The organism is Gardnerella sp. DNF00257 (assembly GCF_049262745.1).
Lineage (GTDB): Bacteria > Actinomycetota > Actinomycetes > Actinomycetales > Bifidobacteriaceae > Bifidobacterium > Bifidobacterium piotii.
Window position 1 is genome coordinate 115,343 of sequence record NZ_CP058403.1, and the last position, 57,671, is coordinate 173,013.

General features: G+C 45.8%; 39 protein-coding genes, 1 tRNA gene, 3 rRNA genes and 1 pseudogene (2 of these 44 running past the window's edge). 41 read left to right on the forward strand and 3 right to left on the reverse strand.

The window, feature by feature from the left end:
- From HXT23_RS00405 to HXT23_RS00430, 6 genes are all read left to right on the forward strand, one after another.
- Positions 1 to 1,103, forward strand: partial view of an ABC transporter family substrate-binding protein gene (locus tag HXT23_RS00405; protein ID WP_422112885.1) — the 3' portion only. 646 nt of this gene lie to the left of the window's left edge; 1,103 of the gene's 1,749 nt are visible here — the last part of the coding sequence; the start codon falls outside the window, past its left edge; the stop codon is at positions 1,101 to 1,103.
- Between the two features lie 241 nt (positions 1,104 to 1,344).
- Positions 1,345 to 3,171: an ABC transporter ATP-binding protein gene (locus HXT23_RS00410; RefSeq protein WP_422112886.1), complete on the forward strand. Its 1,827-nt coding sequence runs from the start codon at positions 1,345 to 1,347 to the stop codon at positions 3,169 to 3,171.
- Position 3,172: 1 nt separating this feature from the next.
- Positions 3,173 to 4,969: an ABC transporter ATP-binding protein gene (locus tag HXT23_RS00415; RefSeq protein WP_422112887.1), complete on the forward strand. Its 1,797-nt coding sequence runs from the start codon at positions 3,173 to 3,175 to the stop codon at positions 4,967 to 4,969.
- A gap of 53 nt (positions 4,970 to 5,022) precedes the next feature.
- Positions 5,023 to 6,003 carry a TatD family hydrolase gene (locus HXT23_RS00420; RefSeq protein WP_422112888.1) on the forward strand — a complete coding sequence of 327 codons (981 nt, stop codon included), beginning with the start codon at positions 5,023 to 5,025 and terminating at the stop codon, positions 6,001 to 6,003.
- Positions 6,004 to 6,200: 197 nt separating this feature from the next.
- Positions 6,201 to 8,711 (forward strand): KUP/HAK/KT family potassium transporter, encoded by a 2,511-nt coding sequence (locus HXT23_RS00425; protein WP_422112889.1) that lies wholly within the window; start codon positions 6,201 to 6,203, stop codon positions 8,709 to 8,711.
- A gap of 139 nt (positions 8,712 to 8,850) precedes the next feature.
- The gene (locus HXT23_RS00430; RefSeq protein WP_422112890.1) at positions 8,851 to 9,720 is read left to right on the forward strand and encodes an HD domain-containing protein; all 870 of its coding nucleotides are present in this window, start codon (positions 8,851 to 8,853) and stop codon (positions 9,718 to 9,720) included.
- 43 nt (positions 9,721 to 9,763) lie between these two features.
- On the opposite strand, the gene HXT23_RS00435 is transcribed toward HXT23_RS00430, so the two are convergent.
- Entirely contained in the window at positions 9,764 to 10,504 is a 741-nt protein-coding gene (locus tag HXT23_RS00435; protein ID WP_004132206.1) for a FadR/GntR family transcriptional regulator, read from the reverse strand.
- Positions 10,505 to 10,665: 161 nt separating this feature from the next.
- On the opposite strand from HXT23_RS00435, the gene HXT23_RS00440 reads away from it, so the two are divergent.
- The 23 genes and pseudogenes from HXT23_RS00440 (at position 10,666) to HXT23_RS00550 (ending at position 41,862) form a co-directional block, all read left to right on the forward strand.
- Positions 10,666 to 11,193 carry a gluconokinase gene (locus tag HXT23_RS00440; protein ID WP_004132207.1) on the forward strand — a complete coding sequence of 176 codons (528 nt, stop codon included), beginning with the start codon at positions 10,666 to 10,668 and terminating at the stop codon, positions 11,191 to 11,193.
- Between the two features lie 181 nt (positions 11,194 to 11,374).
- Positions 11,375 to 12,715: a GntP family permease gene (locus HXT23_RS00445; protein ID WP_004132249.1), complete on the forward strand. Its 1,341-nt coding sequence runs from the start codon at positions 11,375 to 11,377 to the stop codon at positions 12,713 to 12,715.
- A gap of 215 nt (positions 12,716 to 12,930) precedes the next feature.
- Complete coding sequence (gene gnd, locus HXT23_RS00450; RefSeq protein WP_422112891.1) at positions 12,931 to 13,806, forward strand: phosphogluconate dehydrogenase (NAD(+)-dependent, decarboxylating); 876 nt, start codon at positions 12,931 to 12,933, stop codon at positions 13,804 to 13,806.
- A gap of 580 nt (positions 13,807 to 14,386) precedes the next feature.
- Positions 14,387 to 15,913 (forward strand): 16S ribosomal RNA (locus tag HXT23_RS00455).
- A 370-nt stretch (positions 15,914 to 16,283) separates the two neighbouring features.
- A 23S ribosomal RNA gene (locus HXT23_RS00460) occupies positions 16,284 to 19,341 on the forward strand.
- A 165-nt stretch (positions 19,342 to 19,506) separates the two neighbouring features.
- A 5S ribosomal RNA gene (gene rrf / locus HXT23_RS00465) occupies positions 19,507 to 19,623 on the forward strand.
- The 16S, 23S and 5S rRNA genes sit together here, the layout of an rRNA operon.
- 383 nt (positions 19,624 to 20,006) lie before the next feature.
- Positions 20,007 to 20,561: a cysteine hydrolase family protein gene (locus HXT23_RS00470; RefSeq protein ID WP_128813911.1), complete on the forward strand. Its 555-nt coding sequence runs from the start codon at positions 20,007 to 20,009 to the stop codon at positions 20,559 to 20,561.
- A gap of 232 nt (positions 20,562 to 20,793) precedes the next feature.
- Entirely contained in the window at positions 20,794 to 23,115 is a 2,322-nt protein-coding gene (locus tag HXT23_RS00475) for a choice-of-anchor M domain-containing protein (protein WP_422112892.1), read from the forward strand.
- Positions 23,116 to 23,182: 67 nt separating this feature from the next.
- Positions 23,183 to 24,256, forward strand: a pseudogene (locus HXT23_RS00480) (TIGR03773 family transporter-associated surface protein); the annotation flags it as partial.
- Positions 24,252 to 26,624: a choice-of-anchor M domain-containing protein gene (locus HXT23_RS00485; protein ID WP_422112893.1), complete on the forward strand. Its 2,373-nt coding sequence runs from the start codon at positions 24,252 to 24,254 to the stop codon at positions 26,622 to 26,624. The pseudogene HXT23_RS00480 and the gene HXT23_RS00485, both read left to right, overlap by 5 nt.
- A gap of 25 nt (positions 26,625 to 26,649) precedes the next feature.
- Positions 26,650 to 28,485 (forward strand): anchored repeat ABC transporter, substrate-binding protein, encoded by a 1,836-nt coding sequence (locus HXT23_RS00490; protein ID WP_422112894.1) that lies wholly within the window; start codon positions 26,650 to 26,652, stop codon positions 28,483 to 28,485.
- A gap of 27 nt (positions 28,486 to 28,512) precedes the next feature.
- Positions 28,513 to 29,358, forward strand: a complete 846-nt coding sequence (locus tag HXT23_RS00495; protein ID WP_422112895.1) for an anchored repeat-type ABC transporter ATP-binding subunit — start codon at positions 28,513 to 28,515, stop codon at positions 29,356 to 29,358.
- A complete protein-coding gene (locus HXT23_RS00500) occupies positions 29,358 to 30,239 on the forward strand; it encodes an anchored repeat-type ABC transporter permease subunit (protein ID WP_422112896.1) in 882 nt (293 codons plus the stop codon). Before HXT23_RS00495 ends, HXT23_RS00500 begins: the two co-directional genes overlap by 1 nt.
- 460 nt (positions 30,240 to 30,699) lie before the next feature.
- Positions 30,700 to 31,581, forward strand: coding sequence for a lysophospholipid acyltransferase family protein (locus HXT23_RS00505; protein ID WP_415680857.1), 882 nt, complete (start codon positions 30,700 to 30,702; stop codon positions 31,579 to 31,581).
- Positions 31,582 to 31,913: 332 nt separating this feature from the next.
- On the forward strand, positions 31,914 to 32,909 hold the full coding sequence (locus HXT23_RS00510) for an NAD(P)H-dependent glycerol-3-phosphate dehydrogenase (protein ID WP_422112897.1): 996 nt from the start codon (positions 31,914 to 31,916) through the stop codon (positions 32,907 to 32,909).
- A 174-nt stretch (positions 32,910 to 33,083) separates the two neighbouring features.
- The gene (locus HXT23_RS00515; protein WP_422112898.1) at positions 33,084 to 34,229 is read left to right on the forward strand and encodes a D-alanine--D-alanine ligase family protein; all 1,146 of its coding nucleotides are present in this window, start codon (positions 33,084 to 33,086) and stop codon (positions 34,227 to 34,229) included.
- 12 nt (positions 34,230 to 34,241) lie between these two features.
- On the forward strand, positions 34,242 to 35,252 hold the full coding sequence (locus tag HXT23_RS00520) for a CPBP family intramembrane glutamic endopeptidase (protein ID WP_016785279.1): 1,011 nt from the start codon (positions 34,242 to 34,244) through the stop codon (positions 35,250 to 35,252).
- 83 nt (positions 35,253 to 35,335) lie between these two features.
- A complete protein-coding gene (locus HXT23_RS00525) occupies positions 35,336 to 36,718 on the forward strand; it encodes a homoserine dehydrogenase (RefSeq protein WP_422112899.1) in 1,383 nt (460 codons plus the stop codon).
- Between the two features lie 108 nt (positions 36,719 to 36,826).
- Complete coding sequence (gene thrB / locus HXT23_RS00530) at positions 36,827 to 37,894, forward strand: homoserine kinase (RefSeq protein ID WP_422112900.1); 1,068 nt, start codon at positions 36,827 to 36,829, stop codon at positions 37,892 to 37,894.
- A gap of 64 nt (positions 37,895 to 37,958) precedes the next feature.
- Positions 37,959 to 39,407, forward strand: coding sequence for a Maf family nucleotide pyrophosphatase (locus HXT23_RS00535; protein ID WP_422112901.1), 1,449 nt, complete (start codon positions 37,959 to 37,961; stop codon positions 39,405 to 39,407).
- Between the two features lie 480 nt (positions 39,408 to 39,887).
- Complete coding sequence (locus tag HXT23_RS00540) at positions 39,888 to 40,748, forward strand: KilA-N domain-containing protein (protein WP_016785663.1); 861 nt, start codon at positions 39,888 to 39,890, stop codon at positions 40,746 to 40,748.
- A gap of 499 nt (positions 40,749 to 41,247) precedes the next feature.
- Positions 41,248 to 41,541: a hypothetical protein gene (locus tag HXT23_RS00545; protein ID WP_119529353.1), complete on the forward strand. Its 294-nt coding sequence runs from the start codon at positions 41,248 to 41,250 to the stop codon at positions 41,539 to 41,541.
- 33 nt (positions 41,542 to 41,574) lie between these two features.
- Complete coding sequence (locus HXT23_RS00550) at positions 41,575 to 41,862, forward strand: toxin-antitoxin system antitoxin subunit (protein WP_422112902.1); 288 nt, start codon at positions 41,575 to 41,577, stop codon at positions 41,860 to 41,862.
- A gap of 47 nt (positions 41,863 to 41,909) precedes the next feature.
- Here HXT23_RS00550 and HXT23_RS00555 read toward each other — a convergent pair whose 3' ends face one another.
- Positions 41,910 to 42,851, reverse strand: a complete 942-nt coding sequence (locus tag HXT23_RS00555; protein WP_016636162.1) for an AEC family transporter — start codon at positions 42,849 to 42,851, stop codon at positions 41,910 to 41,912.
- Between the two features lie 334 nt (positions 42,852 to 43,185).
- Here HXT23_RS00555 and HXT23_RS00560 point away from each other — a divergent pair, with 334 nt between their 5' ends.
- The 10 genes from HXT23_RS00560 (at position 43,186) to HXT23_RS00605 (ending at position 54,616) form a co-directional block, all read left to right on the forward strand.
- A complete protein-coding gene (locus tag HXT23_RS00560; RefSeq protein ID WP_422112903.1) occupies positions 43,186 to 46,542 on the forward strand; it encodes an Rne/Rng family ribonuclease in 3,357 nt (1,118 codons plus the stop codon).
- A 178-nt stretch (positions 46,543 to 46,720) separates the two neighbouring features.
- Positions 46,721 to 47,029 carry a 50S ribosomal protein L21 gene (rplU, locus tag HXT23_RS00565; RefSeq protein WP_004111933.1) on the forward strand — a complete coding sequence of 103 codons (309 nt, stop codon included), beginning with the start codon at positions 46,721 to 46,723 and terminating at the stop codon, positions 47,027 to 47,029.
- Between the two features lie 33 nt (positions 47,030 to 47,062).
- Complete coding sequence (rpmA, locus tag HXT23_RS00570) at positions 47,063 to 47,314, forward strand: 50S ribosomal protein L27 (RefSeq protein WP_004106248.1); 252 nt, start codon at positions 47,063 to 47,065, stop codon at positions 47,312 to 47,314.
- Positions 47,315 to 47,669: 355 nt separating this feature from the next.
- Positions 47,670 to 49,334, forward strand: a complete 1,665-nt coding sequence (gene obgE, locus HXT23_RS00575; RefSeq protein WP_422112904.1) for a GTPase ObgE — start codon at positions 47,670 to 47,672, stop codon at positions 49,332 to 49,334.
- Positions 49,335 to 49,344: 10 nt separating this feature from the next.
- Positions 49,345 to 50,490, forward strand: coding sequence for a glutamate 5-kinase (gene proB, locus HXT23_RS00580; RefSeq protein WP_016790710.1), 1,146 nt, complete (start codon positions 49,345 to 49,347; stop codon positions 50,488 to 50,490).
- 562 nt (positions 50,491 to 51,052) lie between these two features.
- On the forward strand, positions 51,053 to 52,357 hold the full coding sequence (locus tag HXT23_RS00585) for a pyridoxal phosphate-dependent aminotransferase (RefSeq protein WP_422112905.1): 1,305 nt from the start codon (positions 51,053 to 51,055) through the stop codon (positions 52,355 to 52,357).
- Between the two features lie 135 nt (positions 52,358 to 52,492).
- Positions 52,493 to 52,568, forward strand: a tRNA-Trp gene (locus tag HXT23_RS00590).
- Positions 52,569 to 52,606: 38 nt separating this feature from the next.
- Positions 52,607 to 52,822: a preprotein translocase subunit SecE gene (secE, locus tag HXT23_RS00595; RefSeq protein ID WP_004111941.1), complete on the forward strand. Its 216-nt coding sequence runs from the start codon at positions 52,607 to 52,609 to the stop codon at positions 52,820 to 52,822.
- A 28-nt stretch (positions 52,823 to 52,850) separates the two neighbouring features.
- The gene (nusG, locus tag HXT23_RS00600; protein ID WP_422112906.1) at positions 52,851 to 53,639 is read left to right on the forward strand and encodes a transcription termination/antitermination protein NusG; all 789 of its coding nucleotides are present in this window, start codon (positions 52,851 to 52,853) and stop codon (positions 53,637 to 53,639) included.
- 77 nt (positions 53,640 to 53,716) lie between these two features.
- Positions 53,717 to 54,616, forward strand: coding sequence for a biotin--[acetyl-CoA-carboxylase] ligase (locus HXT23_RS00605; protein ID WP_422112907.1), 900 nt, complete (start codon positions 53,717 to 53,719; stop codon positions 54,614 to 54,616).
- A gap of 274 nt (positions 54,617 to 54,890) precedes the next feature.
- Here the strand turns inward: HXT23_RS00605 and HXT23_RS00610 are convergent, their stop codons facing one another.
- The gene (locus HXT23_RS00610; RefSeq protein ID WP_032815806.1) at positions 54,891 to 55,556 is read right to left on the reverse strand and encodes a biotin transporter BioY; all 666 of its coding nucleotides are present in this window, start codon (positions 55,554 to 55,556) and stop codon (positions 54,891 to 54,893) included.
- A 150-nt stretch (positions 55,557 to 55,706) separates the two neighbouring features.
- Here HXT23_RS00610 and HXT23_RS00615 point away from each other — a divergent pair, with 150 nt between their 5' ends.
- Together HXT23_RS00615 and HXT23_RS00620 are read left to right on the forward strand one after the other, a co-directional pair.
- On the forward strand, positions 55,707 to 57,554 hold the full coding sequence (locus HXT23_RS00615; RefSeq protein ID WP_422112908.1) for a biotin carboxylase N-terminal domain-containing protein: 1,848 nt from the start codon (positions 55,707 to 55,709) through the stop codon (positions 57,552 to 57,554).
- Positions 57,551 to 57,671, forward strand: the beginning of a protein-coding gene (locus HXT23_RS00620; protein WP_016801717.1) for an acyl-CoA carboxylase subunit beta. The gene runs 1,532 nt beyond the window's last position; only the first 121 of its 1,653 coding nucleotides appear in the window; the start codon lies at positions 57,551 to 57,553; its stop codon lies beyond the right edge, outside the window. The genes HXT23_RS00615 and HXT23_RS00620 overlap by 4 nt, the downstream gene beginning before the upstream one ends.

Below are 57,671 nucleotides of genomic sequence, written 5' to 3' on the forward strand. Positions count from 1 at the left end.
AATTGCTTTTCGCTCCATTGGTTCATCCAAAGGCAACCGATCCTACTGTGTTCAACCAGGGTTGGGTAAATAATCCTCACAACGAGTGGGGTGCAGGTCCATTCGAGATTCAGTCCGCAACCGAAGATCAGGTTGTTTTCGTGCGCAATCCAAAGTGGTGGGGCAAGAAGGCAAAGCTCGATAAGGTTGTTGTAAAGCGTATGGAAGATACCGCTGCAATGAATGCCTTCCAGAACGGCGAAATCGATTCCGTGGATTCCATCTCCACCAAGGATAAGGTTAAGGCTGCTCGTAGCGTTAAGGGCGCTCAGCTCCGTTACGGCTACAGCACCAAGATTCGTGTTATTAACTTAAACGCAAAGGCTGGCGCATTCAAAGACAAGGCCGTGCGTAAGGCCGTTGTCCAGGCATTCGACGTTGCCACCTACAACAAGATTCAGTTCCAGGGTATGAACTGGAAGAGCGAGCAGCCAGGTTCGGAGCTTCTCTCCATGTTCCAGGCTGGCTACAAGAACAACCTCCCAGCTGATGGTAAGTTCAACGTAGAAAACGCTAAGAAGACTCTTGAGGCCGCTGGCTACAAGATGGGCAAAGACGGTTACTACGCTAAGAATGGTAAGACCGTTCAGTTCACATTTACCTTCTTCGGCGATGACTCCACTCAGGCAGCTCTTGCTAACGCATTCCAGGCCATGATGAAGAAGGCTGGAATGAAGTGCAAGACTGTAAACAAGCCTGCATCTAAGTTCTCTAAGACTGTAAGCTCCTTCGACTTCCAGGTGCTTCCAATGGCTTGGGTTTCCCAATCTCCATTGAGCTTCTTGGCATCCGCTTCCCAGGTCTACGGTTCTAAGAGCGATTCCAACTTTACTGGCACTGGCAGCAAGAAGATTGATGCTGTTCTAGCCAAGGTTGGCAAGACCTACGATTACAAGGAACAGACTGCATTGGCCAACAAGGCTGAGTCCATGGCTTTCGCCGAGTATGGTACGCTTCCAGTTTCTACTCCTCCAACCTACCAGGCATACAAGAAGGGCTTTGCTAACGGCGGTCCTGCTGGATATGCTAACGTTTTTGTTGAAAACATCGGTTGGCAGAAGTGAGTAAATTTGTAGCGATAACTCGCGCAAGTTTACTAAGCTGATTGCTTAACTTATAGCATGTGGCGTGTGGTCTTTTGGCTGCACGCCACATGCTTTTGCTGTAATCGCGTGCGTGTGCTTGCGCAGAAAATAGTCGCGTAAAAAATAGTCGCGCAAAAATAAACTCAGAAAAATAGTATAAACTTAATAAAACTTAATAAAAAATAAATCGCGAAGTCAAAAATAAGGGAGAATCTAGCGCATGTATGTAAATCCAAATAAACGCAAAGACGCGAGTAATGTGCGCTGGGTTTTGCAATATTGTAAGCCAGATATGTGGAGAGTAGGCGTATCGCTAGTTCTTTTTACTATAAACGACACAATGGCAATGACAATGCCTCTGCTTTCGGGCTTTATTGTAGACAAAGTCATTATTGGAAAACAGCATGATTTGCTTGCTTTTGTGTGCGTGCTAATGGTTGCAATGATGATTGTTCGCGTTGGATCAAGGTATATCTACCAGCTTCAAATGGAAAGATTCGGCCAAAACGCCGTGTATCGCCTTGTAAGCGACGAGTACGAGAAGCTGCATTCGCTTGACTTTACGTACTTTAATCACACGCGCACAGGCGACATTATGAGCCGCATGACTTCGGATACGGATGCGATTCGCCACATTTTAAGCTGGGTGTCTTATATGGCGCTGGATTGCTTAGTAATGTTTGTGTTTGCGCTAGTTATAATGTTTTCAATCCAATGGCAGCTAGCTCTAGCGCTTATGGCAATTACACCATTTTTATTCTGGCTTGCAAAGCTTATGGGCAAGAACGCTAGGCCGAAGTTCCTTGCGATTCGCGAATCGTTTGCGCGCATGAATTCAATGGTGGAAGAAAACATTGAAGGTAATCGCGTTGTAAAAGCTTTTGTTCGCGAACCTTTTGAAACAAAGAAATTCGACGATTGCAACGAAGACTACTTTAATCGCAATATTACGCTTGCAAAAAACACGCAAAAATACATGCCATGGCTTGACGGTATGGGCTTTGCGCTGGAGCTTGTAACAGTAGGATTTGGCGGATGGCTTGTGCTTAATGGAAGCATGACTTTAGGTGCGTTTGTAACGTTTAACAGCTTCCTTTGGATGCTCCACATGCCAGTAAGAATGGTTGGGTGGCTTATTAATGATTGGCAGCGATTCAACGCAGGATGCGTAAATATTCGTAAGCTTCTTACGCAAGAATCGCATATTGATTTGCCATCTACATCTGCGGAAAATCTTAAAGTTAAGGGTCGTGTAACTTTTGAACACGTTGATTTTGCGTTCCCAGACGATCTTGATTCGCCAATTTTAAGCGATATTGATTTAGATGTTCCAGCAGGCACAAAGCTTGGAATCTTAGGCGAAACAGGATCTGGAAAGTCAACGCTTGTAAGTCTTATAGCGCGTTTTTATGACACTACGAGCGGTCGCGTTTTAATTGATGGAAAAGACGTGCGCGAATGGCCTCTAGAAACTGTTAGAAATCAAGTTAGCATAGTCGCGCAAGAAACATTCCTGTTTTCCGATACGATTGCAGGAAATATTAGCTTTGGATTGCCTCAAAACGAGGAAAATTGCAAAGAGTTAGATAACACGATTAGACGTATGGCAAGAATCGCAGATGCAGACGATTTTATTATGAGCATGCCAGAAGGCTACGAAACTGTTGTAGGAGAACGAGGAGTTGGCCTTTCGGGCGGTCAAAAGCAGCGCTTAAGTCTTGCTCGCGCGCTAGCAAATAATCCCGCAGTCTTAATTATGGACGATACAACTTCTGCAGTAGACATGGAAACTGAGGAGCATATTCAAAAAGAGCTAAAAAAGTTAGACGGCTTGCGCACAGTAATCACAATTGCGCATAGAATCTCGTCTGTTAAAGATGCAGACATGATTGTTGTGCTAGATCACGGCAAAATCGTAGAGCGCGGAACACACGAGCAGCTTGTGGCAATGCATGGAAGATATTGGGAAATCTACAAAAAGCAGCTTGGCATGCAAACGGGCAAAGCTTTGGGATTTGAAGATTCAAACGAGGCTAAGGGGGAGTAGAATGGCGCAGCGCAACACTTATAAAGAAGACGAAAGCCAAGAAGAGCACGTAAATTTGCACGAGCTTATGCGCGTTCGCAAATATATAAAGCCGTACGTATGGCAGCTAGTCAAAATAGTTTTAGTTGTTATTAGCGGAAGTTGCATTATGACAGTAACTCCAATGATTACAAAAACACTTATAGACGTAGTTTTGCCTAATAAAAACGTTTCTTATTTGTACGCGCTTATTGCATTGTTTGGCGTGCTTATTGTGCTGTATGAGCTTGGGTTAGCCTACAGAACGCTTGCAATTACGCGACTCGGTCAAATGATAATTAAAGATATGCGGCGAGATATTTTTACGCACGTGCAATCGTTATCGTTTGATTACTTCGATTCGCGCCCACACGGCAAGATTTTGATTCGCATAGTAAACTACATAAACACGCTTTCCGACACGCTTTCTTCTGGTTTAATCAACGTGTTTTCCGATGTTTTTGTGCTAATCATTACACTAATCGCAATGTTTGCTCTGGATTGGCGAATGGCATTGTGGAGTCTTGTATTATTCCCAGTTTTTATAATCTGGACTCGCACTTTGCAAATTTTGCAACGAAAAGCGTCTAAAAAACTATCAAATAAGCAAAGCAATCTTAACGCATATTTGCACGAATCAATCGCAGGCGTAAAAACAACTCAGACTTTTGCGCGCGAATCGGAGCAATACGCTACATTCCAAGAGCAGCAGTCGGGAGTTAGAAAAGCGTGGATGCAAAATGTTAGAGTGCAAATGCTGCTTTGGCCTGGAGCTTCGATTATTGAAAGCGCAGCAATTTCGCTGCTCTATTATGTTGGCATAACAAACGCGAGCAGTATGAACATAAGCACGGGTACGCTTATAGCATTTGTGTGGTATTCGAGCACTTTCTGGGAGCCAGTTGTAAACATTGGTAACTTCTACACGCAACTTATAACATGCTCAGTATATTTGGAGCGTATTTTTGAGACTCTAAGCATTAAGCCAAATATTGTAGATAAGCCAGATGCAAAAGAATTGCCGAAAATTAAAGGCAAGGTTGACGTAAATGATGTTGTTTTTCGCTACGAAGAGGGCGGAAAGCCGATTTTGAATTTAGTTGACTTGCATGTTGATCCTGGAACAACGGTTGCTCTTGTTGGCCCTACTGGAGCGGGCAAAACAACGCTTGTAAGTCTGCTTTCTAGATTCTACGACGTTTCCGAAGGCTCAATCACAATTGACGGCTACGATGTGCGTTCAATAACGTTAGCATCTTTGCGCAAACAAATGGGAGTTATGCTTCAAGACAGCTTTATATTTAGTGGAACTGTTAAAGAAAACATTCGTTACGGTAAGCTTGACGCAACAGACGAAGAGATTGAGGCTGCAGCTCGAGTAGTTCACGCGCACGAGTTTATTGAAGAATTGCCTAATGGCTACAATACGGAGATTGAGGAGCGAGGAGCTACTCTTTCTGCAGGCCAAAGGCAGCTTATATCGTTTGCGCGCGTGCTTTTAGCAGACCCGCGAATTTTGATCCTAGACGAAGCAACAAGCAATATTGATACGCGTACAGAAGAAGCTTTGCAAGCAGGATTAGCTCAATTGCTTAAAAATCGCACTTCTTTTGTGATTGCACACAGGCTTTCTACAATCGAGAATGCGGATTTGATTTGCGTGATTGACCATGGGCAAATCGTAGAGCGCGGAAGCCATGAGCAACTTATGGCGCAAAAAGGTGCGTATTACAGACTTGTGGAATCGCAGTACGCTGCGATTAGTGCTGCGATTCAATAAGCGCAAAAGTTGCGTTGTAAGTCGCGTTAAATATGCGACTACACTTATAAATCATGAGTAAGCATCATCGCGAACATAATTGGGCGCCTTCTTTAACAGAGCAGTCTGAAATATGGCAGAATCTAATTAAAGAAGGCATAACAATCGCAGACGACCACACGCATATGCTAAGCGTAGTGGATTTTGCAAAAAATCTTAATCAAGAATTAGAGCAAAAAGGTCGAGATTTAATAGCTGAGCCTAGCGCAAACGACTTAGTAAATCATGCAAAAGCATCAGGCGTTTCTAAAATGATTGAAGTTGGATGCGAATACCCAGATTGGCAACCAACAATAGACTTTGCGGCAGATCACGCAGATTGCGTACGTGCTGCAATAGCGATTCACCCAAACGAAGCGCCTTTACACGGCCATAGGGGAGCAGAAGGGCCAGACGGCTTGCCAGTAGTTTATAAGCCGTATCACGATATTCCATTTGACGAAGCAATGCAACACTTGCGCTCGCTAGTAGTAGAGCATCCAAAAGAAGTAGTGGCGATTGGCGAGACGGGATTAGACTATTTCCGCACAGGTGAACACGCAAGAATTTACCAACGCGACTCGTTCCGCGCGCATATAGCGCTTGCAAAAGAGCTTAATTTACCGCTTCAAATTCACGATAGAGATGCGCATAGCGATGTTGTAGAAATTTTGCTAAAAGACGGAGCGCCAGAGCGCACAGTGTTTCACAGCTATTCTGGCGGAAAAGACTTAGCTCAAGTTCTAAAAGAAAACGGATGGTATGCAAGCTTTTCTGGAACGATTAGTTATAAGGGGAACGAGGATTTGCAAGAATCTGCGCGAATCATTGGAAAAGACCACATAACTGTTGAAACGGATGCTCCGTACCTTACTCCAATGCCTTACCGCGGACGGCCGAACGCACCTTATATGGTGCCTTACACTCTTGAATCGTTAGCAACCGCGCTTGATTGTTCTTTGATGGAGGTAGCAAAGTCAACATTAAAAACAACGCATGAAGTTTATGGTTTTTAAAATTTAGGCATTAATCACGCTTAAATTAGCCCTTATTTTTCAAGGATTCTGCGGCAATTTTGCGCTATATATCTGTTGTTGTATACAATATTTAGGTACAAATAAATAAAACTGTAAGTGGTAAGACCGTATGCGACTTCTTATTATGGCAGATTATTGCCAAGAAGAGGTTTTACTTTTTGGAGGAAAAATCAAGCATGACTAAGTCACGCGTTTCAGCGTTATCTGGTGATAATGCTAAAGATCTTCGTAACGTGGCGAAGGAGTCTGAGAAGGCCGCTAATAAGGGCGTAACAAACCCTAAAGAGGCGATTCTAAAGGCCGCTTCTTTTACAAAAGCGCCAAAGGTTTCTCAGAAAACCACCACTCGCGAAGAGCGAGAGGCGTTGGCGTATCAGCAAGCGAAAGAGGTTAAAGAGGCCGAAAAGCTTGCGGATAGTGCTGTTAGAGGCCCGCTTGGAAGATTGTGGGCAAAGATACAAACCAGCTCCGATAAATTCACTTTAGGAATGTCAATTGTGGCATTGGGCGTTGTTTATGGAGATATTGGAACATCTCCTTTATACACTGCTCAAACATTCTTGGCAGGTCAAGGCGGATTGCAAAACATTAATCGCGAAGCAGTTTACGGAATGCTTTCCCTTGTGTTTTGGTCAATTACGCTAATCACAACAGTAAAATACGTGTTTGTTGCAATGCGAACAGACAACAAGGGCGAAGGCGGAATTTTTGCACTCTACTCGCTTATTAGGCGAAAAGGCGCATGGCTTGCAATTCCAGCAATGATTGGTGGTGCGGCGTTCCTTGCGGATTCTGTTCTAACTCCAGCAGTTTCAATATCTTCCGCAGTAGAAGGCTTGCGCACAATATCTGCATTTAGGCCTATCTTCTTAGAAAACGACAATCTTTCTTTAATGATCACGGTAATTATTATTGTGATTCTGTTTTCTGTTCAACAGCGCGGAACCGAAAGAATTGGAAAAGTTTTCGGCATAGTCGTTATGATTTGGTTCGGATTCCTAGCGCTTGTTGGAATCATGAATATTGGAGAAAATCTGGCGATTTTTGAGGCTTTGAACCCGATTTATGGCCTAAAGTTCTTGTTTAGTTCGCACAATATGCAAGGAATGGCCTTAATGGGCATTATCTTCCTTTCTACAACTGGTGCAGAAGCGCTGTATTCCGATATGGGTCACGTTGGTCGCGGAAACGTTTATGTTACGTGGCCGTTTATTAAAGTGGCGCTTATTCTAAACTACTTCGGTCAAGGCAGCTGGATGCTTCAGCATCAAAACAATAAAGCATTGTGGTCTATAGAAGGCTTAAACCCGTTCTTCCAGATGCTAAGCCCGAATTTACGTTACGTTGCCGTTGTGCTTTCTGTAACAGCTGGCATTATTGCATCCCAGGCTTTGATTACTGGTGCTTATACTATGGTTTCGGAAGCTACCAGCCTTAACTGGATGCCTCATCTTCAGGTGCGATACCCTGCGCGAACTCGCGGTCAGCTTTATATTCCTGTTGTTAATTTTGTGCTCTGTCTTGCAACTCTTACAGTTTTGGCTGTGTTTAAGGATTCTGAGCATATATCTGGAGCGTACGGTCTTGCGCTTACGCTTACCATGATTGCAACAACAATACTTCTTACGGTTCACATGTGGTATCAAAAGAAGAAGGTTGGCGCTCTGGTATTTGCCACAGTATTCCTGATTATTGAGATTTTGTTCTTTATAGCTTCTATGGCAAAGTTTATGCACGGCGGCTGGTTTACCATGCTTCTTGGTGCATCGATTTTGATTATTATGCTCACGTGGAAAGATGGCACTAAGATTGAGCGCTCGCAGCGTTTGCACATGAAGCCTAAGGACTTTTTGCCTGTTCTAGATAAGTTGCACAGTGATTTTAGAATCCCTTATTTTGCAGACAATATTGTGTATTTGACTTCCGATAAGGAGATGAAGCGCCTAGATACTGGTATTTTCTTCTCGATTTTTGCGGATCATCCTAAGCGCGCTCGTGCGTGGTGGGCTGTTTCTGTAGAAACTGATGACGCTCCGTTTACTCGCGAATATTGCGTGGAGAATTTTGGCACGGATTATTTATTCCGCGTTAAAATCAAGCTTGGATTTAAGGTTTCTCCTTCGATTCCTGCATATTTGCATCAAATTATGCACGATTTGTCGCATACGGGCGAGCTGCCACAACAGCAGTCTGTGTACCCTAAGGTAGATGCGGATCCAGATATTGGCCCAATCCGTTACGTGCTTTTGCATAAGGCGTTAATGCCTGAGTCGAATATTTCTTTGCGCGGCGCATTGTCTCTAAAAATGAAGTATGCGATTCGTCATATTGCTGGAACGCCAGTTAAGTGGTTTGGTTTAGCTCCGTACAATCCGATTGTAGAAGTTCAGCCGTTGTTTGTTTCTACTCGTAGACCTCCGCGATTAAAGCGAGAAGAGGTTGCTTCATCTAGAGCTGTTCAGTCTTTGCAAGGCAATGATGTTGCAGCGCAAGCTTCGGTTGATGCTGAGCAAACTGCGATTATGAACGCTAGAGATATTGCTGCAGCGAATGTTTCTGGAGAAGTCAAGTCTGAAAATAAGTCTGAGAAGTCTGGAAGCAAGTCCGAAAATAAAGAGGCTAAAATATCTAACACTGGCAAAATCGCTAGAATAGATACTGGTCAGATTAAAGCAGTTAAAAAATAACTAAAATCCATATTATTGCTTTACTGCTTTATTGCTAATCGGCCGTTTGCGTTGGCTTGCACATGTGCTTATGTTTGCTTGTGCGCTTGCTTTCAATAACGGCCGTTTTGTGATTTAGGGTTTAAGGAGCGCGATTATTATGCTTGCAGATTTGCCTGATTTTAATAGGATTGAAAAGTTGCATCGCGCTACTGCGCCAAGTGAAGCTGCGTACAATTTGATTCATTGCCATTGTGTTGTTATTGCTACGATTTCTTGGATGCTTGCTAGACACCAAAATCAGCTGTTGGCTTTTAAGCAGCTTAATTTGAATAATGATTTTGAGAATTTTGAGAATTTTGCAGATTTTGCTGATTTTGCGGATAAGTCGCAAGCAGATGTTGAGCAAATTATGCTTCGTCAAATGTCTAAAATCAATGAAGATCTAAAAAACAGGTGTGATTTAGCAAAGTCGTGTCTTGGAAAGTTGATTGACGTAAATCCGCTAGAGCTTCCTAAAGTTAGTGGCGGAATCGCGCCGAAAGATTATGTAGACGAGTATGCGGCGTTTGCTGGCGGATTGTTGCACGATATTGGAACGTATTTTGTTTTAGCTAAAGACGGTTCAAAAGCAGCGAATGGCAAGTTGGAGTTTGACGGGCCGAATTATATTTTGCACGGTTTGCGCGGCTACAACTATTTGATTGATAACGGCTTTAGTGAAGATATTGCGCAATTTGCGCGTAACCATACGGGCGTTGGACTAACTAGCGAGCAAGTTGTTGCGCAAAATTTGCCGCTTCCATCTGGCGATTATGTTCCGCGTACGGTTGAGCAAGAAATTGTGATGGTTGCAGATAAATACAACAGTAAGTCGATTCCGCCGCGATTTTTAACTGTAGATACGTATAGGCGTAAGGCTGTGCGCTTTGGTGAAGAGAATGCAAAGCGATGGATGTGCTTGGTTAATAAGTATGGAAGAGTGAGCGTTTGCAAGCTTGCAGATTTCTTTGGGCTTAAAGTTGATTAGGCAAAGTTGATTAGGTAAGATTGATTAAGCTTTGCTTTTATGGCTATAAAGCCGCTAATCCAAGTGCAGTGTTTACTTCGGCTACAATATCGTGCATAGCAGCGCTTGCTGCAGCTGCGTCACCTTCCATAATTGCCTGTGTTACCTTTTTATGGTTTAATATCGCTTCTTTGTTTGGTTTTTGTGGATAAAGATTAAGTTCAACTCTGCCTCGTAATACGCTTTCGACTATTGAACTAAGTTTTGCAAAAATCGGGTTACCGCTATTTGCAAGCAAAAGAGTATGGAACTGGATATCTAATTCATGAAAATCTGCCAGTCTATTTTCTTCTACCGCTTTTACCATATCGTGACCAATTACGCCCAATTTATAGCGTATTTCTACATCTCCGCGTAATGCACATCCAGCTGCTGCGGCAGGTTCTACAACAAGACGAAGTTCTGTTAATGCTCGTAGTTCATTTTCTCTGTATGGTGAATGTAGTTTCCATGTGATTACTCGTGTATTTAAATCGTCCCAATTTTCTGGATTGCAAGCTATTACGCCTGTTCCGCGTTGAAATTGTACGCAACCCAAAGATGCTAATAGTCTTGTTGCTTCTCGAGCTACTGTTCTAGATATTCCATATTGTTTTTGAATATCTTCTAGTTTTCGATTAGTTTTTGGCTCCCATTTGTTATTTACTATTTCATCTGCGAGAGAATCTGATATAGATAGATGTAAAGGAGCGTTTTCGGTCACTAAGTCACTAGAAATTTGACTTTGTGTGGTATTAGACACCATATTTGCCTCGCAGTTTTATGTATATTTATGGTTTCATCCTAGCAAATAGAAAATGAAAATATAGTTATGCTCAAAAAATAACACATTAAAGACTCTTAATTCTTTGACAAAGAGTCTTTGTGTGGTATTCTTATAGTGTTGTCAATAACAAAGGAGCTATTATGGCGATTCACATTGTAGTGATGGGCGTTGCTGGTTGCGGCAAGTCTACTGTTTCTGAGGCAATTCGTGATCAACTTGGTTACACTCTGGCAGAAGGTGATGATTTTCATCCAAAAGCTAATATAGATAAAATGTCCGCAGGAATTGCGCTAACAGATGAAGATCGTTGGCCTTGGTTGGATCTTATTAACAAATGGATGGTTGCGCGTGAAAGTCTTGGAGAAAACACAGTTGTTTCAAGCTCTGCATTAAAACGGTCATATCGCGAAGTTCTTTCTAAAAATCTAAACGTGTACTTCTTGCATTTAAACGGAAGCCATGAGTTAATAGCGCAGAGGCTAAAAGATCGTAAAGGACACTTTATGCCACCATCTTTATTGCCAAGTCAGTTCGCAATTTTGGAGCCTCTAGGTAAAGAAGAAAACGGAACCGTTATATCGATTGAAGGTTCTGTTGAAGATATGGTTCATAGAGCTATCAAAGCAGTGAAAACATATGAACAATCGCAGCTGCAAAAACAATTGTAAATGTAAAAATAGTCGCAATTGTAAAGCATAACAATTGTAAAGCAGCACAAAAATATACATTCAAAAATTACTAACGCAAATAACAAAGTTGTTAGCGCATTGATCGTAAACAAAAGATCACAAGGAATTATAAACAAAGCATCACAATAATTAAAACAATTCACAAAATCATGGAGGATTTATGAGTGGGTTAATTCTTGCGGCAATATTAGGTATAGCGCTTATTGTCGTACTTATTGCAGTGGTAAAAGTACATCCTTTCCTATCGTTAATGATTGGTTCGATTGCAACTGCAATCATTGCAGGAGTTCCATATGATAAAAGTCTTACAAGCTTTACTAATGGAGTTGGTTCCACAGCATCAGGAGTTGGATTACTCATTGCTTTAGGCGGAATTATTGGAATTCTTCTTACACGTTCAGGTGGAGCAGACGTGATTTGTGACACCATACTGAAGAAAGCTCCAGAACATAAGCTTCCATGGGCCATGGCTCTGAGCGCATTTATTGTTGGAATTCCACTGTTCTTTGAAGTTGGTGTAGTGATACTTATACCAATTATTCTTCTTGTTGCGCGTCGTACAAAAATGCCAGTAATTGCTCTCGGCATACCAGCGCTCGCAGGCTTATCGGCTTTGCATGCTTTTGTACCGCCACATCCTGGACCACTTGTTGCTATTGATGCTTTGCATGCAAACATTGGATTGACTTTGGCTTTTGGTTTGATTATCGCCATACCAACTGTAGCAATCGCAGGACCTCTAATGGTTCATTGGATGGTAAAAATGGTTCCTATTCAAGCTAAGCAAGAAGAAGACAATAAGAAGGAAGATAAGCCACAAAATCGTCCTACATTCGCGGAAGCGTCTAGCGTAATTTTACTTCCAGTAATTCTTATGCTTGCAGCCAGTGTTGTTGATATTACGGGGCAATCAAAATCTACATTTGGTAGTGTAATCGCATGGATTGGAACACCACTTGAAGCTCTTACAATCACTACTATTTTTGCGATGATATTATTTGCTATTCGCGCAAAATGGAGTAGAGATACATTGAATTCTCTGGTAGGTCTTTCGTTCTCCTCAATTGCAAGTATCTTGTTGATAGTTGCTGCTGGGGGTGGATTCAAGCAAACCCTTGTAGATTCTGGAATTGGTAAAGTTATTGCTACGGGCATTGTTCAGGCAAATCTTAATCCTCTTCTTGCTGGATGGATTGTCGCTGTACTAATTAGATTGGCAACTGGATCTGCAACCGTTGCAACCGTAACGGCATCTGGAATTGTTGCACCTTTGGCTGCAAATCTAAATCAAGTACAATTAGCGTTACTCGTACTAGCTATTGGTGCTGGATCAATCTTCTTATCTCATGTAAATGATGCTGGATTCTGGTTGGTTAAAGAATATTTCGGTATGAGCGTAGGACAAACATTTAAAACATGGTCATTAATGGAAACGGTATTGTCTGTTGTTGGGCTTGCAATTATTATGCTAGTTTCTGCTGTTGTTCCTGTGTTCATATGAAATTAAAAAGATTATCTGAATAAGTTTTGTGTAGGAACAGACGGTTTGTACAAATATTTTTTGCAGATATTTGTAGCAGATATCTTTGAAAATTCTTTATAAGAACCATTAGATACAAAAGATACAGACGTCAGAATTATTTTATAAAAATTTTATAAGACAGTTTTGCAAAAGTTATTAAAAGTTATCAAAAAATTTGAAAGAAGGAATTTATTATGCAATTAGGTGTTATCGGTTTAGGACGCATGGGTGGAAACATGGTTAAGCGCTTGCGCGAAGGAGGTCATGAAGTTGTTGGATACGATGTTAGTGCCGAATCAAATCGAGATGTTGACTCTTTAGAAAAATTGGTACAAAGACTTTCTAGTCCGCGTATTGTATGGGTTATGGTTCCAGCTGGTTCTCCTACAGACACAACTATCGAAAAATTAAGCAATCTTCTCGAAGATAATGACCTAGTAATTGATGGAGGCAATACTAGGTATGTTGATGATCAGCGTCATTCTGCTGAATTAAAAGCAAAAGGAATCCATTTTATGGATGTTGGAGTTTCAGGAGGAGTTTGGGGCTCGACTCGTGGATACGCATTGATGGCTGGCGGCTCCAATGAAGATTATCAGAGAATGCTACCAATTTTCGAGACTTTGAAGCCTGAAGGCCCTGACGGACTCGTTCACGCTGGTGCTGTTGGCGGTGGTCATTTTGCCAAGATGGTTCACAATGGAATTGAATATGGCATGATGCAGGCTTTTGGTGAAGGCTTTGCAACAATGATGCGTTCAGAATTAATAGATGATCCAGCTAAGGTTATGTCTTCATGGCGCCAAGGTTCTGTTGTTCAGTCTTGGCTTCTTGACTTATTCGCGCGCGCTGCAAAAGACGATCCAACATTAGAATCTATGCCTCCTGTTGCTAATGAGTCTGGTGAAGCAAAGTGGATGGTTGAAGCTGCACTTGAACTTGGTGTTCCAACCCCAGTTACCGCATGCTCATTGTGGGCTCGCCAAGTATCTCGCGGAGGTGGAGATGACACTTTGCGAGTAGTTTCATCGTTGCGTGCGCAGTTTGGTGGCCATGTGACTAAAAAATAGTCAAAGTAAGTAGAAAATATCTAAGGTAAAAATAGGTAAAATAGGTAAAAAATAGATAAAGATTGTATAGATGGGCAGTTATGTGTTAATTGCCCATCTATTTTTGTTTGCGACACTCCCGTGTTTTGGTTTTTGGGGGTGTTTTTCTTGTTTTTTTGGATTATTTTTGTTGTGTTTTTGTTGGTGTTTGGTTTCTTGCGACTTTTTATCGTGTTTTAGCCGTGTTTTCAACACGCCGATGTTTTGGCTTTGTTTCAATGGTTTTGGCTTGTCGGCTTGTGTGTGATTTGCTTTTGGGCTTGCTTTGGTGTAAGTTTATCTCTTGCTGCTCAGCGCGGCTGGTTCTCCTCGGTTGAGGTTGATGAGCCGGCTGGTGTGGTGGTGGTTTGAGAACTCAAGAGCGTGTCTGTACTACTTATTAGTTAATTATTGCCAGTTCATTGTCAGCCTCACAGATTGTGGGGTGCCTGAGAGATGGTTAAATGATGGTGAGGTTTTTTGTTGGGATGTTCTTTCCTTAAAGAATGTCTCGTCTTTTTCTTTTATATTGGAGCCTTATGTTGGCTCTTCATTGAAGTTTTTCGTGGAGGGTTCGATTCTGGCTCAGGATGAACGCTGGCGGCGTGCTTAACACATGCAAGTCGAACGGGATCCGACCAGCTTGCTGGTTGGTGAGAGTGGCGAACGGGTGAGTAATGCGTGACCAACCTGCCCCATGCTCCAGAATAGCTCTTGGAAACGGGTGGTAATGCTGGATGCTCCAACTTGACGCATGTCTTGTTGGGAAAGTGTTTAGTGGCATGGGATGGGGTCGCGTCCTATCAGCTTGTAGGCGGGGTAATGGCCCACCTAGGCTTCGACGGGTAGCCGGCCTGAGAGGGCGGACGGCCACATTGGGACTGAGATACGGCCCAGACTCCTACGGGAGGCAGCAGTGGGGAATATTGCGCAATGGGGGAAACCCTGACGCAGCGACGCCGCGTGCGGGATGAAGGCCTTCGGGTTGTAAACCGCTTTTGATTGGGAGCAAGCTTTCGGGTGAGTGTACCTTTCGAATAAGCGCCGGCTAACTACGTGCCAGCAGCCGCGGTAATACGTAGGGCGCAAGCGTTATCCGGAATTATTGGGCGTAAAGAGCTTGTAGGCGGTTCGTCGCGTCTGGTGTGAAAGCCCATCGCTTAACGGTGGGTTTGCGCCGGGTACGGGCGGGCTAGAGTGCAGTAGGGGAGACTGGAATTCCCGGTGTAACGGTGGAATGTGTAGATATCGGGAAGAACACCAATGGCGAAGGCAGGTCTCTGGGCTGTTACTGACGCTGAGAAGCGAAAGCGTGGGGAGCGAACAGGATTAGATACCCTGGTAGTCCACGCCGTAAACGGTGGACGCTGGATGTGGGGCCCATTCCACGGGTTCTGTGTCGGAGCTAACGCGTTAAGCGTCCCGCCTGGGGAGTACGGCCGCAAGGCTAAAACTCAAAGAAATTGACGGGGGCCCGCACAAGCGGCGGAGCATGCGGATTAATTCGATGCAACGCGAAGAACCTTACCTGGGCTTGACATGTGCCTGTCGACTGCAGAGATGTGGTTTCCCTTCGGGGCAGGTTCACAGGTGGTGCATGGTCGTCGTCAGCTCGTGTCGTGAGATGTTGGGTTAAGTCCCGCAACGAGCGCAACCCTCGCCCTGTGTTGCCAGCGGGTTATGCCGGGAACTCACGGGGGACCGCCGGGGTTAACTCGGAGGAAGGTGGGGATGACGTCAGATCATCATGCCCCTTACGTCCAGGGCTTCACGCATGCTACAATGGCCGGTACAACGGGATGCGACATGGTGACATGGAGCGGATCCCTTAAAACCGGTCTCAGTTCGGATCGTAGTCTGCAACTCGACTACGTGAAGGCGGAGTCGCTAGTAATCGCGAATCAGCAACGTCGCGGTGAATGCGTTCCCGGGCCTTGTACACACCGCCCGTCAAGTCATGAAAGTGGGCAGCACCCGAAGCCGGTGGCCTAACCCTTTTGGGATGGAGCCGTCTAAGGTGAGGCTCGTGATTGGGACTAAGTCGTAACAAGGTAGCCGTACCGGAAGGTGCGGCTGGATCACCTCCTTTCTACGGAGTTTTTGTGCACGCTCAGTTGAGTGTGGTTACTGGTGTGGAAAACAATAGTTAACGTTTTGTGAGTGTGTTGGGCATGCTTTTGGGTTCCCGGATTGCCACCCCCCTTGTTTTGGGGTTGCGGTCCTAGCCCTTGGATTACAGGTTGAGGCTTTATTGTTTTTGGCTTGTGTTCTTGGTGTTTGGTGGTTTGAGAACTGGATAGTGGACGCGAGTAAGAATAGTGAGACTATTTTTGGTTTTGCTTGTTTTTACTTTTATCAATTTCAACCGGCTCCATTTTGGTGGAGTCGCTTGATCGTTTTGTGATCGTTTAGTGTGATGATTTATTGTCTAGAGAGTTAAGCGATAGGCTTTTTACTGGTGTATCACTGGTAAGGGCGTATGGTGGATGCCTTGGTAGACAGGACCGATGAAGGACGTGACGGGCTGCGATATGCCTCGGGGAGCTGCCGAGTGGGCTTTGATCCGAGGATTTCCGAATGGGGAGACCCGGCCACTGTTATGGGTGGTCACCACAGTTTTTGTGGGGGGTACGCAGGGAAGTGAAACATCTCAGTACCTGCAGGAAAGGATACTCCGTGAGTAGTGGCGAGCGAAAGCGGATCAGGCTAAACCGAGTACGTGTGATAACCGTCAGGTGTTGCGTATTCGGGGTCGTGGGATTGACTGTTCAGCCTCTGACGGGGTTGAGGAGAGTGATAAAACATCGTGTTATGTGAATGGGATTGAATTCCCAGCCGTAGAGGGTGATGGCCCCGTAGCAGGTCGTGCGATGTCTCTTTATGTTTATTCCCAAGTAGCGCGGGCCTCGTGGAATCCCGCGTGAATCTGCCCAGACCGTTGGGTAAGCCTAAGTATTCCTGTCTGACCGATAGTGTACTAGTACCGTGAGGGAAAGGTGAAAAGCACCCCGGGAGGGGAGTGAAATAGTTCCTGAAACCGTGCGCTTACAATCCGTCGGAGCCTTCTTGTGGGGTGACGGCGTGCCTATCGAAAAATGAGTCTGCGAGTCAGTGGTATGTGGCGAGGCTAACCCGGGTGGGGGAGCCGTAGCGAAAGCGAGTTTTAAAAGGCGTTTTAGTCGCATGTCCTGGACCCGAAGCGGGATGATCTAGCCCTGAGCAGGTTGAAGCGCGGGTAAGACCGTGTGGAGGACCGAACCCACCTAGGTTGAAAACTGGGGGGATGACTTGGGGTTAGGGGTGAAAGGCCAATCAAATTCCGTGATAGCTGGTTCTCTCCGAAATGCATTTAGGTGCAGCGTCATGTTATTGCTTACAGGGGGTAGAGCTACTGGATGCTTGCGGGCCCATACCGGGTACTAATAGCAGCCAAACTCCGAATACCTGTTAGGTTTATCATGGCAGTGAGTCGGCGGGGGATAAGCTCCGTCGTCAAAAGGGAAACAGCCCTGATCGTCGTCTAAGGTCCCGAAGCGCGTGCTAAGTGGGAAAGGATGTGGAGTCGCATAGACAGCCAGGAGGTTGGCTCAGAAGCAGCCATCCTTGAAAGAGTGCGTAACAGCTCACTGGTCTAGTGGTTCCGCGCCGACAATGTAGCGGGGCTTAAGCACGCCACCGAAGACGCGACTGCGTGATTTTTTCACGCGGGGTAGGAGAGCGTCCTGTATGGGGTGAAGCGGCAGTGTGAACTTGTCGTGGACTATACGGGAGTGAGAATGCAGACATGAGTAGCGAGAGACAGGTGTGAATCCTGTCCGCTGAATGACTAAGGGTTCCGGGGCCACGTTCGTCGTCCCCGGGTGAGTCGAGTCCTAAGGCGAGGCCGACAGGCGTAGTCGAATGGATGAACGGGTTGATATTCCCGTACCGGTGTTACACCGTTCGAACTGAATCTGAGAGTACTAACCTTCGTTATTCTGGTTGATTGCCTTTCGGGGTTTTCTTCTGGTTTAGTGTTGGGAGCGTATCGGTAGTAGGTTAGCGTGGGAGTGACGCGGGTAGGTAGCCGGCTGCGGAGGTGGTTTTCCGTGGCTAAGCGTGTGGGCTGTCTCCTAGGTAAATCCGGGGGATGTTAAGCTGAGGCGTGATGGGTAGGCCGTATGGCTGATTCCGGTGATCCTGCTTGCCGAGAAAAGCTTCAACGTGAGGTGTGATTCCGCTCGTACCCTAAACCGACACTGGTGGTCTGGTAGAGTATACCGAAGCGATCGGGCGAATCCTGGCCAAGGAACTCGGCAAATTACTCCCGTGCCTTCGGCATAAGGGAGACCCCTGATGGTGATGTTTTTTACAAGCGGAGCTGTTGGGGGTGGCACAAGCTAGGGGGTAGCGACTGTTTACCAAAAACACAGGAGCGTGCGAAGGCGTAAGCCGCTGTATACGCTCTGACGCCTGCCCGGTGCCGGAAGGTTAAGAGGATCCGTTAGCTTTGGCGAAGCGGTGAATTTAAGCCCCGGTAAACGGCGGTGGTAACTATAACCATCCTAAGGTAGCGAAATTCCTTGTCGGGTAAGTTCCGACCTGCACGAATGGCGTAACGACTTCCCCACTGTCTCGGCCAGGAGCCCGGCGAAATTGCAGTACGAGTAAAGATGCTCGTTAAGCGCAGAAGGACGAAAAGACCCCGGGACCTTTACTATACCTTGGTATTGTCGTTAGGTGTGGATCGTGTAGCATAGGCGGGAGGCTGTGAAGCGTGGGCGCTAGCTTGCGTGGAGTCAACAAGTGAAATACCGCTCTTTCCATATCTGGCGTCTAACCTCGACACGTTATCCGTGTTAGGGACAGTGCCTGGCGGGTAGTTTAACTGGGGCGGTTGCCTCCTAAAGAGTAACGGAGGCGCTCAATGGTCCGCTCAGCCCGGTTGGCAATCGGGTGTTGAGTGTAATCGCACAAGCGGGCTTGACTGTGAGACTGACGGGTCGAGCAGGGACGAAAGTCGGAGATAGTGATCCGGTGCCGGCGTACGGACGTGGCATCGCTCAACGGATAAAAGGTACCCCGGGGATAACAGGCTGATCATTCCCAAGAGTCCATATCGACGGGATGGTTTGGCACCTCGATGTCGGCTCGTCGCATCCTGGGGCTGGAGCAGGTCCCAAGGGTTCGGCTGTTCGCCGATTAAAGCGGCACGCGAGCTGGGTTCAGAACGTCGTGAGACAGTTTGGTCTCTATCCTCTGCGCTCGTTGGAATGTTGAGGAGACCTGCCCATAGTACGAGAGGACCTGGGTGGACGAACCTCTGGTATGCCGGTCGTCACGCCAGTGGCGCTGCCGGTTAGCTACGTTTGGAAGGGATAACCGCTGAAAGCATCTAAGCGGGAAGCCTGCTCCAAGATTAGCATTCCTTGCACTTTGTGTGTGAGCCCCCATGTAGAACACGTGGTTGATAGGCTGGATGTGGAAGCCCTGTAAGGGGTGGAGCTGACCAGTACTAATGGGCGATTGTGATACTACTTGTATTGCTTATCGTTTAATTCTCTTAATAGTATGGAGTGTTAAACGGTCATTTTATGGTTAAGTTGTTGATTTTGATGATTGTTCTTCTTGTTGCTCGCGTTCATGTCCGGTTCCCAAACCGCCAGCTTGCCACTCGCTTATAGTGAGTGTATAATCTAGTTTTGCGGTGGTCATGGCTCAGGTGAGACGCCCGGTCCCATTCCGAACCCGGAAGCTAAGGCCTGATACGGTGAGGGTACTGCACTCGATAGGGTGTGGGAGACTAACACGCTGCCGCATTATTCTTCTAGCGGGGAACTTGATTGTTCCCCGCTTTTTTATTATTTAATATGTTGTTTTCCCCGAGAATGTACGTAAAATGAGTGGAATCTGGTACAAAAAGCGGAAAAGATTGACGGGGTTTGTAGTTCTAATCAGCGTGTTGCGTCGTTAGCGCGCGACGAGCTGACTGAGCGCTTTGCTTCAGATTCGTTAGATTTGTCTCATCAATGATGCAAATGTAACGAAAATCAGCTAAAAAACGTTACAAACGTCTCATGCGTGATGCAAATATAACAAATTTGTAGTGCGATTGCGCTGAAACATGTTAGTGTAAAGAATCTTGTTAGCGTAAAGAGTAGTGTGTAAGTGTAGCTTTAACACAATTAAAAACGGAAGTATGTATGAAAAAGGCTCTTATTAACATTGATTATACGAATGATTTCGTTGCAAGTGACGGCTCTCTTACAGTAGGAGAGCCTGCACAAAAGCTCGAGAAGCGAATTACAGAGATATCGCAGCAGTTCCTAGATGATGGCGAATTCGTTGTTTTCGCAATCGATACGCATCATCTAAACGATCCGTATCATCCTGAAACTAAGCTTTTCCCACCTCACAATATTGCTGGAACTCATGGCCAGAAGTTATATGGCACGCTTGGCGATTTTTACGAAGCAAATAAAGATAAAAGCAACGTTTATTACATTCATAAGACGCGCTACTCTTCGTTTAATGGCACGGATTTGCTGATTAAGCTTCGCGAACGTCATATTGAGGAGCTGCATTTGGTGGGAGTTTGCACGGATATTTGTGTGCTTCACACTGCTGTTGACGCGTATAATCTTGGATTCAAAATCGTAGTTCACAAAGATGCAGTCGCAAGCTTTGATCCACAAGGTCATGAGTGGGCTTTGCGCCACTTTAAGACTTGCCTTAATGCAGATATTGTGGAAGGCTAAGATTTTAGCTAAAAATATAAATAATTATTAAATAATCAATTATTAAATAATCGACGCTGGTTGCTTTGAGCTGCCAGCGTTTTTGTTTAATCGGAGTGTCGACTTGACTATTAATGAGAATCATTATTATTATTGATACACGTTGTAAAGATATCTTCAATAGTCATTCGTGAAAGAAGAGCGCGAATAGACGAAATAGAGAAGATGAAGTGTAGAGAGCGAAATAGTAATTATGACTCAGGTCATTAAGAATATGGTAAAACGCGCGTTCGTGATGTGCGGCGTTGCGGTGCTTGCGTTTGCGGTGCTGGTATCGGGGTTCAGTGCTGCAAATCCTGCGTACGCGGATGATCATAAAACGTCTTATAAGTATTATGAAAATAAAACGGATGAATTAAAAAAAGGTCATATGGATATTTTTTATCCATTTATGCACAATGACAAGCTAATAATGGGTTTTGAAGCCAACTCAATGCTTTACAAGCCAGAAAACGTAACAATGAGGGTTGGGAACTCTTCGTATAGCACTAAGCCTTTTGATAATTACAAAAACAAGTTACCATTCGATGCATCAAAAGGTTATTGGCTTTTAGACGAATCTGGTAATAAACAAGATAAAGAGCTATTCCCAGGATGGGATACGTCTATAGCAAGATACGCTGTTGACGCAGAAAATCCAGATGGAGCAACTGCAGACATTGTTGTGCAAAAAGTAACAGCTCCTAAAGGCGGAAAAGTCTTAGTATGGGAGACGGATAAAAATAAGCAGGGTGAGCATATAGCTAAGTCTTTTGAATACAAAGATAAAGACGATGTTGAAGGTGAAGAAGGTAGTCGTTTTGAGCTTCCAGGCGTAATTCATCAGCCGCAGGTTACGCATCAGCATACGAATTGGGTATTTACAGAGCCTGGAACTTATACTTTAGAGGTTTATGCGGTTATTAAGAATCGAGTAACTCAAAAAACACTTAAAACAGACACTGCTAAATATACTTTTGAAGTTGATGCAAATAGCAGCCATATGGTTTCGAGCGATTCGGTTGTTAGAGAACGCGGAAAAGCGGAAATCCCAGTTTTGGATGCAAATACTAAAGACGAAGACCCTAGCGATAACCCTGAGTGCCAAGATGGTCAGTTATGCATTCTAGGAGTTAGAAAAACGGGCTCTCATCCTCACTATCATTCTTACGAAGAAGGCGGCGACGTAAACCTTTACACATACATGGATGGTTTAAAGGAAAAAATCGCAAGTGGAGAAATAAAAAGGCCTACATATGAATGGTGCATAACGCGTGCAGATGAGCAAAAGGGGACGGAAGGAACTTGCTTTATTGGAGAAAGGCTTATACTTCCGCCAGAGCCTGCAATGAATAATATGCAAGTTTCTGTTATTGTTACGGCTTTTGAAGGCACTTTTGATTATGAAAAACAACGCGCAACTGCAAAAATTGTTGTAGAAGATCACGGAGCCGACGGTAGGCCAGTTGTTGCAATTAAGGGCAAAAACAAGGTTAAGATTGGCGAAACCGTACATCTTAATGCAAAGCTGTATTCGCCTCGCGTGCCTGTTGTAAATGGTAAGGCAGGAGAACCAGAAAAGCCTGTTACATCCATAGTCAAAAAATACAGGTGGATGATTAAAAAAGACGGCGAAAAAGAGTTTAAGAACATACCAATGGCAGAAGGAAGCACGCTTGATTTAGTGATTGATAAGAGCATGCAAGATGCTGTTATACGCGCTTCGCTTGTTTTGGATGACGGAACTTTGTATAGGAATGCTGGATACGACGATTTTTGCGATTGGAATGTAAACATAAAGAGAGATAGGAAGGATGGGGAAGCTGGCGATGCTGGCAATTCTGGGGCGCATAAGAATCGCAAGAATACAAAGAATCGCAAGCAAAATCGTAAGCATGCGAAGAATCGCAAGAACACAAAGAATCGCAAGAAGAATAAGAGTCATGAATCTGTAACGGATGAGAATGACGAAAATAATGGCGATGAAAATGGCGACAAAAACGATGCGGAAGATGAAAATAGTCAAGATTCTAACAGCAATAGCGATTTAGAAAAGAATCGCAAGAAGAATAAAAAGAAGTTAGACAATAAGTCCGACGAGAAGTCAGACAAAAAGTTAGATGAAAATGACGATAACAGCGGAAGCCAAAATCAAAGCGAAAACAAAATACAGAGTGTAACGCCACTTGCTGCTGGATCTCTTTCTGGCGGAAGGCTTGTTAACGCTGGAAAATCAGGAAGATTAGGCGGTGGATTCGCAGGGCTTGGCAGCTTTGGAAAGTCAAAGAAATCTAAAGTGATAAAAAAGTCTAAGCCACTTAAGAGTGGTAACAAGAAGGTAAAAAATAGTCACGAAGATTCTAATGATTCTAGCGATTATAACGACAGTGAATTAGACGACGAGCAAGAAAATAGCGAAGAAAACAGCCATAAAACAAAGTGGGTGGCAGCTGCTGTTGGAACTGCAAGCGTGAGCTTGTGTGCAATAACGGGAGCTGGCGCATTCTTGATGAAGCCACGCATAAAGCTGTTGTAGAAAGCTGTTCGCAAAACTTTAGAAAAACTAATATAACAAAATCAAATTTAGGACTTAAGGATAAAAAATGAGTAAAAATAAGAATCACGTAGCAATCGCACTTATTGCTGCAATATGTTCGGCGATTACGTTGATTGCAACAGTTTTAATGCCATCTCCACTTGTTGGGTCAGCGAATGCTGTAACAAGCAATCAGCCAGTGATGATTCAAGCGGGTCACGCTGATTTTGGACCAACGCTTTCGGGTGGTAACTGGAAGATGAAAATCCGCGATGATACTGGCGATGAGCCAGTTTGGAGAGACCCAGAAAACGTGGTATTTAAGCTTGGCAGCAACTCGATTATTCCAATGCCAAACGATTCTACCTACAGTTTTATTGGCGAAAAGCCAGGAACAAAGCTTTATGTGATTCCGCAAACTCAAAATCCTGACGTTCCATGGCTTGGGTGGAACACTCAAGAAGGCGGAGTGCTAAACGAGCTAGACCGCGGAGCAAATCTTTCTCTTGATGGCGTAAGTGGCCCTGGAAAATTGCATGTTTACTTGGAAAATGGCAATAATGCTCCACAGCAATTATGGGATAGCACTAAAGGATATCCGCAAAACAGCTGGATTGAAGCGAACGCGCACACGCATGTAAATTGGGTGTTCTCTAAGCCTGGAATCTACCACGTAAAGCTCACTTTTTCTGGAAAGCTAAAGAATGGTCGCGCTGTAAGCGATACTCGCGTTCTTAACTTTGCTGTAGGAGATAAAACGGATGCGCAAGCGGCTTTGCCAAGCGCAAGTGCTGGTAGTGCAGATCAAGGCGGAGCTTCGCAAACGGATGCGCAAGATGAGGCTAATGGCAGCGAAGACGCGGATGGTAATGGCGACGGAAACGCAGCTAATAGCGAAAACAATAATGGCAATAAATTTGCAAATAATTCGAGAAAAAAGCATAAGTCCAACTCCGACGACACTGTAGCAATCGCGCAAATTGTGATGATTGTATTTGCGATTTTAACAATCATAATTATTGCGTTTATTGCATTCGCTGTAGTAAAGAGCAAGCGTGCGCGCCAAATGGCGATTAATCAGCATGATTCCAACTCGCACCAAAACACTTCGATTTTTAATAATTTAGGACAAAACAATGCGTAATAAAACATTGAGTAATAAAACTTTGCGTAACAAAACATTAATTTGCTTTAGACTAATAAGCGCGATTATAAGCGCAATAATATCTTTTGGATTCTTGGCATCAATGTGCTGCTGCAATTGCGGTAGTGCGTATGCGAGTGAAGCTGCGCAAGAGGAGTCTGCTGAGCAAGGTGGGCAAGATACATCTGATGCACAAGAAGATTCTTCTACAGTTTCCAATCAGAATGCTGAAGGTAAGAACAATGAAGATTCTAATCAATCTGAAAATGAAGAAGCTTGCAAATATGCTTCTATGAAAGACGATGATGAAAAGGTCGATGATTCTTCCATAATTGCAAAATGTAGAGTATACAAAGGTCATACAGACGCTTTTGCAACGTATATTAGCAAAAGCGGAAAGTTTGTTTTATCTACGCGCGGAGATGACTTCCCAGGCAATAGTGGTAATCATATTAGGTTTAGTACAAGTCGATTGATATTTGTACTTGGAAGTAACACTAAGCAGTCTAGTGAAGGCTTAAAATTCTTGCCAGAAAATGGTGCAAATGTGCCAGTTTGGGGATTGCCTCAAACACAAGATACAAGTAAATTGTGGCCTGGTTTTGCAACAGAAACATTAGACAAAAAAGCTGGAATAGTTGCTGTTCGCTTTGCAATAAAAAAGGCAGTTATGCCGAAGGGTGGAGCTGTGTATGCGTACCAAGAAGACGCTCATAGCGAAATAACGCCTGTTATAGGAACGCCTAATACAAAGTTTCCGAACAAAATGTATGTAGATGCAGAAAAGCATATGCACGTTAGCTGGGTGTTTACAAAAGCAGGCAAGTATGTTCTTAGCATGGAAGCCGCTGCAATAACTGAAAGTGGAAGTATTGTTAAAGACCTTCAAGACTACACGTTTGAAGTGGATATGAAAAACGCGGATTCTAAAGATAGTAAAGATAGTAGAGAATCAGCTATTGCGGACGACAATAGTTTTAACGATTACAGCGGATTTAACAAATTTATGCATTCTGATTCAGATAAAAAAGATGATGGCAATGAAGATGAAGAATCTGAAGATGGGGATGAAGATGGTGAAGATTCTTCCACTTCAATAGTCATTAACGGAAACAACAACAGAGTTTACGTAACGCCATGGCCTGGTGCAAAGCCAAAAGATGGATTAGCAAATCATGGCTCCAATCAAGGTGGTAGTGAAGATGGCGAAAACAGTGGTAGTGGCGAGTCTGAAGCTGAATCTAAATCCAAAAATAAAAAGCAAAAGTCAAGTAAAAAATGCTCAAAATTTAAGGATTTACAAGGAAATAAGCTAGTTATTAAACATGGTCACGTTGATTTAGCGACCTATTCAACTGGTAACGGAATAGGATTTGCAGTACAAGAAGACGTGACTGGAAGCCACGTAAAGCGTGACCCTAGCAAAGTTGTGTTTTATGCTGGAAAATCAGCTAAAGACGGTAGCGTGTGGAGACTGCCACAAACACAAAAAGGTAGCGTACCATGGGTTGGCTGGAGTAACCAGAATTTAAGCCCACACAAGCCAAGTAAAATCAGCCTTAAATCTGTAAAAGGGCCAGGTAGCGTGCGCATTTGGTTGCAAGGTTCGTTAGGCGGAAAAGCTGAAACGCTTATGTCTAGCGGCGGAAACCGCACGTACACTATTCCAGCAAACACGCATATGCATTTGAATTGGGATTTTTCAAAGTCTGGGTACTACACGATTCGTCTTGCTGTAAGCGCAAATGGAAAAACAGTTGCAAAGGACTTCCATTTTGCGATTGGTGTGGATCCAATGGAAAAGCCTATGAGTTGTAGCGCTGGAAGCGATGAAGATGGCGATGATGGCGATGGTGATGATGAAGATGTAGATGGCCAGGAAGATGGCCAGGAAAATGTCCAGAATGATGGTAACGTCAATAACACCAATGTAAATACAAATGCAAATAATGGTAACAATGGCAATAATAGTGGCGGCTCAACTTCGCTAGCTGGATCTTATTCTGGCGGAGAATCGTCGTTCTTTGGGTCTGGCTCTGGTCTTGCAAAGTCTGCTAAAACGGGCAAAACTGGCAGGTCTGTAAGTCTTTCTGGAAGCACTTTAGGAAAGTCAAAGGGCTTGCAATCAAAGTACGGCGCAAAGCGAATTAAAGGATTAAGCCAAAGCCTTAGAAGCGGCGTTAAAAGCGAAGAACCTAGTGGAATTATAGGCTTGTTCCAACGCAAGCCAGTAGTTGCATACACTGCTTTAAGCCTTGGAATTGCAACGATTTCTGGAACTTGCGCAGCTGGATTGTTTGTTCTACGCAAACGCGGACTAATACCTGCAGGGGGCTTATTTAGCGCGCTTATGGGTTTGAAATAGTGCGTAGAAAACGTTGGTAAAATTAATGAAATTCGTTGATTTAGTAGGTAAAAAGAGCGCGATGCGTGCTGCTGCGGCGGCTCTAGCTGTTTTGACAGCGCTGCCGATGGGCGCGTGCGGTGCGCCTAATAGTGTACTTCACGCAAATAGCGTAAGGTCTGGCAAAATTAACGTTGTAACAACTACGGGCGTTTTGCGAGATATGGTTGCGAATGTTGCAGGAGACGCAGCAAATGTGAGTGCGATTGTGCCAGACAACGCGGATCCGCATTCGTACGAGCCGCGTTTGCGTTCGATTAGAGACGTTGTGTACGCGGATGTTGCTTTTAGCAATTACATGATGCTTGAAGAACACGGAGTAATTACAGCTTTAGACGCAAACTTGCGAAAAGGCGTGCCAAATGTGCAACTTGCGGAAGAAAGCGTTAAGCACGCGGCGGATATTATTCCGATGATAGAAGACGTGTCTTTAGACACGATTTGGCTAGGGCTTGCTACAGAACGCATGGCTGCGCAACCGAGCGAGGAAGCGCATAGCGCGCAAGGCGCTACGAGTGCAAATACGCAAAAGCGTGCGGAAGAATCGCCCTCGGCGGCGGCTGGTGAGTTAGCTTCGCTCAACAATCTCAATAAAACAAAAACAAATTCACAGCAAGCTAGCCAACTAGAAAAGTCAGGCCAATCTTTGCAATCAAATGCGCCTTCTACCGCAACAAAAGAAGGTCGCGCAACTGTAATAAAGCCTAACGCATACAACATGAAGCGTTCCGACAGAATACGCTTAACAGCAACAAAAGTAAGCGGACCAGGCGCGCTATTTGCATACTTGACTGGCACTTTTGGAAGCGTAGAAACATACTTTAACAGCGCAAACGGCATAAGCGCAGAAGACCACATAGACTTGCCAGCAGACGCGCACACGCATTTAAGCTGGGCATTTAGCAAGCCAGGCGAGTACACGCTTGAATTGCACGCCGACATGTTAAACGCGCAAAACGAGGTAGTTTCTAGCCTTGGAAACGCTAAAATGCGATTTGCTGTAGGCGTAAACGCGCAAAAAATAGCCAAAAAACGTGGAGCTAGTGTAGTGCTGAACAAGGGTCATGCAGATTTGGCTTACGACTTAGCAAAACGCGGATTTGTGTACCGCGTAGATACTTTGCAAGAAAAGCGCTCCGCTGCTCCAAAACGCGTGTATTACAAGCCGCAAGATGTTGTTGTAGAAGTGCCAACTAACGCGCTAAAAGAGATACCAGCCGAACAAGGATACAGGTTTTTGGGAGCTGCAAGGCAAAAGATTTATCAGCTGCCGCAAGCAGTTTTAGGAAAGCACGTTCACGGAGACATTGACCCGCATTTGTGGCAATCCGTAAAAAATGGCATAGCATACGTGCGCACAATCGCAGATCGCCTTTGCGAAGTGGACCCTAAAAATGCTCGTAAATATCGCGAAAATGCGGATCGATACATTAACAAGTTGTTAGATGTAGACGCGTATATGCGCAAAAAAGTTGCGTCAATACCAAAAGAGAAGCGCAATTTGGTTACAACGCACGACGCTTTTGCGTACTTGGGTAAGACTTACGGCGTGAATATTGCAGGATTTGTAACGATTAATCCTTCGAGCGAGCCGAGCGTGCAAGATAGGCGTAGATTGCAGCAGATTTTGCGCGATTTAGAGATTCCAGCTGTGTTTTTGGAGCCAAATTTGATCTCGCGTTCGTCTGTGCTTAAAGAGCTTGCTGCGCAAGCGCACGTAAAAGTTTGCCCGATTTATGGAGATGCTTTCGACTCTAAAGTGCGAACTTACGCGGATATGATGCGAGCGAATGCGGATTCTTTGGCAAAGTGCTTGAAGTGAGATTTAAGTGAGATTGATGTTGGATTTATGAAGATTAATGAGGGAAATATGGATGCGAATATAGATGCGAATATAGATGCGAATATAGACGCGAATACTGTTATAAACGCGCAAAACTTAAGCGTAAGTTACGGCAGTCGCACGATTGTAAAAGACGTTTCGTTTACGATTAAAAGTGGCGAATTTGTGGGACTTCTTGGCGCAAATGGAGCTGGTAAAACAACGCTTTTCCGCGCGATTATGGGGCTAATACCGCATTCTGGAAAACTCGAAGTGCACGCTAGTAAAAGCGATGAATCTTTGATTAATTCGCGAGTAAACAACGTTGGTTACGTGCCGCAACGCCACGATATTGCGTGGGATTTCCCGCTTTCTGTACTAGACGTAGTAATGATGGGTCGCATTCGTCACATTGGCTACGTTCGTCGCGCAAAAACAGAAGACTACGAGATAGCGCTTGCTTCTCTTGAGCGCACAGGAATGGCGGATTTTAGGGATCGCACAATCGGCGAGCTTTCGGGCGGGCAAAGGCAGCGCGTACTCGTTGCGCGCGCTCTTGCAGGGCAGCCGCGATTGCTTCTTTTAGATGAGCCATTTACAGGCTTAGACATGCCTACTCAAGAGCTACTCACGAGTCTTTTTTTGGATTTAGCAAAGTCGGGAGAAGCGATTTTGATGAGCTCGCACGACATAATCGGATCTATAAACTCGTGTTCTAGAATCATGCTTTTTGACGGAAGCATAGTAGGAGACGGCGCTCCAGAATCGTTAAACGCAAATCAATGGGTGCAAACATTCCATGTGGATGCGCAAAATCCACTAATCAAAGCTGTAGAGCGCGTTATGGCGCATGAAAGTGGGGCAGAAAAATAATGCTATCTCCAATCGACTTTATACAAGACCTTACAAACCCAGACCTTTGGTTCTTACTCAAAGCGCTTATAGTGGCGTGCCTTTCTAGCGTAATATGCGGAGTTGTAGGATGTTACGTAGTGCTGCGCGGAATGGCGTTTATTGGAGACGCAGTAGCGCACTCCGTTTTTCCAGGACTTGCAATCGCGTTTGTTCTGCAAGGAAACTTGCTGTTTGGCGGCGCGCTCGCAGGAGTTGCAACCGCGCTAATCGTATCAATCTTTAGCCAAAATCGCAGGCTTCGCGAAGACTCGTTTATAGGCGTATTTTTTGTGTCTGCATTTGCGCTGGGAATCGTAGTAATATCAAAAGCTTCGGGCTATGCAGGATCCTTGGAATCATTCCTATTTGGCTCCATTACAGGAATCCCAGACTCCGACATTGCTGTTGTAGCAATAACAGGGCTAATAATCGTAACGCTTTTAATGATGTTCCACAAAGAGCTAGTATGCGTTTCGATGGACCGAGAAACAAGCCGCGCAATGGGGTTGCCAGTAGCGTGGTTGGATGGAATGCTATACGTTTTAGTTGCGATTGCTGTAGTAGTATCTGTGCAAATAATTGGAAACGTGCTTGTTCTAGCGCTTTTGATTACGCCTGCTGCGACTGCGCGATTGCTTACCGACCGACTTGGAAAGATGATGATTTTAGCGCCTGCTATTGGGTGCGCTTCTTCGATTCTTGGAATGTACTTGTCTTGGAGTTTAGACACTGCTACTGGCGGCACAATCGTTTTGGTTGCCACTTTTATGTTTGTTCTAGCGTGGGTGTGCTCGCCTAAACACGGGTTGATAGCGAGAATTGTGCCGAAACTACGCTCAGTCGTTGCACGATTTGACTGAGCTTGAAATTGCATAATGCATTTCAAGCTCCTTCAAAGCGCTGAGCCGCTCAAGGCAGAAGCATTGCTTCTGCGCGGCGAAGACGTGAGCGCGGCTAATCCGCGCGAGCGATTTTCTCTATTTGCTGTTGCGCGAGGTTTGAGTATTTCTCTCCTCGCAAGTGACGCGCACTTTTACGGATGGTTTATGAACGTTAATATTCTAAGGTTTTAGGTTTTAGTACGGCGCTATTTATTGCTCGTAGAGAAATACATCAAACCTTCTGGATATCTAGGACTTTTGCGTGGCTTTTATCACCGAGATTCTCGATTTTTCTTGCTGCTTCAGCGAATCACCATCAAAGATGCTGAGGTTCGCTTCATCCGCTGCGAAAAATCTCGAATCTCTACAGCGCCTGGCGTAATCATGTAGTGTGCTTATGGAAGATTTTGCGGTTTATACTTTGCGGCACAATAGACTTATGGTATCTAAAGGAAAACCTTCGCCTAGAAGCGCAGTTAAGCCGCTCAGCGATGAGCAAGTAGAACGCTTAGCGCGCGCACACAAGTTAGTTGATCCTACTTATTACTACCCAACTGGCGCGCGTACGCCAAACGCAGCAGAAATCAACGCGCAAAATCCAAAAGCAACTGAGCGCCTGCTCGAAGGAACGTCTAGAGTGCTTAGGTCTCGTTGCAAAGTGCGCGCATGGGGATTAGAGAATGTGCCAGAAGAAGGCGTGTTTATAACCGCTTGCACGCACGTTACAATGTTCGACGTTTTTGTGCCAATGACGTCTCTATTCCACCAAGGTCGCCGTCCGCGATACATGGCAAAAGCAGAACTTGCGCATTGGCCAATCTTAGGAAAATGGTTCCAGCTTGTTGGCATGCAACCAGTTCCACGCAGAAGCGGAAAAGCGCGCGAAATCGAAGAAGAATCGATTAAAATCCTTACAAACGGCAGGCCGCTTAGCGTATGGCCAGAAGGAACAGTTACGCGCGACCCTCAAAAATGGCCTATGAGCATGAAGCCAGGAATCGGAGTTATTGCACTCGAAGCATCGCGCAGGCTGGGGCATCAAATTCCGCTATTTTGCGCTGTTACATGGGGTGCTGCAAGCATTAATCATTGGTGGCCGTGGCCAAGGAAGAACGTTGTAATGTGCTACGATGCGCGTCTTGACTATTCGGATCTTCTAAAAGATATGGAGCATTGGGGCGATTTGCCGCCTATGGAGTCTGCTGCCGAATTAGCTCGTCGCGTACGCGTGCGCATGACGGAAATTATGGAAGAGATTCGCGGCGAAAAATCGCCAGAAGGATACTTCGACTACAAGCTTATGAAAAGAGTCAAAGAATAGCGATTGTAAATTTGCGATTCGATAAGCGATAAGTCGTTGATAAATCGTTGACAAGTCGTAAGTAAATCGTTGATAAATCAGTGATAAGTTATTAGAAAATCGTAAGCAAGTCACCAATAAGTCACTAATAAAGTCTTCACAAAATGCCCGTAAAGCGCACTGTGTAGAATTGTGTAATAGTGTGATTAAAAGTTGACTAAGTTGACTATAAGCTAACTAAGTTTGCTACGAGTTGACTAAGTTGACTATAGCTTGACTAGTTGTAAATCGCTACAAATGGCTTAAAGCCAAAGTGGTTTACAAACTTATAAACCGAAAGGCTAGGCGTAAACATGAACGTTACGGTGTTGGGTGCTGGAGCTTGGGGTACGGCGTTTGGGCAGGTGCTTGCAGACGCGGGAAATCAAGTGACAATGTGGGCAATAGAGCCGCAAATTGTGGAAGGCATTCGAGATAATCACCGCAACGAAGTTAGGCTGCCAATCGTAGAGCGTTTGCCAGAAAACATGACTGCTACGGGGGATCGCGCAGAAGCTGTAGCAAACGCAGACATTGTAGTAGTGGCGATTGCAGCGCAGTTTGCGCGCGTTGCACTCGAAGAATTTGCTGGCAAAATTCCGCAAAATGCGATTGTTGTTTCGCTTATGAAAGGCATTGAGCGCACAACAGGCAAGCGCATGGACGAAGTTGTGTGCGAAGCTTTGAACTTGCCACGTAACCGTTTTGCAGCGCTATCTGGGCCAAACTTAAGCAAAGAAGTGGCGCTAAGGCAGCATGCGGCGGCGGTAGTTGCGTGCGAGAATCGCGCAAATGCCGAAGTGGTTGCAAAAGCTTGCTCAAACAGCTATTTTAAGGCGTTTGTTTCCACAGATGTGATTGGCGTAGAAATGTGCGGATCGCTTAAAAACGTGGTTGCGCTTGCAGTTGGCATGGCTAGAGGAGCGGGCTTTGGCGAAAATACTGCAGCGATGATTGAAACGCGCGGTCTTGCAGAGTTGACGGCATTGGGCGTTGCGGAAGGCGCGGATTCTCGCACTTTTGCAGGACTTGCAGGCTTTGGCGATTTAGTGGCAACTTGCGGATCTCCTCTAAGCCGCAACTACACTTTTGGAGCAAATCTTGGAAAAGGCATGAGCGTTGAAGAAGCAACTGCCGTAAGCAATGGCGTTGCGGAAGGCGTGCCGACTACTAGCGCTGTTGTAGCAATGGGAAAGCGTTTGGGAGTTGAAACTCCGCTTGCAAGCGCAATGGCTCGCGTGTTAGAAGAAGGAATCTCGTGCCAAGAGATGCTTGCAATGCTTTTTGATAACGATGTTTGCGAGGAGTAGTGAAGCGCGAAAGTAGCAGTTGCGAAAGCCGCGCGTAAATCGTAAGCATGCAAATCGTAAGTGCGTTAGTCGTGGTCGCGTTAATCGTAGGCAAAAATAATAATCCAAAATAATCAAAAATAACTAAAATAATCTAAGATAGCTAAAATAATTCAAAATATATAGAGGAAAAAAATGACGAAAAAGCGTGTAGTGTTCTTGTATGGCGGTAAAGCAGACGAACATTCGATTTCTTGCATATCGGCTGCTGGAGTGCTCAGTGCTGTAGACGAAAGTCGATTCGATATTGTACGCATTGCAATCACAAAGCAAGGCGAGTGGATTGTTGGCGGCGAAGATCCGCGAAACTTCCGTATGGAACAAGGCGAGCTGCCAGTAATCACAAAAACCGCGCAAACGCGCGATGTTGTGCTAGACCCAGCAAAGGGCGCAGACGGATTTTTGGTGCGAGAAGCGGATGGCACGCTTACAGGCCTGGGGCATATTGACGCAGTTTTTCCAGTTCTTCACGGCCCGAATGGCGAAGACGGCACTTTGCAAGGCTTGCTAGAAATGATGCAAGTTCCGTACGTTGGTTGCGGAGTTTTGGCCTCAGCTGCGTGCATGGATAAATACTACGCAAAGCAGCTTTTTAAGGCGGCGGGAATTGCTGTGGCTCCTGGGATTGCGCTGGATGCACGCAAGTTTGCAAGCGATTCAACGAATCACTTTAATGCGTACGCAAACGAAATTCTTGAGCAAGTTGAAGAAGCAAAACTAGAGTATCCGCTTTTTGTAAAGCCAAGCCGTGCAGGGTCTAGTTTTGGAGTTACAAAAATAGAAACGCGCGATGCTAAGGCCTTAGCAGATGCCGTTTATGAGGCCTCAAAGCACGATTGGCGAGTATTGGTAGAGCAGGGAATTGATGCGCGCGAGATTGAGTGCGCTGTTCTTGCAGCGCGTGATGGAGAAGAGCCAAAAGCCAGCTGGCCTGGAGAGGTTGTGCTCGACAAGCGCCAGGCTGGCGAAGACCAGTTCTACGATTTTGACAGCAAATACATGGATTCTGCGGCTTCGCACGTTGAAGTTCCAGCGGATTTGCCAGAAGAGACTTTGCAACGCGTGCGAAAAACTGCGCTCGCAGCGTTCAAAGCGGCAGATGGAAGAGGGCTAAGTCGTGTGGACTCTTTTGTAACTAAAGACGGCCGCGTAATCCTTAACGAGATCAACACAATGCCTGGTTTTACGCCAATTTCCATGTATCCAAAAGCTTGGGAAGCAACAGGAATAAGCTACAGCGATTTAATCACAAAGCTTATTGAAGGCGTGATTTTAGACTAGTCGGAGGTAAAAATGCGTAAACAGCGTAAGCTTGCAAACAAACAGCATCCAGACGCGTACACGATTGCGCGCAGACGTCAAGGATCTGTAGGAGTGTCGCTGTGCGTGTTCCTATTTACGTGGATTCTTGCAACGCTTTTAATTGGCGAGTTGATTAGCATTTTTGTTCCAAAAGGTGTTTTAACACCTTCGCTAAGCTCATTTGTCTCTTCGGATGTTGCGCAATACCTAATAGCGTTGCCGCTTGCAATGCTTGTTCTAAGGCGTACACCAGCGGTAGAAACTCGCAAGTTTACTATGTCTTTGCGCCAATTTGGCGGATTCTTTGCTGTTAGTGTGCCAATAATGTATGCAGGAAGTTACATTGGGCTTGTGGCTTCTGCGCTTATTTCTGGTGGAAAAGCCGAGAACAGAATTGCAGATATTGTAGCAGGTGGAAACGTGTGGGAAACGCTGCTTTTTGTGGTATTTTTAGCTCCAGTTGTGGAAGAATGGCTGTTTAGAAAGCAAATTATAGACAGGTTGCGCGTGTATGGCGAAAAGCGCGCGATTGTGTTCTCTGCATTGGCGTTTGCGCTTTTCCACATGAATATGTTCCAATTCTTCTACGCTTTTGGGCTTGGTCTTGTGTTTGGATACATGTACGTTCGTACATCGCAGCTTAGATACAGCGTGTTTTTGCACATGATTGTAAACTTCCAAGGCAGCGTTATAGCAATGTGGATTTCAAACAACATGATGGATTCAAATGGAGATCTTATTAAGGTTGAAAACTTGAACACTCAAGAGATTGCGGATTTGGCTCCTGGATTTATGTTTATAGGCCTTTATGCAATGTTTATGATTGTTATGTTTGTGTTTGGAATTGTGCTACTTGCTCGTCGCAAGAGGTATCTTGAATTCTACGATTCGCCGCTAGAGATTCGTGGGAGCGCTGGAACAAAAGCACTTTACGGAACCGTTGGCGTTATGGGATTCTTGATTGCGTCCGTTTTGCTAAATTTGCTTATGCTGTTTGTGTAGGGTGAATCTGTTTGTGCAAGCTGAATCTGTTCGTACAAATTGAATTGATTTAATTGATATTTGATTTAAGTTAGGAGGCGTCTATGTTAGACCAAAACAATTTAGAAAGCGCTCAATGTGCAAATGACGATTGCTTTGCCGCAGATCCAATCCGCGTGGGTCTTTTAGGCGCTGGAACAGTAGGATCGCAAACAGCGCGTCTAATAGTGGAAGAAAACGCTGACTTATCGGCGAGAATCGGCGCTCCGCTAGAGCTTGCGGCAGTTGCGTGCTTGCATCCAGAAGAAGTGGACGCGCCATGGATTGCCAAAGATCTTTTAAGCGCAGACGCAGGAGCGATTTGTAAACGCGAAGATATAGACATAATTGTTGAGCTAATTGGCGGCTTAGAGCCAGCGCACACATTTGTAAAAACTGCGCTAGAATGCGGAAAATCGGTTGTAACAGCAAACAAAGCGTTGCTTGCAAAGTTTGGCCCAGAACTCTACGAGTGCGCGCAAAAAAACGGAGTGGATTTAAGCTTCGAGGCGTCTGTTGCAGGAGCAATCCCGATTTTGCGTCCACTTAGAGAGTCGCTTGTGGGCTACAAAATCACGCAAATTTTTGGAATCGTAAACGGAACTACAAACTACATTCTTGACGAGATGACGGTTCGCGGGCTTGATTTTGACTCGGCTTTGCGCGCAGCTCAAGAAAAGGGATATGCGGAGGCGGATCCTACAGGAGACGTTGAAGGATTTGATGCAGCAAACAAGGCTGCGATTTTGGCAACGCTTGCATTCCAAATGCCAATAAGCATTGATGACGTTAGTGTTGAAGGAATTAGCGCGATTACGGCTGAAGATATTGCGGCAGCAAGTGCGCAAAATCGTGTGATTAAGTTGCTTGCGGCGGTTGCAAGCGACACGCGTGGCGCAGTGAGCGCAAGCGTTTACCCAGCGTTGGTTAGCAAAGAGCATCCGCTGGCTTCCGTTCATGGCAGTTTTAACGCCGTTTTTGTTAAAGCGCAAGCGGCGGATGATCTTATGTTCTACGGCCGCGGCGCTGGCGGCGCGCCAACAGCAAGCGCGGTTGTTGGAGATATTGTTGGAGTTGCTAGAAACATAGTGCGCGGCTGCAACGATGCTAGCGTGCCAATGTATAACGCCAAATCTTTGGCTTCCACGCGCTCGATTCGTGCGGATTTTGTTGTGCGATGCAATATGGAAGATACTTCGCTGGCTCTTTGCAGTGAAGTGATGGACGTGTTTGCGGAGCACGGAGTTAACGCGGAGCGATTGCCTATGCTTTGCCAAACTCAATACGATGGCGAAGGCGATTGCCCAGCTTGCGGAATCGGCGGCCCTGGCGATTTGCGCGTGCTTGTAAAAGATTGCACAGAGGCGGATTTGAGTGCAATTCTTGCGGATTTGCAAAAGGTGGATGCTGTGTGTGCAAAGCCTCTTGCATTGCGAATTATTGAATAATTTAGTAATCGAATAATTTAGTAATCGAATAGTTAAGTAATTAAGTAATTATTAAATAGTTAAGTAATTAAGTAATTTAGTAGGCTGCTCGAGTGGAAAAGGTGCGAAATGAAACCAGTATGCAATAGTGTGTCAGTTTGCGTGCCAGCAACAAGCGCAAATCTTGGGTCTGGATTTGACGTTGCAGGAATTGCGCTTGATTATTCGGATTCGCTAGTTTTTACGCTTGATGATTCGCTTGATGATTCGCAAGATGTTCGCGTGATTATTCATGGCGAAGGCGAAGATACGTTGCCAAAAGACGAGACGCATCTTGTTGTTCGCGCGTTTCGCAAAGCGTGCGAAGCGTTTGGCTTGCCGCGTTTGCGATTTACTCTAGAAGCGCATAATCGCATTCCGCAAGCGCGCGGAATGGGGTCTTCTGCCAGTGCGATTGTTTCGGGCGTGGCTGCAGCTTGGGCTTTTGCGCATAATGGAGATCTTAATAAGCAAGCTATTTTTGAGCTTGCATCTTCGATTGAAGGCCACCCAGATAATGTTGCTCCAGCAGTTTTTGGCGGATTAACAACCAGCTGGAAGAATGGCGATGAGTTCCACACAGTTCGATACGGCGTTTCTAAGCAAATTCGCGCAACGATTTTTGTGCCGAACTTTACTCTTTCAACGCAAATGGCTCGTCAAGCTCTTCCAGAAAAAGTGCCGTACGCAGATGCTGTGTTTAATGTTTCGCGCGCTTGCTTATTGCCGATTGCGTTTGGTGATTTTGGTGATTTTAGCGCGTTTGCTAATTATTGCAATTCTGCCGATTCTGCGGATTCTGCCAACTCTGCGGATTCTTGCGATTCTTGCGCAAAAACAACTCTTTCCAGAAACGATTTGCTTTTTACAGCTACTCAAGATGCTATTCACCAGACATACCGAGCAAGTCTTATGCAACCAACTTGGGATTTAGTAAAAGCTTTGCGAGACAAGGGGTTTGCGGCTGCGATTTCGGGAGCTGGATCTTGCGCGGCGGTATTCTACGAGGAAAAGTCGCAAGCAGCCGAAGAGGCAAATAACGCCACTAATATAAACGAAAAAATAGAAAAAATTGCAAAGCCACTTTTAAGTGGCTGCGATTGGAAAATTTTGCACGTGCATGTTGATTCTATTGGCGTTGCAATAACTCGCGAATAATTTGTGTGAAGTTGTAAGTGAAGTTATTAGTGAAGTTATGAGTGAAATCGCAAAAAGAGGGAATATGAAAGTTTCATTGATTTTGGCTTCTCAGTCTCCTGCAAGAAGAGCGGTGCTGGCTGCTGCAGGCGTGGTTCCTGTGATTCACGTGAGCGAGGTAGATGAGCCAGCGGCTTTGCGTAATGCTGCAAATGAGCGAGGCGCTAGCGTGGAGCAGATGAGCGCCGAGGAGCGCGTTTCGATTTTGGCGCGTGCAAAGGCTTTGGCAGTGTATGAGTCGTGGAAGCTTGTGGCTAGTGCTGCGGCTTTGGCTAGTGGCGATTTGGTTGTAGGGTATCCGCTGGAGGCTGAGGATGAGAATGCAGAATCTGAATCTTCTGAATCTGAATCTTCTGCAACTGGTAGTAACGCTTTAGCAAGTGATTCGCAATCAGACGTAACGCATAACGTAGATACCGCGCAAACTCGCGATTTTTCTGGCGTAAAAGTGCCTACCAAGACTTTTGATATTCACGATTTTGCGCACGCGAATAAGTCTTCTTCTGATTCCAACAGCGTGCTTATTGTTGGCTGCGACTCCATGTTTTTGCTAGACGGCGAATGCTACGGCAAGCCGCATACTCCTGAAGTGGCATTTGAGCGGATTAAGCAAATGAGCGGAAAAACTGGAGAATTGTTTACTGGCCATTGCTTAATCGACGCGAAAAGTGGCAAAACCGTGTGCAAAGTGAGTCGCGCAAGCGTGACTTTTGCACATATGAGCGATGAGGAGATCCGCGCGTACGTAGAAACTGGCGAGCCGCTGGAAGTGGCAGGATCCTTTACGCTAGAAGGCTTTGGTGGTGCGTTTATTGAGGGAATTCAGGGCGATCCGCATGGAGTTCTTGGAATCAGCTTGCCGCTGCTAAGGCAGATGGTTTGCGATCTTGGGTACGCTTGGCCAGATTTGTGGAATAGTCGCAAGTTAGAGGGCGAGGCGATTAAAGACGATCCAGCTTGCAAAGAAGTGCCTAAAGAAAACGTGCATCAGCCAGGAGATGGATGGGTTATGTGCGATTGTGGTCGCAAGCATTGGGGTCATAATGGCGCTGCTGGCGTGTTGCTCGCTAGGCGAGACGATGCCACTGGGCGCGTGACTCACGTTGTTATGCAACATCGCGCGCTTTGGAGCGCGGAAGGTGGCACGTGGGGGATTCCTGGCGGCGCAATATCTGATGGCGAAACTGCGATTGAGGGCGCGTTGCGCGAGTCGTTTGAAGAAGCGAACATAACGTCTCAAGACATTGATGTTGTTGGAGCGTATTGCGAAAATCACGGGAATTGGCGTTATACAACGGTTTTTGCGTTTGAAAAGCCAGGGCATAGCGTGAATCCGTGCGCGCACGACGACGAGAGCATGGAAATCAAGTGGGTGCCGATTGACGATGTTCCGAAGCTAAAGCTGCTTACGGCAATGCGCACGGATTGGCCGTCTTTCCGCGCTCGCCTTGATTCTCTAGCATCGACTCGCTAGCTGCGCGACGACCTGCCTTTCCTCTTAGAGCGTAGCGCGAATCGACGATTTCGAGCTGCATAATGCGCGAGAAATCACCTCGATTCGCTGAGCCGCTCAAACGTAAAGTCCAGTGGACTTTACGTGCGGCGAAGACGTGAGCGCAGCTAACCTGCGCGAACGATGACCTGCCTTGTAGTGCGTTTGTATTAAAAAACGCCAAAATTCAGTACAATCGCACTACGGTTTTGTGTGTTTGTGTAGTGTGTTTGTATCATAATCCGAGTTTGTTGATTCTTATCTATGAAATCTTATAAAATCGTATTTATGCGCTGATGCATGCTAGTTTTCTGCTAGTTGTTAGATGTTTTGTGGTTTGTGCTTGATTTTTGTAATTTTGCTTGTGATTCATGGGTTTTGTGTTAAGCGCATAGAAATAAAGTAAACAAATCAAATAAAGCAATTAATTGCGTAAATTTGCGTAAAAATTAGGGGGCAATTATGTCTAATGCGTCAAATATTAAAAAAGATACTATTACAGCAAAAGGCTTTGCAATTCAGGTTTATACGGAAGATTTTAGGAATGATTACGTTAGTTTAACCGATATTGCGAGATATAAAAACAAAGAAGAGCCTAATGTGGTTGTTGCAAACTGGATGAGAAATTACAGTACAATAGAGTATTTAGGCATATGGGAGAGACTAAACAATCCGAATTTTAAACCCATCGAATTCGAGGGGTTTTTGAAAGAAGCTGGTAGCAATGCTTTTACGCTATCTCCTAAAAAATGGTCAGAAATCACGAATGCAATAGGTTTACTTGTAAAATCCGGTAGAGGTGGTGGAACTTATGCTCATAAAGATATAGCATTTAAGTTTGCAGCTTGGATTTCAGCAGAATTTGAACTATATATTATCAAAGATTATCAAAGACTTAAATCTGATGAGAACTCAAGGCTTTCTCTGAATTGGAATTTGAACCGTGAGATTTCGAAGATTAATTACAAGATTCATACGGATGCTATTAAAGAATATTTGTTGAAGGATTTGACTCCTGAGCAGTTGATGTATAAGTATGCAAATGAAGCAGATTTGTTAAATGTTGCACTGTTTAATAAGACTGCTAAACAATGGAGAGATGCAAATCCTAAGTCAAAAGGCAACATTCGAGACGAGGCGAGTATTAATGAACTTCTGGTATTGGCGAATATGGAAAGCTATAATGCTGTTTTGATTTCTAAGGGTTTGCCACAGGCGGATCGAATGGTTGAACTTAGAAATTTGGCGCGAACACAGATTTTATCTCTTGAGAATTTGAATAATTCTGGAATAAAGAGTTTGGATTCCGTGCTAAAAAATTGAGTTTAATCACTTTTTAATTCTGCGCTTAATACTGATATTTACCTTGTTTTTGTGCGCTCCGACCTGCCTTTTAGCTTGAGAAGCGTAGCGCGAAAAGGCAATTCGGAGCGCTGAGCCGCTTAAAGGCAGAAGCAGTGCTTCTGCTGCGCGCTTTGACTGAGCTTGAAATTGCATAACGCATTTCAAGCTCCTTCAAAGCGTGATTTGGCTTAAACATAAAGTCCAGTGGACTTTATGTGCCAAATCAGCCGAACGGCTACTAATAGCCGTGAGGAATAGAGCGCGCTTAGACCGCGCGAACGACAGGACCTGCCTTTCCGCTTTTTGCTGTTGATTTTGCGGTTTTGAGCTACAAAATGCGGAAAATGATCTTGCTTTGTAGAATTATACTTATGCGCTGATGCATGCTTTGATTAGTTTGATTAGCATATTTTGATAATTTCTGGCGCAATGTGATAACATTTCGTATACGAAATATTAGGAGTGGGAGATAATATTTATGAAGGTTTTAGTACATACTAGAGTCATTCGTAAAAGACCCTGGCTCGATGAAACTGAAGTAATAAATATGTGGAACTCATCATGTAGAGAGCTTCCCAGACAAGGCGAGTATGAGCCCAGTCAGATGCTTTCACTTGCTTGGGATTCGCGTGGTGTTATTACGGAACTTATTGCTTATAAAGGTGAAGATGGGGAATGGATTATTTTTCACGTAGCGCCTGCAACTAAAAAGTTTCTTGCTGAAATGGGATTTAGCCAAGAAGAAATTAGACAAATTTTTGGTAGAAGATAAGTAGGATATAGTTAAGAGATATTAGGAGTGATTATGGCTAATTTTCGTGGTGAAGGTGGCGTTGACGTTACCGATGAAATGCTTTATAAATGGGAAAGTGATGCTGAAAAAGGCATATATCATGGAAAAGCTGGTAATTTGCATATTAAAAAGCCGCTTGGTAGACCGCCTATTTATAAAGAAGCTATGCTACCTATAACTTTCCGCATATCTGCTGAAGATGCGGAGGCTCTAAAAGCTTCTGCCGATAAGCAGGGTGTGAAAGTTGGGGATGTTGTGCGAGAAGCGTGCAAACTGCTTCTTGCTCAAAAAGCAAGATGATTGCAAAGTGTTGTTATTGCAAAATGCTACGATTGCGCGCGGATTAGTCACCCTAAAACTGCTGCGATTAGCGCAATAAAAATCGGACTTGTAGTGGTAGAAAACAGGATTCCGTCGCGCGCAAAACTCAAGCCAACATTGTATCTTGCAGCGTAATTGTATACGTTTTGGCCAGTCGGAAGAGCCGCCAGCACAACGCATGCGTAAAGAGTGGCGCCTCGAAACCCCATAACAAAATAAGCCAGTAAAAACGCAACAATTGGCATAATCAAGTTTTTTAGAATCGCAACTGTAGCAATCGCAGCTCGGTTAGAATCTTTTTGCAGAGGCTTACTGCCGTAAAGCGACATGCCAAACGCCATTAAAATCATAGGAACCGCGGAATCGCCAATCATCTTAATCGGGTCATAAAGAAAATTCGGAACAGGGAAATAGCCAACTTTTGCAGAAATTGCCGAAATAATAATTCCTCCAAGCGATCCGATTAAAAGCGGCTGCTTAAGTGGCTGCTGAGCAATGCGCTTAAGCGAGCACTTTCCAGTGGTTGTAACGTCTAAAACCGTTAGTCCAACAGGCGTAAAAACAGCTTGTTGCATAACTAAAATCGGGGCTACAAGCGCGGGATTTCCAAGAATATAGGTTGCAACGGGCAAGCCAATGTTGTTTGAGTTTAAGTAAAGCGAGTTAAGCGCGCCAATTGTGCAATCTGCCGCAGGAAGGTGGAAAAACAGGCGATTAAGCAGAATAAACGCAACGCCAACAATCATTGCGGAGAAAAACGCAACAAAAATTGACGAGTGGAAAATCTCAAAAATTGGCTCTTTTGCGAGGATTGCAAACATTAAACAAGGACTAGAAACAAAAAAGCTTACGCGATTAAGCACCATTTGTGCTTGCGATCCGCCGATGCGAAGACGTGCAGTTACGTAGCCAGCGGCAATCACGATACCGATTACGCAAAAGCCTTGCATAGCGCTGATTAAACCCATGTAAACGATTCTAGCGCTGATTTTGCAATTGAGGTAATGTGTGGCTCCGCGCATACGCGATGATTTGCAGCGCAACGATTAGCAGTGCAACGATTCGCACGCGTATGTTGTTTGACGTTGCAATATGGCATACTAGAGAACGGTGGCGCTGCAAGCCGCCAAAGCATTCGACGGCGTCGATCCCCTCGCGCGTTTTATCGCATGATTTTTAATCGAGGCAGGTGTCCGCTGTCGCGCAGCTAGACTTTATTAACAGCCCGAGGGGTGGCTCGCACAAGCGTGCCCATTCCAGGCTAAGAGCGCGAGACGATTGCAGCGTTTCGCTAGGAGCATTGTGCCCAGAGTAACGCGAGAAAGCTTCAACGGATTTGAAGCAGACGATAATAAAAAAGATAAAAATGAAAATGCTAATTCTAGTGCTAGCGAGAATGCTGGTGCTAATGTTAGCGTAAATCCTAATGCTACTTCCGCTAGAGTTGGCGGCGTTGTTAATGTTGTTTCTGGCGCTAAAGATGCTGCTAATGGAGTTCGTCGCAGGCGCGCTGGAAGGCGTGTAGTTAGGGTTGCAGGTGCTGCTGGCGAATCGATGAAGTTGCACGTTGAAGGCGGAGATAATCAGGATTTGCGCAATGGCGTAGCGGCGGCGGATTCTGCTCCTTTTGTTGCGGATTCTGCGGCAGATAGTTCTTATGCACAGCAGCAATCTCAAGCACATTTACGCCCAATAACATCGCTTTTATTCCAAGAGCCAGTTTTGCCTCAACGCGAGCATTCTGCTGAAAGCCGCGAGACGGATTCGGATTACGAAGATTCAAGCAGTAGTAAGCGCGATTCGCGCAGCCGTCGTGATTCGCGTGATTCGCGTGATTCGCGCAGCAAAGACGAGAGTAGGCGAAATAGCCGAGAGTCACGCAATAATCGCAAGTCAACAGACAACAGTTTAGACTTTAACGAATCACTTGAAAACAACGACGATTTTAGTGAAGACACAAATCGCAATTCTAAAAAATCGCGTAAAACTCGCTCGAATAAGTCTTATGCCAAAGCTAAAAGCGGCCGCGAAACTTTTGACGATAATTATGATTTGCAAGACGACGATACGCAATTGATTCGCGTGCGTTCTAGAGCAAATCGAGACGAGAAAAACGCGCAAATTGAGCGAGATAAAAATGCGAATCAAGATGAATCGCAAGCAAGTGAGCGCGGCGAGTATGGAAGCCAAAACGCCCGAAAATCGCGCAAAAATCGCAGACTTAACGCTGCAGAGCGCAGAGCTGCTGCCGAGGTTGAGCAAATCGAAGAAGACCTTGAATACGACGATATAACTTATGCACCAATAGAAAATCGTAAAGCTGGGAAAACCTCTAGAAGACTTGACTATAGCGATTTTGAGGATGATTTTAGCGGAGATTTTGCTCGAAATCGCGTTGATAACTTTGATAGCGTTGAAGATGCTTATAGCGCAGATAACGCAGATTCAAATGAAGTCTACGCAAAAGAATCCGATTTGCAAGACGACGAGGATGGCGTTGTAACAAGGCGCAGGCGTCGCAGGCGCTCCTCTAGAGTAGATAGGGCAGATAGAGCAGATAATGCCAATAAATCTGCCGAATCCGAAGAATCTTCTTCCTTTAATTCAACGTCTAGCAAGTACAGCGTAGACGAAATTGAGGTTTCTCAAGAAGACCGCGATTTGATTCCAGACCCAGAAGAATTGCGATCTCAAGACGAAGAAGTTTACACGCGTAGGCGCAGGCGTCGCAGATCCAAGATTGCAGATGACTCAAGCGCTAGTGAATCGCGATTTGACTCTGCAGAGACGGATTCGCAAAGTCGAAGGTCTAGAAAACAGCAATATATTGACGAAATCACAGATATTGAAGGCTCCACAAGGCTGGAAGCCAAAAAGCAGCGCCGCCGCGATAATCGCAGAGAGCGCAACCGCCAGAACTTGCTTATGGAGCAAGACTTTTTGGCAAGGCGAGAAAACGTTGACAGACTTATGGTTGTGCGCGAGCGCGATCGTCACACGCAAATATCTGTAATCGAAGACAACATTCTTGTAGAGCATTACGTTTCCGACATTCAAGAAGTTGCAACCGTTGGGAACATTTACCTTGGCCGCGTGCAAAACGTGCTGCCAAGCATGGAGGCTGCGTTCGTAGACATTGGTCAAGCTAGAAACGGCGTGCTTTACGCTGGCGAAGTCAACTGGGATACAACCAGGCTAGAAGGTCAGCCGCGAAGAATGGAGCTTGCGTTTAAGGCGGGAGACCCTGTTTTAGTGCAAGTTACTAAGGATCCTATAGGCCATAAGGGTGCGCGACTAACATCGCAAGTAACGCTTGCTGGAAGGTTCTTGGTGCTGGTGCCGTCTGGAGCGATGACGGGTGTAAGTCGCAAGCTATCCGACCGCGAGCGAAGCCGACTTCGCGCAATCGTAAGCAAAATCGCGCCTAAAGACATGGGCATAATCATTAGAACTGCTGCCGATGGTGCTAGTGAAGATGCGATTGAAAAAGACCTTGAGTCGCTTGTAAAACAGTGGGATCGCATAGAGGCAAAGCGCCAGGAATTCTTGCACGGAAAGCGTCCAAAGCTGTTGCAAGGAGAGCCAGACGTGGCGATTCGTGTTGTTCGAGACATTTTTAACGACGACTTCCAAAAGATGATTGTGGAAGGCAAGGGCGCGTACGACCGCATTTGCGAATACTTGGAGATGATGGCGCCTGATTTGCAAAGCAAGATTGAGTACTGGGATCCTGCAGAGCATGAAGGTAAAGACGTGTTTGACAAGTGGCAAATCGACAGCCAGCTTAGAAAAGGCATGGAGCGCCAGGTTTATCTTCCTGCAGGCGGGTCGATTGTTATTGACCGAACGGAAGCAATGACAACTATTGATGTGAACACGGGTCGTTTTATTGGCCGCGGAAAGTCTTTGGAAGAGACTGTGACTCGTTGCAATTTGGAAGCTTCCGAAGAGATTGCGCGCCAGCTGCGACTTCGCGATATTGGCGGCATGGTTATGATCGACTACGTAGACATGGTTATGCCGGCAAACCGTGATCTTGTTTTGCGTAGGCTTGTTGAGTGTCTTGCGCGAGACCGCACAAAGCATCAGGTTGCGGAGGTTACCTCTCTTGGTCTTGTGCAAATGACGCGTAAGCGTGTTGGGCAGGGGCTTGTTGAAGCGTTTTCGGAGGAGTGCCCAACGTGCAAAGGCCGCGGGTTTATTCTTCACGACGAGCCGACTGTGTCTTCGGAATACGCCGATCCGTACGCGCTTAAGGGCGGAGATCCGTTTATTAAGACCAATAAGCACGGCCACGGAAGCATTGCAGACACTGCGCCTACAGTTAAGCAGGAGTCTAGTGCAGATGTTCGCGCTAAGTTGGCGAAGATTGCGGCTGCGGCTGCGTCTTCGGCGTTCTTTGAGGAGTCTTTGCGCAGAAGTTTGGACGGCGGTAAGGATGATGCGGATTCTGCGGATAGCGATGATTCTGCGAATGTTGCGGATGATGCGATTAGTGAGGATTCTGCGGATGTTGCGGATGCTCGCGATTTTTCAGTAGATGAGCCAGTAGATAAGCCAGCGGAAGAGTCGCAAGCAACCGTTGAATCGCAAGAAGCAACAGACGAGTCGCAAGAAAAAGACGAGTCACAAGAAAAAACAGACGAATCAGAAAACTAAAAACGCCCAAAGTATAAGGCTTGAGTACAATAGTTTCTACTGTTTAGCTCGACTTTATAGATTAGCTCTTGACGTTAGTACAGGGGTAGGTGTATTTTTGATAGTCGGTGTCTTGCCGCATGTTCAATGCTGCGCGCGAGGCAAAAGTAAAGCTTTCAATTTAGCTAAGGAACGAATTATGTACGCGATTGTGAAGGCCGGTGGCCATCAAGAGAAGGTTGAGGTTGGAGACGCCATCCTCGTAAACCGTCTCGATGCAAAGAAGGGCGATACCGTGGAATTCCCGGTCGCGCTCGTTGTTGACGGTGCTAAGGTGACCTTAAGCGCTAAGGATCTTGCAAAGATCACAGTTAAGGCAGAAGTTCTTAACGACGAAGCTAAGGGTCCAAAGATTAGCATTATGAAGTATAAGAACAAGACTGGCGTGGCTCGCCGCAAGGGTCATCGTCAGAAGTTGACTCTCGTCAAGATCACGGCCATCGCCTGATTGACGGTGTTATAAACCTGAAAGGACAGCAAGATGGCACATAAGAAGGGTGCGTCCAGCTCGCGCAACGGTCGCGACTCACAGGCGCAATATCTTGGCGTTAAGAAGTTCGGTGGAGAAGCTGTTGTAGCTGGAAACATTATTGTTCGCCAGCGCGGCACCAAGTTCCATGCAGGACAGAACGTTGCTTTGGGCAAGGATCACACGCTGTATGCTTTGGTAGACGGCAATGTGAAGTTTGGCATTCGTCGCGATCGCAAGGTTGTAGACGTAGTTACCGCCTGAGTAACCAATAATCTTCTAGCCGCACCCCGTTCGGTGCGGCTTTTTTGTTTTTGCAAATCTGGCGAGTATTGACGCTTTTTGTTGTTGATTTTGGCGTTTTGAGCTACAAAGTGCGTAAGTGTTTTCCGCTTTTTGTACCAAATTTGGCCTAAATTACGTACAAAATGCGGAAAGGCAGGTCAAGACGTTCGCGTGTTACAGCGCGCGAACGTCTTCGCCGCGCGTAAAGTCCACTGGACTTTACGCTTAAGCGGCTCAGCGCTTTGAAGGAGCTTGAAATGCGTTATGCAATTTCAAGCTCAGTCAAAGCGCAGGCAAATTTGGCGAGTATTGAGCATCAAGTAAGGTAAAAGTTATGAGCGATTTTGTAGATCGAGTAACAGTACACGTTAAAGGCGGCGACGGCGGCAACGGATCCGCAGGCGTGCGTAGAGAAAAATACAAGCCACTTGCAGGGCCAAATGGCGGCAATGGCGGCAATGGCGGAAGCGTTATATTCGTAGCCGATCGCAATGCAAATAGCTTGCTTGATTACCGATTTATGCCTCATCGCGTAGCGCAAAGTGGCACAATGGGCTTGGGAGATACAAAAGACGGCTCCAAGGGAGAAGATCTTATACTGCCAGTGCCAGTTGGAACCGTGATTTTTGAGGCGAATGGCGCATCGGGCGCGCAAAAAAAGCCAGGCAACGTTTTGGCGGATTTGCAACACGTAGGAGACACGTTCGTAGTCGCAGCAGGAGGTGCTGGCGGCCTTGGAAACGCAGCTCTTGCAAACAAGGTGCGTCGCGCTCCAGGATTTGCGCTGCTTGGCGAGCCTGGCGAAGAGCGAGACGTAATCCTAGAGCTAAAGTCGATAGCAGACGTTGCGCTAGTTGGATTCCCTTCTGCAGGAAAGTCAAGTCTTGTAGCATCAATCAGCGCTGCAAAGCCAAAAATCGCAGATTACCCGTTTACAACTCTTGTTCCAAATCTTGGTGTAGTCAGCTTTGGCGAATACCGCTACACAATCGCAGACGTGCCAGGATTGATTCCAGGTGCTTCCGAAGGAAAGGGCTTGGGGCTTGAGTTTTTGCGTCACATTGAGCGCACGGAAATAATCGCGCACGTAATCGACTGTGCAACGCTGGAGCCAAATCGCGACCCAATCAGCGATTATAAGGCTTTGGAACATGAGCTTTCGCAATACGCAAACAAGCTTGATTTGCCGCTTGGAGCGATTCCAATTCCCGAGCGCCCGCGAATTATTGTGCTCAACAAGATTGATGTGCCAGAAGCAAAAGAGTTGGCAGAATTTGTGCGAAGCGATTTTGAAAAAATGGGCATGCCAGTTTTTGAGATTTCTACTGCTTCTCACGAAGGCTTGAAAGAGCTTGGTTTTGCGCTTGGAAAGATGGTGGCTAGTATGCGCGAAAAGCTTGCCGAGCAAGAGGCTGCGCGAGAAGAAGAACGCGTTGTTATTCAGCCGCTTGAGCAGCCAGCATTACGACGCCGCAGAGATGATGGACGCGGAAGTGCTAGCGACTTTACAATCGAGCGCGAAGAAGACAAAAATGGCGACTTTTGGTTTACTGTTACGGGTGCTAAGCCAGAGCGTTGGGTTGTGCAAACAAACTTCGACAACGACGAGGCAGTGGGCTATTTGGCGGATCGCTTAGCGAAGCTTGGCGTAGAAGACGAGTTGCGCAAGAAGGGCGCGCGACCAGGAGACGAGATTAGGATTGGCCGCGGAAACCGCATGGTTTGCTTCGACTGGGATCCAAGCATTGCAGCAGGCGCGGAAGGTTTGGATGGCGCAAGCCTTGGTGCGCGCGGAAAAGACTTGCGACTTGAGGCAAATGACCCGCGTGGCGCAAGGCGCACTAATGCGGAGCGCCGCCGCGACTACCACACAATGATGGATGCAAAGAGTGCCGTGCGAGACGCTATGATGGCGGAACGCAAGCAAGGGCATTGGGCAGATCCATCGGTAGATGACGATAAACACGATGAGCAGAGCCTATTTGGGCGTGGAGAGTAATTGATTAATAATGGTTAATAAAGCAATTGAGCCTACCGAAAACGGGGTTCGGCGTTCAATTAGCAATGCGCGCACAATAGTCGTAAAAGTGGGGTCTAGCTCGCTAACTTCGCAAAATGGTCACTTAGATGTGCAAAAGTTGCGCTCGCTAGTAGATGCCATTAGTCGCACGCAAATTAACGGCGCGCATGTTGTGCTTGTGTCTTCTGGCGCAATCGCAGCAGGATTTGGGCTGCTCGGCTTTGATTCTAGGCCAAAAGACGTTCCAACGCAGCAAGCTACGGCTTCGGTTGGTCAGGGTTTGCTTATGGCGCAATACGAGCAAGCATTTGCAAAATATGGTCTAAAAGTAGGGCAAATGCTGCTAACGGCAGACGTTACTATAAGTCCTTCGCGCTACCGCAATGCTCAACGCACAATGCTTAGGCTGCTGGAATTAGGCGTTGTGCCAATCGTAAACGAAAACGATGCTTTGTCTAGTAACGAAATACGTTTTGGAGATAACGATAGGCTGGCGGCGCTTGTTGCAAACATTGTTCGCGCAGATGCGCTGGTGCTTTTAACAGACGTAGACGCGCTTTATACTGCTCCGCCCAGCGAGCCAGGTGCCAAGCGGATTAGCTTTGTTGCAGATGTTACGCGCGCGCTAGACGATATTAAAGTTGGCGAAAGCGGATCGGGCGTTGGTACAGGCGGAATGGTAACCAAGATGGATGCGGCGCATATTGCTGCTGTTTCTGGAATCCCAACGCTTTTGACATGTGCGAGTAGCGCGGAGAGTGCGCTAGCTGGCGATTCGGTTGGAACCGTTTTTGCGCCACTAAACTCGCGCGCGTCTTCTAGAAGACTTTGGATTGGTTTTGCGTCTAATCCGCATGGTGCGATTATTGTAGATTCTGGTGCTGCTGCAGCCGTTTGCGCAGGGCGAGCAAGCCTGTTGGCTGCTGGAATCGTAGGGGTTACTGGCGATTTTTGTGCGAGCGACCCAGTGTGGATTGATGATGAGCATGGCAATCACTTAGCCAAAGGACTAGTTGCATTCGATTCAGACGAGATACCGCAGGTAATGGGTCTTACTACGGACGATTTAGAGGCCACTTTGGGGCGGCAATACGCGCATCCTGTGGTTCATCGCGACAATCTTGTGCTTTTATAATCTTCTATTTGCTAATCGATTTGCGTGTGCGCTTAAAGCTTCGCCAAATTAGGTAGAGATTCGAGATTTTTCGCCCTGAATGAGATGAACCTCAGCATGAAATGGTGATTCATTGAATGAAGAAGAAAAATCGAGAATCTCGGTGATAAAAACCACGCAAAAGTTCTAGCATGCAAGAGGGCTGGGTGATTCTTGGTCGAACAGTATAAGAGCGGCAGCCGATACCAAAATAATCCAATGACACACGCCTACAAACAAACTTAAACCAAAAACAAAATCAAAGCCAAATCGGAACAACCGCAACAACCGACAACACGTAAGAGGCGGAGCGTTGTGCGAATCGACGACTTCGAGCTGCATAGCGCGCGAGAAGTCACCTCGATTCGCTGAGCTTGCTCAAAGTTGAAAGCACAGTGTGCTTTCAACGCAAGCGAGGGCGTGAGCGCGCTGTAACGCGCGAGCGTAGAATTACCCAGCCCTACTACAACGCTAAATATGAAGCAGCTCTGGTCGAAAAAGAAACAAAATCGGGAAATAACGTGTAATGGCTAAACTGTAGAGTATGGCAGAAAATATCGCAGCAAATATTGCAGAAAACGAATCGCAAGTCGCAGAAGGTTCGCAACAAATCGCAGCAAATACATCAAACTCCCAATGGCGCTCTATGAGCAATCGCATTAACAAAGTGGCACCGAGTGCAACGCTTGCTGTAGATGGCAAAGCAAAAGCGATGAAAGCCGCAGGAATCGACGTTATTAGCTTCGGCGCAGGCGAGCCTGATTTTCCAACGCCGCTATACATTGTTGAAGCCGCAGCCGCAGCATGCAAAGACCCAAAAAACTACAAGTACACAGCTACGGCTGGCCTTCTAGAGCTACGCGAGGCGATTGCGCGCAAAGTTAAACGCGATTCTGGCTACGATGTTTCCCCAAATCAAGTTGTTGTAACGAATGGCGGCAAACAGGCTGTTTACGAAGCATGCCAGATTTTGCTAAACGATGGCGACGAAGTTATAATTCCAGCGCCATATTGGACAAGCTACCCAGAGGCAGTAAAACTTGCAGGAGGCGTTCCTGTGCCTGTTATGTCTGGAGCGGGTCGCGGTTTTGAGCCAGATATTGAGGCGATTGAGGCGGCTCGCACACCGCGCACGCGTGCGATTATTGTAACTTCGCCTTCTAATCCAACAGGCGCTATTTGGAGCGCACAAACGATTCGCGCGATTGGCGAATGGGCTGTAAAACACCATATTTGGGTGCTTTCCGACGAAATCTACGAGCATTTGCATTACGATGGCGTAAAAACTTCGTACATTGGCGTGGAAGTGCCAGAAGTGCGCGACCAGCTTCTTGTTTTGAATGGCGTTGCAAAAACGTACGCAATGCCAGGTTGGCGTGTTGGATGGATGGTTGCGCCGCTTGAGGTCGCAAAAGCCGCGGTTAAGCTTCAAAGCCACATGACGTCTAACGTTTCTAATATTTCGCAGCGCGCAGCTCTTGCAGCAGTTGGCGGACCATTAGATGAAGTTGCAAAAATGCGTGATTCCTTCGACGCTCGTCGCAAGGCGATTGTGCAAGCGTTAAACAGTATGGAAGGCGTAACTTGCCCTCTTTCGCACGGAGCTTTCTACGCGTTTGCAAACGTTGAGGCGCTGCTTGAGCGCCCACTTGGCAAGGATTCTAAGATTCCAGGCACGTCGTCTGTGTTTGCACAAATGCTTCTTGACGAAGCGCATGTTGCTGCTGTTCCTGGCGAGGCTTTTGGCGCGCCTGGTTACTTGCGATTCTCGTGCGCTTTGGCGGATAGTCAGCTTGCTGAGGGCATGAGGCGCATGAAGCAGTGGATTGAAGGCGGTAGCGCGCTTTAAAGTCGGAAGCTTCCGCGCATTTAGCGACACTCGCTAATCATAATAAAACCCCTTAAATCTTGCCCTTCCGCTATCATGAATATTCGGCGGTTTTGCCAAGTCAATCTTTTTAAGGTATGATTAGCAAGTTCACCTAGGGATGTGGCGCAATTGGTAGCGCAACGGTCTCCAAAACCGTAGGTTGTGGGTTCGAGTCCCGCCGTCCCTGCCAGTTTTATTGTTAACAATTTTCAAACGAAGGATTCAAGCATGGCCAAGGCAAAAGAGAAGAAGCCAAATTTGTTCATGCGTATTGGCATGTTCATTAAGCAAACTATTGACGAAACGCGCAAAGTCGTAGCTCCACACGGCAAAGAGTTGTTTGCTTGGTCTGCTTCCGTGTTTATTTTTGTTATTTTCTTGATGGTTTTTGTCACTGTTATGGACTTCGGTTTAGGCAAGTCCGTTATGTGGCTGTTTGGCTGATTTAAACGAATTTTGAGGGTGTGCAAATATGACTGACGAGTTGAATCTCGAAAATGTTGAGTCTGTAGAGAATTTTGCTGATTTAGATGCAGCTTCTGCTGCAGATGCGCCTGAGCAGGTTGAATCTACGGTTGCTGGCGATTCGCCAGTGGAAAATAGCGCTGATTCTGCTGAAGATTCCGCAGACGTAAATCCTACAGACGCTGGCGCCGCCGCAGTCGCCGAGTTTTCCAAGACTTTGCGAACTCTTGAAGGCAAGTGGTACGTTCTTCACACATACTCTGGCTACGAGAAGCGCGTTAAAACTAACGTTGAATCTCGCGTTCAAAGCTTTGGTTTGGAAGATAAGATTTTCCAGATTGAAGTTCCAATGGAAGAAGTCGAAAAGCACACAGACAAGGGCAAGAAGGTTATTACCCGTGTGCGCGTTCCAGGATATGTGCTGATTCGCATGTGGCCAGACGAGAATGCTCGCCGCATTGTGCGCGAGACTGAAGGCGTTACTGGTTTTGTTGGCCCATCTAAGGATCCAGCGCCTCTTAGCCGCAAGGAAGTTATTGATATGATGGCTCCTATGATTGCGTCTGAGGCGTTGAAGAAGGCTGGGGATAAGCCAGCTGCTGCTCGCAAGCGCAAGGTGGAAGTTGCCTACAAGGTTGGCGATCAAGTTACAGTTACAGACGGCCCATTCGCAACTATGGCTGCTGTAGTTTCGGACGTAGATCCTACAACGCAAAAGCTTACAGTTCTTGTTTCTATCTTTGGTCGAGAGACTCCTGTGGAGCTTGGCTTTGACCAGGTAGAGCCTATTGTTTGATAGTTGTTGTTTAAATAGCTATTAAATAGGTTTAGGCTTTTAGGCGATTTTATGGATTTTAAGGGATTTAATTCTCGATGAATTTTATCTTTTTAGACTCTGTTGATTCTACGCAAAATATTGCGCGAAAAGAGCTTCTTAATTGCGATTTTGAAAGCTCTTCAATTTTGAATCCGCTTGTTTGTGCGATTATTGCAAACAATCAAAGTGCTGGCAGAGGCCGTCTTGGTCGCAAGTGGGTTAGTGAATCGGGGCAAAGCTTTCTAGCGTCTTATGGTGCTATTTTGCCAAAAAGCGTTGTGATTGACCACAAATACAACGGATGGCTGCCTATGATTGCAGGGCTTTGCGCAAGAGATGCGCTGATTGACGCGCTTAAAGAAGTTGGCGCGCGCAAAATCTGCGACGTCGGCGATTACGAAAGTAAAATTTGCGATTTTGGTCAAGAAATAAAAATCAAATGGCCAAATGATATTTTTATTGGCGATTGCAAAGAAGGCGGAATTTTAACCGAAATCGCAGCTCTTGCAAATAATAGCTATGTTGCAAATCATGAATCTTCGCAACAAAATATTGGCGTGATTTTTGGAATAGGCCTTAATCTTAATGTGTCTAAAGAGTCGCTGCCAATTGAGCAGGCAACATCTTTGCAAATGCATTACGCGAATCTTCCAGACGCTATGGAGTTAAGGGATATCATTGCTAAGCGTTTAGCGAAAAACTTAAACAATAGACTTGCGAGTTTTGTGCAAAATCCTGCGCAAAGCGCATTGTGCTTGCGTAAGGAAGTTAGCGCAGTTTGTTGGACTCTTGGGCGCAAAGTTAGCGTGTATGCGCCAGAAGTTAATAGTGAGCTAAATAACAGTGAATGCGTAGAAGGCGTTGCGCAGAGCATTAAGGATGATACTTCGCTTTTGATTCTTAAAGACTCGGGAGAATCTGCGATTGTGCACACGGGAGATGTTTGCGCGCTTTGACCGCGCGAACGATATTTCCGCATTTTGTACGTGATTTAGGTCAAATGTGGTACAAAGTGCGGAAGTTTTTTCCCGAGTTTGTACCATTTTCGGGTCAAATTTGGTACAAAAAGCGGAAAAGGCAGGTCGTGTCGCTCGCGCGGATTAGCCGCGCTCACGTCTTCGCTTGCTTTTGATACAAAAAGACCGCAGTGACGAGACTGCGGCCTTAGAATAGTTAGCGCGTTACGCTTGCGATTAATCACGCATAATCACGCATAATCACGCTTCACGATCACGCATTGTGATTGCGTTTAAACGCGCCATACAATCCTGCGTAAGCTGCGCTAGCGATTGCAGCTTTAATAATATCGCCCACAATAAAGCCAGTAGAAGCCACGGCGATTGCCCAAACAGGCAAGTGCATCATAAGCGATTGACCTACAAATCCAAATGCGTAAATCACAAGAGAACCAACAACAGATGCTGCAAAATACGCGCCAAATCGTGCAAATTTCTTAGCAACAGAATCCTCTGGCATAGCGGCATTAACAACGCCTTCGAGCGCAGACTTTACGAGCGCAATCGCAGCTACACCGAACACGAATCCAACAAGGAATCCAACGCTAGGACCTGCAAAAGCCACAACGCCGCTCTTTCCGCCTGCAAACACTGGCATTCCAGCAGCACCAATCGCAAGGTACATAAGCACAGAGCTAACGGCTTGGCGCCAAGTCAAAGTAAGACCTGCCAAAGCCAAAACCAAAGTTTGCAAAGTTACAGGAACAGGAGTTCCAGGAATTGGCAATGCGCCAGCCATAGTGGCAGCGCTAATAAGAACAGTAAACAAAAACGCCTTAGCAAATGGAACAGCCAAACGATTAACATCAAAAGCCTTAGATGCAACTGCGCTAGAGCCTGCACCAGTGTTTGCACCAGAGTTAGATTCAAAATTAGCCACGATATCCTTCTTTCGTATTGTTTTTCGTTGCTGAATCAAAGATTAGACAAAAATCACCAGCCGCGCGTTGGAGAAGTTTACAAAAAATCGCATAATGTTTTGTTCAAATTCACGGATACTATAAGTCAAATTTCCTATAACTTGTAACGTATGGTTACGAATATCAAAAAAATACTTGTGGCAAATCGCGGCGAAATCGCGCTTAGAGTGATTCGCACTGCTCAAGAGATGGGAATACAAACTGTAGCTATTTATGCGGCATCCGACCGCCAAGCGCAGTATGTTGAGATGGCAAGCGAAGCGTACGCGCTTTCTGGAGACACGTACAGAGACACTTATTTAAACGAAGACGCGATTATAGACATTTTGCATAAAAGCGGCGCAGATGCTGTACACCCTGGTTACGGATTTTTATCGGAAGTAGCGAGTTTTGCGCAAAAGGTGATTGATGCTGGCGCTGTGTGGATTGGCCCGAAGCCAGAAGCGCTTATTGATTTGGGGGATAAAATAACCGCGCGGCGCGTTGCAACTCGCGCTAAAGTGCCGCCCGTACCAGGCATATCGGAGCCTGTAAAAGACATTAGAGAATTGTTGACTTTTGCGCAAACACACGGCTACCCAGTTATGATGAAGCGCACAGATGGCGGCGGCGGCCGCGGAATAACCGTTGTGCACAACGATGATGAGCTTCGCGGATTCTACATGAACCACGACGCTTTGCAAGGCGGCGACCTTGACGAGTACTTTATTGAGCGTTTTATAGACAAGGCCAGGCATGTGGAAACGCAGGTTGGCCGCGATTTGCATGGAAACTTCACCATATATTCCACGCGCGACTGCTCGGTGCAGCGCCGAAACCAAAAGTTGGTTGAGGAAGCACCAGCGCCATTCCTTACCGATGACGAGAACGCGCAGCTTCACCGATATTCTCGTAACCTATTTGAAGCTGTTGACTACGTTGGTTTGGGCACGTGCGAATATATGGTGACATCTCAACACAAAGTTTACTTCTTGGAAGTGAACCCACGATTGCAAGTTGAGCACACAGTTAGTGAGGAAGTTAGCGGACTAGATCTTGTGCGCGAACAGCTTACGATTGCTGACGGCGGTGAGCTTATGCAAAATCACCCTTCGCGCGGGCATAGTTTTGAGCTTAGAATCACTTCGGAAGACCCAGCTACAAATCTTACGCCTAGCGCAGGCACGCTAACAAAAATAGAGTGGCCATCTGGTCCTGGAATTCGTGTGGATTCTGGCGTAGAAGTTGGAGATAGCGTGTCTCCAAAATTCGACTCCATGATGGGCAAGCTTATTGTTACGGCGCAAAATCGCGACGCGGCAATTGCTCGTGTACGGCGCGCGCTTCGGGAGCTTTGCATTGAGGGAGTGCCTACTCCTGCTAAGCTTTTTGAGCAGATTTTTAACGACCCTGATTTTACAGCGCAAGATCACGATTTTGATATTTCTACAAAATGGCTTGAGCGCAAGTATTTGAATCGCACTGCTGCAGCTGCAAATGGCGGACAGCCTGCTTCTTTGGATTCCAATAAGTCTGGTGAAGACGCGCAAAATAAGCCAACTAAAATGGAGTCTTTTGTAATAGAAGTAGATAATAAGCGCGTAAAACTTACGATTCCGCAAGATATTGTAGACAATCTTACTGGTTCTGCACGAGTTAGAAGCACGGTTCGCGCATCGCAGCCGCTTAGAGGGCGAGGCTTAAGAGGAGATACTCACAAGTCGGAAATGCCAAAGGACGCTCCTGGCGTGATTTCTGCTCCAATGCAAGCTGTGATTACGCGCGTGAATGTTGCGGAAGGTCAGAGCGTAGCTAAAGGCGACCTACTTGCTGTTCTTGAATCCATGAAAATGGAAAACTACGTTTATGCACCTGCAGCTGGTGTAGTTACGGGCATTTTTGTAGGGCCTGGAGATGGTGTAGAAGCAGGCGAAAAGCTTGTAACAATTGACGTGACTAAAGGCGGTAGTGCAAAATGAGTGCGCTTACTAAAGATGATACGCAAGTTGCAAAAGATGTTAATAGAGATGATACGCAAGTTAATAAAGATGCGCAGTCTACTCAGTCTACTCAAACTACGCAGCCTCAGCGCGGAA

Coding starts and splice junctions, on each gene's coding strand:
- HXT23_RS00410 (WP_422112886.1), top strand. CDS start 1,345: ATGTATGTAAATCCAAATAAACGCAAAGACGCGAGTAATGTGCGCTGG.
- HXT23_RS00415 (WP_422112887.1), top strand. CDS start 3,173: ATGGCGCAGCGCAACACTTATAAAGAAGACGAAAGCCAAGAAGAGCAC.
- HXT23_RS00420 (WP_422112888.1), top strand. CDS start 5,023: ATGAGTAAGCATCATCGCGAACATAATTGGGCGCCTTCTTTAACAGAG.
- HXT23_RS00425 (WP_422112889.1), top strand. CDS start 6,201: ATGACTAAGTCACGCGTTTCAGCGTTATCTGGTGATAATGCTAAAGAT.
- HXT23_RS00430 (WP_422112890.1), top strand. CDS start 8,851: ATGCTTGCAGATTTGCCTGATTTTAATAGGATTGAAAAGTTGCATCGC.
- HXT23_RS00435 (WP_004132206.1), bottom strand. CDS start 10,504: ATGGTGTCTAATACCACACAAAGTCAAATTTCTAGTGACTTAGTGACC.
- HXT23_RS00440 (WP_004132207.1), top strand. CDS start 10,666: ATGGCGATTCACATTGTAGTGATGGGCGTTGCTGGTTGCGGCAAGTCT.
- HXT23_RS00445 (WP_004132249.1), top strand. CDS start 11,375: ATGAGTGGGTTAATTCTTGCGGCAATATTAGGTATAGCGCTTATTGTC.
- gnd (WP_422112891.1), top strand. CDS start 12,931: ATGCAATTAGGTGTTATCGGTTTAGGACGCATGGGTGGAAACATGGTT.
- HXT23_RS00470 (WP_128813911.1), top strand. CDS start 20,007: ATGAAAAAGGCTCTTATTAACATTGATTATACGAATGATTTCGTTGCA.
- HXT23_RS00475 (WP_422112892.1), top strand. CDS start 20,794: ATGACTCAGGTCATTAAGAATATGGTAAAACGCGCGTTCGTGATGTGC.
- HXT23_RS00485 (WP_422112893.1), top strand. CDS start 24,252: ATGCGTAATAAAACATTGAGTAATAAAACTTTGCGTAACAAAACATTA.
- HXT23_RS00490 (WP_422112894.1), top strand. CDS start 26,650: ATGAAATTCGTTGATTTAGTAGGTAAAAAGAGCGCGATGCGTGCTGCT.
- HXT23_RS00495 (WP_422112895.1), top strand. CDS start 28,513: ATGAAGATTAATGAGGGAAATATGGATGCGAATATAGATGCGAATATA.
- HXT23_RS00500 (WP_422112896.1), top strand. CDS start 29,358: ATGCTATCTCCAATCGACTTTATACAAGACCTTACAAACCCAGACCTT.
- HXT23_RS00505 (WP_415680857.1), top strand. CDS start 30,700: ATGGTATCTAAAGGAAAACCTTCGCCTAGAAGCGCAGTTAAGCCGCTC.
- HXT23_RS00510 (WP_422112897.1), top strand. CDS start 31,914: ATGAACGTTACGGTGTTGGGTGCTGGAGCTTGGGGTACGGCGTTTGGG.
- HXT23_RS00515 (WP_422112898.1), top strand. CDS start 33,084: ATGACGAAAAAGCGTGTAGTGTTCTTGTATGGCGGTAAAGCAGACGAA.
- HXT23_RS00520 (WP_016785279.1), top strand. CDS start 34,242: ATGCGTAAACAGCGTAAGCTTGCAAACAAACAGCATCCAGACGCGTAC.
- HXT23_RS00525 (WP_422112899.1), top strand. CDS start 35,336: ATGTTAGACCAAAACAATTTAGAAAGCGCTCAATGTGCAAATGACGAT.
- thrB (WP_422112900.1), top strand. CDS start 36,827: ATGAAACCAGTATGCAATAGTGTGTCAGTTTGCGTGCCAGCAACAAGC.
- HXT23_RS00535 (WP_422112901.1), top strand. CDS start 37,959: ATGAAAGTTTCATTGATTTTGGCTTCTCAGTCTCCTGCAAGAAGAGCG.
- HXT23_RS00540 (WP_016785663.1), top strand. CDS start 39,888: ATGTCTAATGCGTCAAATATTAAAAAAGATACTATTACAGCAAAAGGC.
- HXT23_RS00545 (WP_119529353.1), top strand. CDS start 41,248: ATGAAGGTTTTAGTACATACTAGAGTCATTCGTAAAAGACCCTGGCTC.
- HXT23_RS00550 (WP_422112902.1), top strand. CDS start 41,575: ATGGCTAATTTTCGTGGTGAAGGTGGCGTTGACGTTACCGATGAAATG.
- HXT23_RS00555 (WP_016636162.1), bottom strand. CDS start 42,851: ATGGGTTTAATCAGCGCTATGCAAGGCTTTTGCGTAATCGGTATCGTG.
- rplU (WP_004111933.1), top strand. CDS start 46,721: ATGTACGCGATTGTGAAGGCCGGTGGCCATCAAGAGAAGGTTGAGGTT.
- rpmA (WP_004106248.1), top strand. CDS start 47,063: ATGGCACATAAGAAGGGTGCGTCCAGCTCGCGCAACGGTCGCGACTCA.
- obgE (WP_422112904.1), top strand. CDS start 47,670: ATGAGCGATTTTGTAGATCGAGTAACAGTACACGTTAAAGGCGGCGAC.
- proB (WP_016790710.1), top strand. CDS start 49,345: ATGGTTAATAAAGCAATTGAGCCTACCGAAAACGGGGTTCGGCGTTCA.
- HXT23_RS00585 (WP_422112905.1), top strand. CDS start 51,053: ATGGCAGAAAATATCGCAGCAAATATTGCAGAAAACGAATCGCAAGTC.
- secE (WP_004111941.1), top strand. CDS start 52,607: ATGGCCAAGGCAAAAGAGAAGAAGCCAAATTTGTTCATGCGTATTGGC.
- nusG (WP_422112906.1), top strand. CDS start 52,851: ATGACTGACGAGTTGAATCTCGAAAATGTTGAGTCTGTAGAGAATTTT.
- HXT23_RS00605 (WP_422112907.1), top strand. CDS start 53,717: ATGAATTTTATCTTTTTAGACTCTGTTGATTCTACGCAAAATATTGCG.
- HXT23_RS00615 (WP_422112908.1), top strand. CDS start 55,707: ATGGTTACGAATATCAAAAAAATACTTGTGGCAAATCGCGGCGAAATC.